At 64.4% G+C, this 56,615-nt stretch carries 52 protein-coding genes and 1 riboswitch (1 of these 53 running past the window's edge); of the genes, 22 read left to right on the forward strand and 30 right to left on the reverse strand.

Annotated features, from left to right (window positions below; translation table 11 throughout):
* Positions 1-67: 67 nt before the first annotated feature.
* The 3 genes from EBBID32_RS03495 to EBBID32_RS03505 are packed head-to-tail and all read right to left on the reverse strand — an operon-like array spanning position 68 to position 3,169.
* Entirely contained in the window at positions 68-829 is a 762-nt protein-coding gene (locus EBBID32_RS03495) for an SDR family NAD(P)-dependent oxidoreductase (protein ID WP_006950804.1), read from the reverse strand.
* A gap of 19 nt (positions 830-848) precedes the next feature.
* On the reverse strand, positions 849-2,033 hold the full coding sequence (locus EBBID32_RS03500) for an acetyl-CoA C-acyltransferase (RefSeq protein ID WP_006950806.1): 1,185 nt from the start codon (positions 2,031-2,033) through the stop codon (positions 849-851).
* An 11-nt stretch (positions 2,034-2,044) separates the two neighbouring features.
* A complete protein-coding gene (locus tag EBBID32_RS03505) occupies positions 2,045-3,169 on the reverse strand; it encodes an acyl-CoA dehydrogenase family protein (RefSeq protein WP_006950808.1) in 1,125 nt (374 codons plus the stop codon).
* Positions 3,170-3,253: 84 nt separating this feature from the next.
* Here EBBID32_RS03505 and EBBID32_RS03510 point away from each other — a divergent pair, with 84 nt between their 5' ends.
* A complete protein-coding gene (locus tag EBBID32_RS03510) occupies positions 3,254-3,883 on the forward strand; it encodes a TetR/AcrR family transcriptional regulator (protein WP_006950809.1) in 630 nt (209 codons plus the stop codon).
* 3 nt (positions 3,884-3,886) lie between these two features.
* On the opposite strand, the gene EBBID32_RS03515 is transcribed toward EBBID32_RS03510, so the two are convergent.
* The 5 genes from EBBID32_RS03515 to EBBID32_RS03535 all read right to left on the reverse strand — a co-directional run bounded on the left by EBBID32_RS03515 (position 3,887) and on the right by EBBID32_RS03535 (position 10,619).
* Complete coding sequence (locus tag EBBID32_RS03515) at positions 3,887-4,972, reverse strand: NAD(P)-dependent alcohol dehydrogenase (RefSeq protein ID WP_006950810.1); 1,086 nt, start codon at positions 4,970-4,972, stop codon at positions 3,887-3,889.
* A 2-nt stretch (positions 4,973-4,974) separates the two neighbouring features.
* Positions 4,975-7,560 (reverse strand): TonB-dependent receptor, encoded by a 2,586-nt coding sequence (locus EBBID32_RS03520; protein WP_081628022.1) that lies wholly within the window; start codon positions 7,558-7,560, stop codon positions 4,975-4,977.
* Positions 7,561-7,649: 89 nt separating this feature from the next.
* Positions 7,650-8,588 carry an AraC family transcriptional regulator gene (locus EBBID32_RS03525; protein WP_006950816.1) on the reverse strand — a complete coding sequence of 313 codons (939 nt, stop codon included), beginning with the start codon at positions 8,586-8,588 and terminating at the stop codon, positions 7,650-7,652.
* Positions 8,589-8,736: 148 nt separating this feature from the next.
* Positions 8,737-9,147: a hypothetical protein gene (locus EBBID32_RS03530; protein WP_006950818.1), complete on the reverse strand. Its 411-nt coding sequence runs from the start codon at positions 9,145-9,147 to the stop codon at positions 8,737-8,739.
* 2 nt (positions 9,148-9,149) lie between these two features.
* Positions 9,150-10,619 (reverse strand): aldehyde dehydrogenase, encoded by a 1,470-nt coding sequence (locus EBBID32_RS03535; protein WP_006950820.1) that lies wholly within the window; start codon positions 10,617-10,619, stop codon positions 9,150-9,152.
* A gap of 185 nt (positions 10,620-10,804) precedes the next feature.
* Here EBBID32_RS03535 and EBBID32_RS03540 point away from each other — a divergent pair, with 185 nt between their 5' ends.
* Complete coding sequence (locus tag EBBID32_RS03540; RefSeq protein ID WP_006950825.1) at positions 10,805-12,019, forward strand: MFS transporter; 1,215 nt, start codon at positions 10,805-10,807, stop codon at positions 12,017-12,019.
* Positions 12,020-12,043: 24 nt separating this feature from the next.
* On the opposite strand, the gene EBBID32_RS03545 is transcribed toward EBBID32_RS03540, so the two are convergent.
* Positions 12,044-13,222 (reverse strand): carbohydrate porin, encoded by a 1,179-nt coding sequence (locus EBBID32_RS03545; RefSeq protein WP_006950826.1) that lies wholly within the window; start codon positions 13,220-13,222, stop codon positions 12,044-12,046.
* Positions 13,223-13,410: 188 nt separating this feature from the next.
* Positions 13,411-13,538, forward strand: a riboswitch (TPP riboswitch).
* On the opposite strand from EBBID32_RS03545, the gene EBBID32_RS03550 reads away from it, so the two are divergent.
* From EBBID32_RS03550 to EBBID32_RS03570, 5 genes are all read left to right on the forward strand, one after another.
* Entirely contained in the window at positions 13,529-15,673 is a 2,145-nt protein-coding gene (locus EBBID32_RS03550; RefSeq protein ID WP_006950829.1) for a TonB-dependent receptor, read from the forward strand. Its footprint overlaps the riboswitch before it by 10 nt.
* Before the next feature lie 14 nt (positions 15,674-15,687).
* The gene (tenA, locus tag EBBID32_RS03555; RefSeq protein WP_006950830.1) at positions 15,688-16,350 is read left to right on the forward strand and encodes a thiaminase II; all 663 of its coding nucleotides are present in this window, start codon (positions 15,688-15,690) and stop codon (positions 16,348-16,350) included.
* A gap of 285 nt (positions 16,351-16,635) precedes the next feature.
* Positions 16,636-18,087: a glycerol-3-phosphate dehydrogenase gene (gene glpD, locus EBBID32_RS03560; RefSeq protein WP_037488577.1), complete on the forward strand. Its 1,452-nt coding sequence runs from the start codon at positions 16,636-16,638 to the stop codon at positions 18,085-18,087.
* On the forward strand, positions 18,084-19,559 hold the full coding sequence (glpK, locus tag EBBID32_RS03565) for a glycerol kinase GlpK (RefSeq protein ID WP_006950834.1): 1,476 nt from the start codon (positions 18,084-18,086) through the stop codon (positions 19,557-19,559). Before glpD ends, glpK begins: the two co-directional genes overlap by 4 nt.
* Positions 19,560-19,684: 125 nt before the next feature.
* Entirely contained in the window at positions 19,685-21,709 is a 2,025-nt protein-coding gene (locus tag EBBID32_RS03570; RefSeq protein WP_006950836.1) for a M3 family metallopeptidase, read from the forward strand.
* A 157-nt stretch (positions 21,710-21,866) separates the two neighbouring features.
* Here the strand turns inward: EBBID32_RS03570 and EBBID32_RS03575 are convergent, their stop codons facing one another.
* Positions 21,867-22,142, reverse strand: coding sequence for an HU family DNA-binding protein (locus EBBID32_RS03575; protein WP_006950838.1), 276 nt, complete (start codon positions 22,140-22,142; stop codon positions 21,867-21,869).
* Positions 22,143-22,311: 169 nt separating this feature from the next.
* Positions 22,312-24,003, reverse strand: a complete 1,692-nt coding sequence (locus EBBID32_RS03580; RefSeq protein WP_006950842.1) for an FAD-binding protein — start codon at positions 24,001-24,003, stop codon at positions 22,312-22,314.
* A gap of 146 nt (positions 24,004-24,149) precedes the next feature.
* Between EBBID32_RS03580 and EBBID32_RS03585 the strand changes: the two genes are divergently transcribed.
* Positions 24,150-24,950, forward strand: coding sequence for an enoyl-CoA hydratase/isomerase family protein (locus tag EBBID32_RS03585; RefSeq protein ID WP_006950845.1), 801 nt, complete (start codon positions 24,150-24,152; stop codon positions 24,948-24,950).
* 43 nt (positions 24,951-24,993) lie between these two features.
* On the opposite strand, the gene EBBID32_RS03590 is transcribed toward EBBID32_RS03585, so the two are convergent.
* The 7 genes from EBBID32_RS03590 to EBBID32_RS03620 form a co-directional block, all read right to left on the reverse strand.
* Positions 24,994-26,100 (reverse strand): Gfo/Idh/MocA family protein, encoded by a 1,107-nt coding sequence (locus EBBID32_RS03590; protein WP_006950847.1) that lies wholly within the window; start codon positions 26,098-26,100, stop codon positions 24,994-24,996.
* The gene (locus tag EBBID32_RS03595; RefSeq protein ID WP_006950849.1) at positions 26,097-26,327 is read right to left on the reverse strand and encodes a biotin/lipoyl-containing protein; all 231 of its coding nucleotides are present in this window, start codon (positions 26,325-26,327) and stop codon (positions 26,097-26,099) included. Before EBBID32_RS03595 ends, EBBID32_RS03590 begins: the two co-directional genes overlap by 4 nt.
* 123 nt (positions 26,328-26,450) lie before the next feature.
* Positions 26,451-27,104 (reverse strand): carboxymuconolactone decarboxylase family protein, encoded by a 654-nt coding sequence (locus EBBID32_RS03600; protein WP_006950850.1) that lies wholly within the window; start codon positions 27,102-27,104, stop codon positions 26,451-26,453.
* Positions 27,101-27,895 (reverse strand): acid phosphatase, encoded by a 795-nt coding sequence (locus tag EBBID32_RS03605; protein WP_006950853.1) that lies wholly within the window; start codon positions 27,893-27,895, stop codon positions 27,101-27,103. Before EBBID32_RS03605 ends, EBBID32_RS03600 begins: the two co-directional genes overlap by 4 nt.
* Positions 27,896-27,899: 4 nt before the next feature.
* Positions 27,900-28,202: a DUF1330 domain-containing protein gene (locus EBBID32_RS03610; protein ID WP_006950854.1), complete on the reverse strand. Its 303-nt coding sequence runs from the start codon at positions 28,200-28,202 to the stop codon at positions 27,900-27,902.
* A 12-nt stretch (positions 28,203-28,214) separates the two neighbouring features.
* Positions 28,215-29,549 carry an MFS transporter gene (locus EBBID32_RS03615; RefSeq protein WP_006950855.1) on the reverse strand — a complete coding sequence of 445 codons (1,335 nt, stop codon included), beginning with the start codon at positions 29,547-29,549 and terminating at the stop codon, positions 28,215-28,217.
* 34 nt (positions 29,550-29,583) lie between these two features.
* Positions 29,584-30,339, reverse strand: coding sequence for an SDR family oxidoreductase (locus EBBID32_RS03620; protein WP_006950856.1), 756 nt, complete (start codon positions 30,337-30,339; stop codon positions 29,584-29,586).
* Here EBBID32_RS03620 and EBBID32_RS03625 point away from each other — a divergent pair.
* From EBBID32_RS03625 to EBBID32_RS03635, 3 genes are read left to right on the forward strand one after another with little or no spacing between them, the layout of a single operon-like run.
* Positions 30,338-30,553: a hypothetical protein gene (locus EBBID32_RS03625; RefSeq protein ID WP_156022452.1), complete on the forward strand. Its 216-nt coding sequence runs from the start codon at positions 30,338-30,340 to the stop codon at positions 30,551-30,553. The two genes, EBBID32_RS03620 and EBBID32_RS03625, sit on opposite strands and share 2 nt — an antisense overlap.
* Positions 30,554-30,565: 12 nt before the next feature.
* Positions 30,566-31,783, forward strand: coding sequence for an MFS transporter (locus tag EBBID32_RS03630; RefSeq protein ID WP_006950858.1), 1,218 nt, complete (start codon positions 30,566-30,568; stop codon positions 31,781-31,783).
* Positions 31,780-32,643, forward strand: coding sequence for an SDR family NAD(P)-dependent oxidoreductase (locus tag EBBID32_RS03635; RefSeq protein WP_006950860.1), 864 nt, complete (start codon positions 31,780-31,782; stop codon positions 32,641-32,643). Before EBBID32_RS03630 ends, EBBID32_RS03635 begins: the two co-directional genes overlap by 4 nt.
* Before the next feature lie 12 nt (positions 32,644-32,655).
* Here EBBID32_RS03635 and EBBID32_RS03640 read toward each other — a convergent pair whose 3' ends face one another.
* Positions 32,656-33,696: an NAD(P)H-dependent amine dehydrogenase family protein gene (locus EBBID32_RS03640; RefSeq protein WP_006950862.1), complete on the reverse strand. Its 1,041-nt coding sequence runs from the start codon at positions 33,694-33,696 to the stop codon at positions 32,656-32,658.
* An 18-nt stretch (positions 33,697-33,714) separates the two neighbouring features.
* Positions 33,715-35,379, reverse strand: a complete 1,665-nt coding sequence (locus EBBID32_RS03645) for an MFS transporter (RefSeq protein ID WP_006950863.1) — start codon at positions 35,377-35,379, stop codon at positions 33,715-33,717.
* 156 nt (positions 35,380-35,535) lie between these two features.
* On the opposite strand from EBBID32_RS03645, the gene EBBID32_RS03650 reads away from it, so the two are divergent.
* Both EBBID32_RS03650 and EBBID32_RS03655 read left to right on the forward strand, forming a co-directional pair.
* A complete protein-coding gene (locus EBBID32_RS03650; protein WP_006950864.1) occupies positions 35,536-36,792 on the forward strand; it encodes an acetyl-CoA C-acetyltransferase in 1,257 nt (418 codons plus the stop codon).
* 76 nt (positions 36,793-36,868) lie between these two features.
* The gene (locus tag EBBID32_RS03655) at positions 36,869-37,333 is read left to right on the forward strand and encodes a MarR family winged helix-turn-helix transcriptional regulator (protein WP_037488619.1); all 465 of its coding nucleotides are present in this window, start codon (positions 36,869-36,871) and stop codon (positions 37,331-37,333) included.
* A 60-nt stretch (positions 37,334-37,393) separates the two neighbouring features.
* Here the strand turns inward: EBBID32_RS03655 and EBBID32_RS03660 are convergent, their stop codons facing one another.
* Both EBBID32_RS03660 and EBBID32_RS03665 read right to left on the reverse strand, forming a co-directional pair.
* A complete protein-coding gene (locus EBBID32_RS03660) occupies positions 37,394-37,699 on the reverse strand; it encodes a hypothetical protein (RefSeq protein WP_006950867.1) in 306 nt (101 codons plus the stop codon).
* A 169-nt stretch (positions 37,700-37,868) separates the two neighbouring features.
* Entirely contained in the window at positions 37,869-38,660 is a 792-nt protein-coding gene (locus tag EBBID32_RS03665) for an SDR family oxidoreductase (RefSeq protein WP_006950869.1), read from the reverse strand.
* A gap of 232 nt (positions 38,661-38,892) precedes the next feature.
* On the opposite strand from EBBID32_RS03665, the gene EBBID32_RS03670 reads away from it, so the two are divergent.
* The 5 genes from EBBID32_RS03670 to EBBID32_RS03690 are packed head-to-tail and all read left to right on the forward strand — an operon-like array spanning position 38,893 to position 44,476.
* A complete protein-coding gene (locus tag EBBID32_RS03670) occupies positions 38,893-40,119 on the forward strand; it encodes a CaiB/BaiF CoA transferase family protein (RefSeq protein ID WP_006950871.1) in 1,227 nt (408 codons plus the stop codon).
* A 22-nt stretch (positions 40,120-40,141) separates the two neighbouring features.
* Positions 40,142-40,432 (forward strand): hypothetical protein, encoded by a 291-nt coding sequence (locus tag EBBID32_RS03675; RefSeq protein WP_006950873.1) that lies wholly within the window; start codon positions 40,142-40,144, stop codon positions 40,430-40,432.
* A gap of 9 nt (positions 40,433-40,441) precedes the next feature.
* Positions 40,442-41,950 carry a class I adenylate-forming enzyme family protein gene (locus EBBID32_RS03680; RefSeq protein ID WP_006950875.1) on the forward strand — a complete coding sequence of 503 codons (1,509 nt, stop codon included), beginning with the start codon at positions 40,442-40,444 and terminating at the stop codon, positions 41,948-41,950.
* Between the two features lies 1 nt (position 41,951).
* The gene (locus tag EBBID32_RS03685) at positions 41,952-43,100 is read left to right on the forward strand and encodes a CoA transferase (RefSeq protein WP_037488583.1); all 1,149 of its coding nucleotides are present in this window, start codon (positions 41,952-41,954) and stop codon (positions 43,098-43,100) included.
* Positions 42,995-44,476: an amidohydrolase family protein gene (locus EBBID32_RS03690; protein WP_231382094.1), complete on the forward strand. Its 1,482-nt coding sequence runs from the start codon at positions 42,995-42,997 to the stop codon at positions 44,474-44,476. Before EBBID32_RS03685 ends, EBBID32_RS03690 begins: the two co-directional genes overlap by 106 nt.
* On the opposite strand, the gene EBBID32_RS03695 is transcribed toward EBBID32_RS03690, so the two are convergent.
* The gene (locus EBBID32_RS03695; RefSeq protein WP_006950881.1) at positions 44,438-45,382 is read right to left on the reverse strand and encodes an enoyl-CoA hydratase/isomerase family protein; all 945 of its coding nucleotides are present in this window, start codon (positions 45,380-45,382) and stop codon (positions 44,438-44,440) included. The two genes, EBBID32_RS03690 and EBBID32_RS03695, sit on opposite strands and share 39 nt — an antisense overlap.
* A gap of 129 nt (positions 45,383-45,511) precedes the next feature.
* Here EBBID32_RS03695 and EBBID32_RS03700 point away from each other — a divergent pair, with 129 nt between their 5' ends.
* The 3 genes from EBBID32_RS03700 (at position 45,512) to EBBID32_RS03710 (ending at position 49,210) form a co-directional block, all read left to right on the forward strand.
* Entirely contained in the window at positions 45,512-47,020 is a 1,509-nt protein-coding gene (locus EBBID32_RS03700) for a class I adenylate-forming enzyme family protein (RefSeq protein ID WP_006950886.1), read from the forward strand.
* 77 nt (positions 47,021-47,097) lie between these two features.
* Complete coding sequence (locus EBBID32_RS03705) at positions 47,098-47,925, forward strand: helix-turn-helix domain-containing protein (RefSeq protein WP_006950889.1); 828 nt, start codon at positions 47,098-47,100, stop codon at positions 47,923-47,925.
* Positions 47,918-49,210 carry an amidohydrolase family protein gene (locus EBBID32_RS03710; RefSeq protein ID WP_006950897.1) on the forward strand — a complete coding sequence of 431 codons (1,293 nt, stop codon included), beginning with the start codon at positions 47,918-47,920 and terminating at the stop codon, positions 49,208-49,210. Before EBBID32_RS03705 ends, EBBID32_RS03710 begins: the two co-directional genes overlap by 8 nt.
* Before the next feature lie 69 nt (positions 49,211-49,279).
* Here the strand turns inward: EBBID32_RS03710 and EBBID32_RS03715 are convergent, their stop codons facing one another.
* From EBBID32_RS03715 to alr, 3 genes are read right to left on the reverse strand one after another with little or no spacing between them, the layout of a single operon-like run.
* The gene (locus EBBID32_RS03715; protein ID WP_006950899.1) at positions 49,280-49,627 is read right to left on the reverse strand and encodes a RidA family protein; all 348 of its coding nucleotides are present in this window, start codon (positions 49,625-49,627) and stop codon (positions 49,280-49,282) included.
* Between the two features lie 18 nt (positions 49,628-49,645).
* Positions 49,646-50,902, reverse strand: a complete 1,257-nt coding sequence (locus EBBID32_RS03720; RefSeq protein ID WP_006950901.1) for a D-amino acid dehydrogenase — start codon at positions 50,900-50,902, stop codon at positions 49,646-49,648.
* Complete coding sequence (gene alr, locus EBBID32_RS03725; RefSeq protein WP_037488587.1) at positions 50,899-52,032, reverse strand: alanine racemase; 1,134 nt, start codon at positions 52,030-52,032, stop codon at positions 50,899-50,901. Before alr ends, EBBID32_RS03720 begins: the two co-directional genes overlap by 4 nt.
* Positions 52,033-52,149: 117 nt before the next feature.
* On the opposite strand from alr, the gene EBBID32_RS03730 reads away from it, so the two are divergent.
* Complete coding sequence (locus tag EBBID32_RS03730; protein ID WP_037488624.1) at positions 52,150-52,614, forward strand: Lrp/AsnC family transcriptional regulator; 465 nt, start codon at positions 52,150-52,152, stop codon at positions 52,612-52,614.
* Between the two features lie 96 nt (positions 52,615-52,710).
* Here EBBID32_RS03730 and EBBID32_RS03735 read toward each other — a convergent pair whose 3' ends face one another.
* The 4 genes in view from EBBID32_RS03735 to EBBID32_RS03750 are tightly spaced (at most 29 nt apart) and all read right to left on the reverse strand, a layout consistent with a single transcriptional unit that may run on beyond the window.
* Positions 52,711-53,382, reverse strand: a complete 672-nt coding sequence (locus tag EBBID32_RS03735) for a cytochrome b/b6 domain-containing protein (protein ID WP_006950907.1) — start codon at positions 53,380-53,382, stop codon at positions 52,711-52,713.
* 11 nt (positions 53,383-53,393) lie between these two features.
* Positions 53,394-53,891 carry a c-type cytochrome gene (locus EBBID32_RS03740; RefSeq protein WP_006950908.1) on the reverse strand — a complete coding sequence of 166 codons (498 nt, stop codon included), beginning with the start codon at positions 53,889-53,891 and terminating at the stop codon, positions 53,394-53,396.
* Between the two features lie 29 nt (positions 53,892-53,920).
* Positions 53,921-55,288, reverse strand: coding sequence for an ankyrin repeat domain-containing protein (locus tag EBBID32_RS03745; RefSeq protein ID WP_006950910.1), 1,368 nt, complete (start codon positions 55,286-55,288; stop codon positions 53,921-53,923).
* Positions 55,281-56,615, reverse strand: partial view of a DUF1552 domain-containing protein gene (locus EBBID32_RS03750; RefSeq protein WP_006950911.1) — the 3' portion only. The gene runs 6 nt beyond the window's last position; the window shows 1,335 of its 1,341 coding nt (coding positions 7-1,341); the start codon falls outside the window, past its right edge; it ends in the stop codon at positions 55,281-55,283. The genes EBBID32_RS03745 and EBBID32_RS03750 overlap by 8 nt, the downstream gene beginning before the upstream one ends.

The raw sequence follows: 56,615 nt of genomic DNA on the forward strand, positions 1-56,615 counted from the left end.
CCCGCTTCCGGCCGGTCGAGCGTGATCCGCCCGATTCCGTCCTCGATCGCAAAGGCGATCCCGTCCATCAGCGCGGCGCCATGCGGATTGCGCCGTCCAGCCGGATGACATCGCCATTCAGCATCGGATTGCGGACGATCGATTCGACCAGTTGTGCATATTCGGCTGGCTTGCCGAGGCGACTGGGGTGCGGCACCTGAGCGCCCAGCGCGTCCTTCACATTTTGCGGAAAGGCTTCCAGCATGGGGGTCAGGAAAATACCCGGCGCGATCGTCATGACGCGGATCTTGTGCTGCGCCAGATCGCGCGCAATCGGCAGGGTCATGCCAACAACGCCACCCTTGGACGCGCTGTAGGCCGCCTGACCGATCTGCCCGTCATAGGCTGCGACCGATGCAGTGTTGACGATGACGCCGCGTTCGCCGTCAATTTCCTCGGCGGCTGCCAGCCGCGCGGAAAATTTGGAGATGACGTTGAACGTACCGATCAGGTTGACGGTCACCGTCTTGGCAAAAGTGTCGAGCGGATGGGGCACATTTTCCTTGCCCACCGTCTTGATCGCAGGCGCAACCCCGGCGCAATTGACCAGGATGCGCGCAACGCCATGCGCCGCTTCCACCATGTCGAGTCCTGCTGCAACGCTGGCATCGTCGGCGACATTGACCCCGACATAGATGCCGCCCAGTTCGGAGGCGACCGCCTTGCCCGCTTCCTCATTCAGATCGAAGATCGCGACCTTCGCCCCCTGCGCCGCCAGCATCATTGCCGTCGCCTTGCCCAGACCCGAAGCACCGCCTGTAACAATGGCGGATAAACCGTTGATATCCATAATATTTGTCCCTGTTCGATCAGATCAGTTCGATCGCCATCGCCGTCGCCTCACCACCGCCAATGCACAGGCTGGCGACGCCGCGCTTCAGCCCGCGCGTTTCCAGAGCGCCAATCAGCGTCGCGACGATGCGCGCGCCGGACGCGCCGATCGGATGACCGAGCGCAGTCGCGCCACCATTGACGTTCAGCTTCTCCGCCGGGATGCCCAGTTCCTTCGCCGCAATCATCGCGACGACGGCAAAGGCTTCGTTGACCTCGAACAGATCGACATCCTCGACCGACCAGCCTGCCTTTTCCAGCAGCTTGCGCATCGCCGGGACCGGCGCTGTGGTGAATTTCGACGGCTCATGGGCGTGGCCGGCGGTCGCGACCACGCGGGCGACGACCTTCATCCCCTGCTTGTCCGCGACGCTCTGTCGGGTCATCACCAGCGCCGCCGCGCCATCGGAAATGGAAGAGGCATTGGCGGCGGTGATCGTGCCGTCCTTGACGAAGGCGGGCTTGAGGCCGGGGATCTTGTCCGGCCGTGCCTTGCCCGGCTGTTCATCGGTATCGACGATCGTATCGCCACCCCGGCCCTTGACCGTCACAGGCGTGATTTCACGGACGAAGGCCCCGCTGCCGATCGCCGCACTGGCGCGTTCGAGCGAACGGATGGCATAGTCATCCTGATCGGCGCGGGTGAACTGGTAATCACGCACCGCTTCCTCGGCAAACACGCCCATCGCCTTGCCGGGTTCATAGGCGTCTTCCAGCCCGTCCATCATCATCGTGTCGATGATCCGGTCATGGCCGATTCGCGCGCCGCCGCGATGCTTGGGCAGGGCGTAGGGGGCATTGGTCATGCTCTCCATCCCACCCGCAATCACGACATCGACCGCGCCAGAACTGAGCGCCTCATGCGCCATGATGGCGGCCTGCATCCCCGATCCGCACATCTTGTTGACGGTGGTCGCTTCGGTGTTGAGGCCAAGGCCAGCGCCGAGTGCCGCCTGCCGCGCAGGCGCCTGTCCCAGACCCGCAGGCAGGACGCAGCCCATATAGATGCGATCGACCGCATCGACGGACACGCCCGCGCGCTCGACCGCCGCCTTCACCGCCGCTGCGCCCAGCTCCGTAGCCTTGAGCGCGGACAATGCGCCCTGAAACCCGCCCATCGGCGTGCGGGCATAGCTGGCGATGACTACCGGATCGTCCTGCATATACATTCCTTTCAAAGACTGCGCGCAATGACCATGCGCTGAATGTCCGACGTGCCTTCGTAAATCTGGCATACGCGGACATCGCGATAGATTTTGGCGACGCCATATTCTTCCAGATAGCCATAGCCACCCAGCGTCTGGAGCGCGCCCGATACGATCTGTTCGGCGGCTTCGGACGCAAACAGCTTGGCCATCGACGCTTCGGTCAGGCAGGGCAGACCCGCATCCTTGACCTGCGCGGCGTTCAGCACCAGTTGCCGGGCCGCCTCCAGCCGGGTGGCTAGGTCGGCAAGGCGAAAGCCCACGGCCTGATGCTCCATGATGGCTTTTCCAAAACTCTTGCGATCCTTGGCATAGGCGACCGCAATGTCGAGCGCCGCCTGCGCCATGCCGACACATTGCGCGGCAATGCCGATCCGCCCCGTCTCCAGATTGGCGAGCGCAATGCGATAGCCCTGCCCCGGCTGTCCGATCAGCAGATCATCCTCGACAAACATATCGTCGAACCGCAGCGCGCAGGTGTCCGACGCGCCCTGCCCCAATTTATGTTCGACCTTGTCCACGCCATAGCCAGGGCGATCCGTCGGCACGATGAACACCGACAGGCCTTTCTTGCCTGCGTCCGGGTCCGTCACCGCGACCACCATGACGACGCCTGCAATCTTGCCTGATGTGATGAACTGCTTGGCACCGGTGATGCGCCAGCCGCCATCGACCTTGATCGCGCGGGTGCGCACGGCGGAGGCATCAGACCCGGCATCGGCTTCGGTCAGGGCAAAGGCACCGATCGTTCGCCCGCCGATCAGGTCGGGCAGGAAGCGCGCCTTCTGCGTCTCGCTGCCATCCTTGAGCAGGCCGGACACGAGGATGCTGTTCTGGATCGACACGATGGTGGAGAGTGCTCCGTCGGCCGCCGCCAGTTCAATGAGCGCCAGCGCGTAGGACACCGCATCGGTTTCCGCTCCGCCAAAGCTTTCCGGCGCGGTCATGCCCCACAGGCCGAGACCTGCCATCTCCTCGAACAAAGCAGGAGGATAGCCGCCTTCCGATTCAAAGCGAACACTGTGCGGGCGGATCGTGTCCTGCGCAAAGCTGCGCACTGTATCGCGGATGGCCGTCTGGATTTCGGTCAGCATAAAACCCAATCGTCCCCTCTATACTCACGGGTATATTGATTATTCGCGGGTTTCTTGTCAAGAGGAGCGGATAAGGAGATCCGCTTGCCCCAGCCAACTGCCGCCCCATCCCCCTTCCGATCGCGCGAGGAACGCGAACGTGACCGTGAGGAGAAGCGCGAAGCCGTGCTGCGGGCCGCGGTGCGGATGTTCAACGCGCGCGGTTTCCACGCCACCTCGCTGGATGATGTTGCCGCGAGCCTTGGGATCAGCAAGCCGACCATCTACCATTATCTGGGCAATAAGGAGCAGGTGCTGATCGAATGCGTCACTCGCGGGCTGGAACTGTTGAGCGAGGCTGCCGATACCGCACGGGCACAGCCGGGCGACGGGCTGGCCCGGTTGCGCAGCGTCCTGCGCAGCTATGCGCAGGTGATGATGGACGATTTTGGCCGCTGCGTCGTGCGCACCGGTGACGAATTTCTCTCCGCCGAAGGGGCCGCCCTGTTCCGTGCGCGCAAGCGGGCGATCGACCTGTCGGTCCGCGCCCTGATTGAGGATGGCATCGCCGATGGGTCTATCGCGCCACTCGACGTGCGCATGACCGCCTTTACCTTGGCAGGGGCGATCAACTGGTCGGGGCGCTGGCATGACCCGGACGGCGCGCTGAGCGCAGAGCAGGTCGCCGATTCGATGGTCGACATCTTGATCAGCGGCCTCGCCCCGCGCGGTTGACGCTTAACTCTGCGGCATCACGACGACCGGCTTGACCACCGCGCCGCTATCGGACGCCGCGAAGGCAGCCTCCAGATCGGCAAATTCATAGCGCTGGATCAGCTTTTCCAGCGGCAGGCGACCTTCGCGATAATAGCCGATCAGGCGCGGGATGAAGCTCTGCGGGGCGATGCCGCCTTCCACCACGCCGACGATCCGCCGCCCCATGCTCATGATCGCCGACGGGTCGATGCTAAAGTCGCCGGGCGGATAGGCGCCCACCAGCGCCAATGTGCCACGCTGCGCCAGCCGATCGACCGCCAGCCCCAGCAGCGCAGGTACGCCGGTCGTATCGACGATATGGTCGAACAGTCCATTGAGCGTGGCCAGATCATCCCCCGCCTCGGTCGCGCCCAGTTCGCGCGCCAGGGCAAGGCGGCTGGCGTGGCGGTCAATCACCACGATCCGCCCCGCGCCCGCAATCACCGCCGCCATCAGCGCCGACAGGCCGACCGCGCCTGCGCCCAATATCGCAATCGACTGGCCAGGCATGACCTTCAATGTCTCCAGCACCGTGCCCGCGCCGGTCTGAACTCCGCAACCCAGCGGCGCGAGGATATCGAGCGGCAGATCGCGCTCGATCCGCACCACATTGTCGCTATGGGCAAAGGCATGGGTGGCAAAGGCCGACTGGCCGAAAATATTGCCGCCGATCCGCTGATCGCCGCGCCAGATGCCGCCCTGCCCCGCCTGCGTCAGTCCCAGAAAGTTGCGCGGCACAAATTCCACGCAATAGCCGGGTTGATGATCGTGGCAGGCTCCGCACGCACCGCAACTATGGAAGCTGAGCAGCACATGATCGCCGGGCGCGACGCTGTCCACGCCCGGTCCCACCGCATCGACCACGCCCGCCCCTTCATGGCCCAATATGACCGGGAAGGGGATGGGCAGCGCACCGTCGCGCATCACCATGTCGGTGTGGCAGATGCCGCAGGCATGAAGCCGGACCCTTATCTGGTCGGGACCGGGCGGATCCATCGTCAGCGTCTCGAAGCGGAAGGGGCTGCCCGCCCCCTCCACCACCGCCGCTTCGATCGCGATGCTGACCATGATCAGAAGTCGAAGCCGAAGCGGACATACCATTCGCGCGGCCGGTTATAGGTGCCAAAGATCGCACCCGCCGCGATGTTCGATCCGCCCGACGTCAGGAAGCGCTTGTCGGTCAGGTTTGTGCCGCCCGCCGTCAACGACCAGTGGCCGTCTGGTTCGCGATAGCTGATCGATGCGTTGACGATGTCGGTCGACACCCGTTTGAGCAGCAATGTGCGCTGCGTGTCGTTCCAAGCGCTGGAGGTGTAGGTCCAGTCGGCGAGCATGACCACCGATCCGCCATTGCCCAGCTTCGCCTCATAACGCGGGCTGAGATTGACCTTCCATTTGGGGGTCTTGGGCAAATCTTCGCCCACCAGCGTTCCCGCCTGGAACGGATTGGCCCCGCCCACGGCGGCAGCGCCCGGCGATACCGACGTATATTGCGCGTCGATATAGCCGACCGCGCCATTGATGGTCAGGCCATCGACCGGGGCGGCCACCATTTCCAGCTCGAAACCCCGGATGCGCGCATCGCCCGCATTGGCGATGGTGGGCGATGTGCCGACCTGGATATTGAGCTGAATGTCGCGATATTTGGTCGAGAAAACCGCCGCGTTGAGTTGCAGATGGCGGTCAAGCAGGGTCGATTTGATGCCCGCTTCCCAGGTCGTCGCCTTTTCCTCGTTAAAGTCCGGTGCGACATTGCCCTGCGGGTTGGTGAGGCGCGTGGTCCAGCCGCCGGTCTTATAACCCTTCGACCAGCTGCCATAGAGCATGACATCTTCCGACGGGTGAATCTGTACGCCAACCTTGGGCGAGAAGTCGCTGAATTTCTTGCGATTGACGCCCGGCGTATAGACCCGCACCGGGTTGGTGGGGTCAGGATAGCTCAGCGCCGCCTGGCAAGGCACTGGTGCCAGCGGGAAGGCACCGCCGGGGAAGATATTGCCATTGGCGTCGGCGCAACCGAACAGCTTGTAGTTGAACCCGTTCAGTTCCTGCTGACCGCCCTCAAACCGCTTGCGTTCATTGGTGTAGCGCCCGCCGATGGTGATGCCGATCAGGTCGATCGGCCGATAGTCGATCTGGCCAAAGAAGGCGTAATTCTTGGTCGCCAGTTCGTTCGGCCCATCGACCTGCACCAGACCTTCGCCAAAGGTCACGAAGTCATGCAGGTCGCCTGATTCCTTGAAATAATAGGCACCCAGCACATAGCGCAGCTTTTCATCAAACGCATTGCCGAGCAGCTGGAATTCCTGGCTGAACTGCCATTGGTTCATGGTGAAGCTGAGTTGCAGGAAGTTGAGCGGCGATCCGTCCGCATCCAGCCCGGCGTTCCAGTGCAGCTCGCGATAGGCGGTGATTGATTTCAGCGCGACATTGTCGGCCAGATCGAAATCGACGATACCGCTCAAGCCCCAGCTTTCCAGATTGGAATAGCTGTTGCCGCTGGCATAGCTGCGGTCCTTGTTGGCGATCAGGTAGCGACCGTCCCACGGCAGGCGATCATTGGCCGGATTGCCGTCGACATTGGCGCTGGCGACGCTGGCCAGCTGAAATTGCGGGTTGAACTGGGTACCGGAAACGCCGCACAGCGCCTGCGCATTGCGCGCCGCGATTTCCCCGCCCGTGCTACCGATGCAGAAATTATAGAGGCCCGCGAACAGGAATCCGGTGGTGCCGGTCGGATCAAACGCCGTGCCGGGCAGGTTGGTCGTGCCTGCAAAATTGCCGGGGACGAACTCCGCCGTGCCGATCAGCTTGTTGGCCGACGTACCCTTGTCCTTGCTATAATCGCCGGAGAAGGTGGCCCGCACCGCGCCGCCATTATCCCAGCGCAGCTTGCCGCGCAGGTTCCAATTGTCATTTTCGCCTTCCTTGTTGGCGCTGTCATAGCCAGCGGCGGAAAAAGCGGAGAAAGGCGGCGCATTATTGGCGCGCTGGTCGGGATATGGCAGGCGCTTCAAGAACCCGTCGCGCGACTTGATGCCGAATGTGAGGGCGGAACTGAGGCCATCGGTGATCGGCACCGTCACCGACCCGCGCGCCTGAAACAGCTTGTAGCTGCCCAGTGTCACATCACCCTTGGCGGTAAATTCCTTGCCCGGATCGGCGGTGACGATGGAGATCGCGCCGCCGATCGTGTTGCGGCCGAACAGCGTCCCCTGCGGCCCCTTCAATATCTCGACCCGCGCGACGTCCAGCAGATCCTGGTTCGCGCCGACCGTGCGGGCAAGGTAAACGCCATCCAGATAGATGCCGACGCCCGGATCGATGTTGAAGGCGAAATCGTCCGACCCGATGCCGCGAATATAAGCGGACAGCACGGCAGTGGAGCCGGAAAAGGGCGTGCCAGCGTCCAGATTGACGTTGGGCGCGATGGCGGAGAGTTGCGCCACGCTGCCGACCGCGCGTTCCTGCAAGGATTCAGAGGTGAAGGCCGAAATCGCGATCGGCACGTCCTGCACATTTTCCGCACGCTTCTGCGCGGTCACGACGATTTCGGCGATGCCGCCGCTCTGTTCGGCATCCTGCGCCAGCGCTGGTGCTGCGACCAGTGCGCTCGACGCCATCAGCATCGCAATCATGGACTTGCCCATTATCATCCTCCCGTAAATGCCTCGCCTGTGTCGGCGACTTGGGGTGATGATAGGCGCGAGGACGGATCAGGTCTTGGATCAGGGCGAACTGGCAATCAGGACGCAAGCGAACTCCCGGTGCCGCTCCGCCACTGGCTGGGTGCAGCACCAAAGCGTCGCCGAAAGCAGCGGGTGAAGAAAGCGGAATCGTTGAACCCGACCTCGAAGGCGACATCGGTGATCGTGCGCCCATCGTCGCACGCCAGCAAGCTCGCCGCCCGCTCCAGCCGCCGCGCGGTGATGAAGGCGGTGGGGGTCAAGCCGACATGACGGACGAAGCTCTTTTGCACCGCGCGGGGCGACAGGTCGAGCGCCTGGCAGATCAACGCGGTGCCAAGGTCGGGATTGCCCAGATGCTCCAGCGCATAATCCACCGGGGAACGCGGCAACTGAATCGCGGGCCGATCAAGCGTGCTGCGACGGCACAACATCCGCGCCGCATCGGCCAGCAAGACCCCGGCATCGTCGTCCAGATCGGCAAACTGGTCCCGCTGCGACCACAGGCCATGCAGCACATGGGCCAGGAACAGGACATTGGGATTGGTCGATGGCATCAGGCAGCCATGCCAGTCACGTCCGGCAATATCGTCGCCCATCATGGCAACGGGCACCTGCAGGATCAGGCAGTCATTATATTGCGAAATGTCGATGGCATAAGGGTGGCGGTCATCGGCGATCACAATGTCGCCGATCCGCGCAGTGCTGCTGCGGTCGCCATGCAGCATGGTCATCGACCCGCGATGGAGCAGGTGGAGCAGCAGATGCCGCCCCTCCCCTTCATTGGCGACCCGGCTGACCTGCGCCCGTTCGCTACGCGCCCGCGCCAGCCCGACCACGCCCAGCGACCAGCGCGCCAGCTCGGCCTTGATGCCCTCCGGCGCATGGGCGGTCATGCCGGGGAAGGCTTCGGCGACAACCTCACGCCAGAAACGCTGGCGACGCGGCGGCGGCACCAGCCGGGTCGAAAAACGCTCGACCGCGCTCAGCGGACCCACTCCGCATGATCGAAACCATCTTGAGCCATGCCCGGCATCCCTCTCTCTGCCCGCCGCGACACTATTACTGGTCGTCAACGAGTCATCCCATGGAGAGAAAAAGTATCCCAGGCATACGACACTGGCAATATGGCCGATATATCACAACCTACCAGCGCAACAGTGCGATCAGTTCCCTGCGCCAGGGCCAGAGGAGAATGGCGTTGAGCAGGAGGGTGACGATGCCGAATATATATTCGACCAGGCCCGGATCCAGCACGAAATTCCAGTAACCGATCACCACGTTCAGCGGGACGCTGGCCAGCGCGGCGGGCAGCACAGCCCGGTTCGCCAGAACCAGCAGCGCCACCACCACCTCCATCACCTTGATCAGGGCAAACAGCCCGCTGTGGATCAGCGCCAGGGTGAATTCCTGCGCCAGCGGCGTATTGCCCAGCGGCTGGAGGTCGAAGGGGGTGAAATATTCCACCCCCGAAAACAGGAACCAGCCACCATAGATGATCCGCGCGGCGGTAAAGGCTGCGCCCTGTCCACGCCCCTGTGCGTCCAGCACGATCATGGTCAGAAGCCGGCCGGGGTTGCGTCGAGCAAGATGGTCTTGCTCTCCAGATAGGGATACAGCCCTTCCACCCCGCCCTCGCGACCAATGCCCGACTGTTTGAAGCCACCGAAGGGCAGCCCGAATTCCAGCTTCATGCCATTCTGCCCGAAGCCGCCCGCACGGATGCGGCGACCGATGCGATAGGCCGCGTCCGCATCATTGGTCAGCACCGACCCGTTGAGGCCGAAAGCGCTGTCATTGGCGATGCGGATCGCATCTTCCTCATCATCGGCGGGGATCAGGCACAGGACCGGCCCGAAAATCTCCTCCTGCGCGATGCGGCTCTTGTTATCGACATTGGCAAAAAGGGTCGGCTCGATGAAATAGCCTTTGTTCATATGGGCCGGACGATTGCCCCCGGTGACCAGATCGGCGCTTGCCCGACCCAGCGCGACATATTCCTCCACCCGTTCCAGTTGGCGCTTCATCGCCACCGGGCCAAGCTGGGTATCGGGTGCATCGCTATGGCCGATGCGGATGCCCTGCATCACCTTGGCAATGGCGTCGGCCAGTTCGTCATGGCGATGGCGTGGCACGATGGCGCGCGACAGCATGGCGCACACCTGCCCGCTCATGATGGTGATGGTGTTGCCCAGGATCGCGGCAGCCACCTCGATCGGAAAATCGTCGCGGACGATCGCCGCGGACTTGCCGCCCAGTTCCAGCGTGCAGCGCGCGACCCGCCCGGCGCACACCTCGCCGATGCGCTTGCCCGCCAGTGTCGATCCGGTGAAGGTCACCTTGTCGATACCGGGGTTGCGAACCAGATGGTCCGACGCATCGCGCCCGGCCGCGACCAGATTGACGACGCCCGCAGGGACGCCGGCGGCCTCTGCCGCTTCGGCCATGATATAGGCTTCCAGCGGGGTTTCGGGCGATGGTTTCATGATGACGGTGCAGCCTGCGACCATGGCATAGGCGACCTTGGCCGACATGATGCCATAGGGCGCGTTCCAGGGCGCGATCGCCGCGACGACCCCGGCAGGCTCCTGCGCCACGATGGCGGTATGGACCTGGCTCGACGGGCGCTTTTCGACGAAAGGAAAGCTGTCCGCATAACCTGCGATCGCCATCATCGTCATGGTCGCGCCGCCGGTCATGATCGGCGCGAAGCTGGCAAGGCCGCCGACCTGTGCGGTCCAGGCGGCGGCCAGTTCAGGCGCGCGCTTGCCCAGTTCTTCCCCCATCCGCCGCACAATCGCGCCACGCTCCGCAGGTGCCATGGTGGACCACGGCCCGTCGTCAAACGCCTTGCGCGCGGCGGCGACGGCGCGGTCCATATCCGCTTCCGTGCCATCAACGACGCGGGCGATAACCTCTTCGCTATTGGGCGATATGATCTCGATCACGCCATTGCCCGTCGATTCGACCCACGCGCCGCCGATGAACAGCTTGTCGGGATGGGCGATATGGATGTTGTCGGGAACCATGGTCTATCCTCTTCCTGGGTGGCGCTGCACGCCTTTCCAGTGCATGACTATAACGAACGTTATTATTATCGCAAGCCGTTCCATCGGCTTTTTTAACACTTGACAGTCCGGGTCCGGCCAAACCTATTATATCATTCGTTATGATATGGGCGCAGACCCGACCAGGTGAGAGGAAACGCCGATCCATGACCCATTCCTTGGATACGGACGTTGCGCCAGCCTTTACGCCCCGCCTGATCCTGTCGCTGTTCCTGTGCGGCGTCATCCTGTTCGTCGATGGTTATGATCTCGCCGCGCTGCCGCTGGCGCTTCCCCATATTGCCGTCGCGCTCGACATACCGGCCGCCCGCTTTGGTTTTGCGCTGTCGGCGGTGCTGCTGGGTCTGGGCGTTGGCGCGGTCCTGCTGGCACCGCTGGGCGACCGCTTCGGCCACCGGCGGACGATAATCGTCTCTGTCGTCTGTATCGGCTTGCTGACCATGGCGACCGCCAGCGGAACAAGCATTGGCAGCTTCATCGTCTGGCGCCTGCTGACCGGACTGGCGCTGGGGGCATGTCTCCCCAATGTAACCGCGCTCGCCGCTATCTGGGCACCGCCGGGTCGACGGGCCAGCACGCTGACGATCGTGTCGCTCGGCATCTCCTTTGGCGCTATCATAGCGGGTCTGATCGCACCGCCGCTGGTCGCGCTGGGCGGCTGGCGCGCCCTGTTCCTGCTACCGGGTGCCGCGACATTGCTGCTGGCGGTGGCGCTGTTCCTGCTCTTTCCGACCGAACAGAAGATGACACCATCGACCAGCGACAAGCCTGCCCGCCCGCTGGCCCGTATATTGACCAAACCGTTGCGGTTCCCCACCATCATTTTTGCGTTACTCTATGGTTTCAATGCCTTCGGCCTTTATCTTGTCATCAGTTGGACACCCACGGTGCTACCGCAGGCGGGCTTCACGCTGGATCAGGCGGCCCGTTCGATCACCATCATCCAGTCGGGCGGGCTGGTCGTCGCCCTTGCGCTCGCCTGGCTGCTCGATCGTGGCCATGCCGTGCTGGCGCTGGTTGCATCCTACGCCACGATCATCGCCGCCTTTGCCCTGCTGGCGACCCTGCCTGCCGATCCGCTCCATTGGAACCTGCTGTTGCTCATCGCGGGCGGTGGCATTGTCGGCGTGCATTTATGCATCGTCGCGGTCGTCACCGGTGTCTTTCCGCCCGATTGCCTGGCCACCGCCATCGGCTTTGGCGTCGCGGTAGCCCGGATCGGCGCGATCGGTGGCCCGCTGGCGGGTGGCTGGCTGATCAGTCATGGTGCGGAGCCAAACCATTTTTTCCTTTTCGCCATCCTGCCCATGGCGCTTTGCCTGCTCATCACACTGGCCCTGCCCGCCGCGCGTCGCGCCTGATCCAGGCCCAATCGCCATTCAGCCCTAATCGATCAGGCGCAGGCCGATGGCAAAACGCAGCCCGACCACCCAGGCGTCGCGAATGGACGGGTCGGCGGCGGGGTTGCGGACATATTGCATATTGGGCTGGACCGTCAGCCACGGGGAAAGCGGCGTGCGATAGGTGACTTCGGCAACGGACTCGGAACGGCCTGCACCGCTGTTCCGGCGATATTCGGTCGATGTCGTCGCGGTGATGACCGCCAGACCCAGTTCATCTTCCGGCCGGCCGGCTAGTGCGCCCGTCCATTTCACACCCATGCTGGCGAAACGGTCGAACATGTTGAAGCGCCCGTTCGACGTGCCAAGGCGAAAGAAGCCGTCAATCTGCGTGTCGCCATCGGTCATCAACGGCATCTCGCCGCGCAGATAGACCCCGCCATTGCCCCGCCCCCGGCCACCATCCCATCCATCAAAAGTGGCGGTATAGCGCCAGTGGCCCAGCAGGAGCCGCGCACCTGCAAGCGGCGCTTCCAGTTCGCCGATCAGCAGCGCGCCGTCGCCTTGGCCGAGCTTGATCACGGTGCGTGCGGGATGATCGGGGTCGCCCGGCACCCCGTCCAGCACGGCGGCGCGCACCGCCCAGCCCTTGGCAGGCCGCCATTCGACCCGCGCCGCCAGCGATGTCGATGGAAAGAGCGACGGGCCGTTGCGGCCGGTCAGGGCAATATCGCTGCCGATGCCATGGGCGCTGCCGACGAACAGGCCAGCCGCGTCGAGTGAATCAAATTCCGAATTAAGGTCATACAGGCCCGCACGCAGCGACAGGCCGGGCGCCACCATCTGGTCGATCCACGCTTCATAAAGCTTGAACGCCCGCGTGCCCGTTTCGATATTGCTGACGGCATGGGCGTCACCCACCGCGTTGGAGATCGACGCGCCATTATTGTAGATGCCATAGACATGCGCTTCTGCCCCGCGCCAGCCCAGCAGCGCCTCCAGATCCACCTCGGCCACGATATCCAGATTGTCGAGATAGCGCGCGCGCCGCTTCACCCCGCCCGCCACATTGCCCATCACCTCGCCAGTATAGGTGATATCCAACAATAGCGGACCCTGCGCCTTATCAATCTCGCCCCCAGCGTGGATATGCGAATGGGGCCGCGTCGGCATCGCGTCACCCGCTGCAGCAGCCAGCAACAGGAAGGGGGTAACCATCACCATGGCAGGGACCGGAATTGCGAGACAGTCATAATACTGGCGACTTTAGGGTTTCATCACGCCATCGACCGCTGATCCATCGCCCCGCGCGCCATAGCTGACCGAAAATCGCCCCGGTTTCGGCAGGAATATGCGTTGTCTCACAGCGATCATTTGACGTGCGCGCGCCGACGCCATAGGCGCACGCTCAGTTTCAACCCACGGGGTGTCCTGGCGCTGTCAGGGCTGAGAGGCGGATCGGGCGCAGGGGGCGTCCAGTCGGCAAACCCGCGAACCTGATCCGGCTCACACCGGCGGAGGAATAGGGATATGCGTTTTTACGCCATTACGTCGCCTGCCATCTCGATTGCCCTGTTGCTGGGCGCAGGGTCCGCCCATGCCGATGACAGCATCATAGTCACCGCGCGCGGTCGCGAAGAAGCCGAAATCCGCGTGCCGGACACCATAGCCGTCTATGGTCCCGACGCCATCGCCGCGCGCCGCCTGACCACGATCGACGATTTCATCGCCGCGACGCCTGGCATTTTCATCATCAACGATCAGGACCCCGGCACCAACCTCATTTCCGTGCGCGGCATATCCACCAACCGCAGCCAGTCGCCATCGATTGCCTATATCGTGGATGGGCTGGCGCTGGCCGATTCCGAACTGTTCACGCTGCGCCCCTATGATCTGACGCGGGTCGAGATTTTGAAAGGGCCGCAGGGCGCGCTGTTCGGCCGCTCCGCATCGGGCGGTGCCGTCGCCATGACCACCAATGATCCCGGCCCGGACTGGGGCGGCGAGGCGGCAGTTGGTATCGGCAATGGCCTGACCTGGACCGCCGATGGCGTGGTCAACGCCCCGGTGTCGGATCAGGTGCAGTTGCGCCTGGCCGGTTCCTATCGCAACAGCGACGGCTTCATCCGCAACAGCTTTCTCGACAAGAAGGTCGATGGCAGCATCAGCCGCAATCTGCGCCTGAAGGCGACGGTCGCTCTGACCGAAACCGCCACCTTCCGCTTCCGTCTGGGCTGGGCCAATGAGGAAGGCGGCGCGGCCTATATTTCGTCGGGCAATGTCACCGGTCTCTATAACGGCCGACTGTCAGGCGCGGCCCTGACCAACCCGTTCGGCGATTTTGAAGGCCGGGCATCACGCACATGGTGGGGCGCGCAAGCCAGCTATGAGCAGGAAGCGGGTGACGCGCTACTCTTCTCATGGACTGGTGGCTATGATGATTATCACAAGGATTTCGTTGAAGAACTGGATTTCCGCAACGACAAGCCGCTGACCTTCTTTGGCGTACCCGCCTTTCCAGATGGTATTCAACCCATCGCCCAACCCGTTGATATCAAGGCATGGACCAGCGAAACCCGACTGACCTCGCGCGGCGATGGGCCACTGCGCTGGCATGTCGGCCTGTTCTACCAGCGGCTGGAGCGCGACCGTACCGATGATTTCGGCCCGCTGCTGTTCGGCGGCGAAGCGTTCCGCGCCGAAACCCGATCCAGCCAGGTCGGCATCTTCGGACAGGCCAGCTATGACATTACGCCTCAGGTCGAGGCGACCCTGGCGCTGCGCTATGACCGCGACCAGCGCAAGGAAGATACGGTCGGGACCGCCAGCGGCACTACCGTCGCCCAGCGCGCCCGGACGTTCGAGAAATGGCAACCCAAATTATCCATCGCCTGGCGCCCGACGGATCATCTGACCGCTTATGTGACCGGCGCGATCGGCTTCAAGGCAGGCGGGTTCAATCCGCTGCCCGGCGCCACCGATGTGTGGCAGGCAGTATTTCCGGCCGAAACCACTCGCTCGATCGAGATGGGCGTGAAGGGAGAAAGCGCCGATGGCCGTGTCCGCCTGTCGCTGGCCGGGTTCGTCACCGACTATGACAATTTCCAGAACACCGTGTTCCTGGGCAATTCGGTCGTGCTGTCGGTGCCGCAGGTCGATGTCCACGGTATCGAGGCGTCCGCACAGGCAGCGCTTGGCGCGGGTTTCAACCTGGATGGCGGGCTGGCCTGGACCCATAGCCGCACCGGCACCTATTTCACGCCCAACCCGACCCCGGAACCGGGCGAACCCGCCATTCTGGATATGAGCGGCCAGCGGACCCCCAACGCGCCCGACTGGACCGTCAATGGCGGCATCGGCTGGCAGGGCGCGGCTGGCCCGGCGACTGTCAATGTACGGCTCAGTGTCGCCTATGTGTCCCGCGTCGATTTCGAGATCGACAATATCCTCCATTCGCCGGGCTATACCTTGGTCGATGGGCGGGTCGGCGTCAGCCATGGGGCTTGGACCTTTGACCTCTGGGCCAAGAATTTGCTCGACAGAAGCTGGGCGATCTCGGCCTTCGGCCAACAGCAATTGCCGCTGCTGCTCGGCCTTGGCCCCAACGGCCCGTTCGACAGTTTCACCATCAACACCGGCCGCCAATTCGGCGCCAGCGCCACCATGCGCTTCTGACGAAGGAAACAGCGATGGGCTTTTGCGATGAGATTTGGGCAGACGTCGCCCCGCTGCGGCAGGCGATCCTGGCCCATCCCTTCCTGGCCGCGCTGGCCGACGGCACCCTGCCGCGCGAAAGTTTCCAGCACTATATCGTGCAGGACAGCCTTTATCTGGCGGAATATGCCCGTGTGCTGGCGATCGCCGCCGCCCGCGCACCCAGCGCCGCCGGGCGGCTGGAATTTTCCGACGGGGCGAAGGTGGCTGTGCAGGTCGAGGAAGGGCTGCATCAGGCCTTTTTCAGCCAGTTTGGCGTCAGTGCAACGATGGTGCAGGCGGTCGAGCCGACCCCGGCCTGCCTTGGCTATACCAGCTATCTGGCCAGCCTGGCCGCGACCCGCAGCTATGAGGAACTGATCGCAGGCATCCTGCCCTGCTTCTGGGTTTATTGGGAAGTCGGCTGCGCCATCAAGCCGCGCGCTACCAGCCCCAACCCCTATGCGCCATGGATCGACACCTATGCCGATCCCGGTTTCGGCGCAGCGACCGATCGCGTCCGCACGCTGGTGGACGAAGCCGCCGCCACCACCACCCCGGCACTGCGCGATGCCATGGCCCGTGCCTTCCGCAATGCGACCCGGTACGAATGGATGTTCTGGGATTCGGCCTGGCGGCTTGAGAAATGGCCGGTCTGACGCGCGCAAATCGGAACTATAGGCGGAAAGCAGGATTCACGCCCCTGACAGCACCGGGGCAGAAACAGCGCCACGCCCGTCAACACGCCGGGCGCAAACATAGAATATGAAATCGACCTATCGACCCGGTGGCACGGGTGCTGAAAAAGGCCGCGTGTTCCCAAACATAGTCTATGGCAAGAAGCGGACGGACGATCGCGCCGCCGTAAGAGAGGGAGAGTTGCATCACCATGGGCACAGGGTTGACGCCGAACCGGACGGATGACGATGAGGCCCGTCCCATCCATGCCTGAGCCGTACGACCTTCTTATCGTCGGCGGCGGTGTGAACGGCACTGCCATTGCCAGAGCCGCCGCCGTCGCGGGCCAGCGCATACTGCTGGTCGAGCAGGGCGATCTGGCGCAGGGGACATCATCCACCTCCACCAAGCTGATGCATGGCGGGCTGCGCTATCTGGAATATTATGAGTATAAGCTGGTGCACGAGGCGCTGGCCGAACGCGCGATCATGTTGCGCACAGCGCCGCACATCGTCTGGCCGCTGGAGTTTCGCCTGCCCCATATGCCAAGCATGCGGCCCTGGCCGATCGTGCGGATGGGGCTATGGCTATATGACCTGTTCGCTCTGGGTGGCAGCCTTCCCCGCTCGCGCGGCATCCGGCTGGACGATCCGGCGCTGGTGCAGAATGGTGGGCGGGGGTTCAGCTATTGGGACGGCTGGGTCGATGATGCCCGGCTGGTGGTGCTGAACGCGGTGGACGCGGCGGAATCAGGCGCGAAAATCAGTACCCGCACCCGGCTGGAATCGGCGCAGCGGCAGGCGGACCAGTGGACCGTGACGCTGCGCGACGCAGCAGGCGCGCATCAGGTCTCGGCTCGAACCATCGTCAATGCGGCCGGGCCATGGGCGGAGCAGGTGCTGCACGGTCAGTTGGGACAGACTGACGGCAGCCATATCCGGTTGGTGCGCGGCAGTCATATCGTCGTAAAGCGGTGCCTGTCGGGAAACCATGCATGGCTGCTCCAACAACCTGACGGCCGGATCGTCTTTGCGATCCCCTATCTGGACGATTTCACCCTGATCGGCACCACCGAAGTCACGGTGAAGGACCCGACCGATACACAGATTGCGCCCACGGAAGTCGCCTATCTGCTGGACGCTGCCAATCTTTATCTGCGCACGCCGCTGCGGGACGAGGCGATCGTCGGCAGCTATGGCGGCATCCGTCCCCTGATAGATGACGGGACCGAAGCGGCTAAAGCGGTCAGCCGCGATTATAGGCTGGAGTTGGATCGGAATGGCGCGGCATTGCTCAGCGTGTTCGGGGGCAAGATCACCACCGCACGGCATCTGGCGCAGGCGGCCTTGGATCGGCTGGGGATAGGAGGCGGTGACACGCGCGAGCGTCCGTTGCCTGGCGGCGAATTCACCGATTTCGGGGCATTTTTGGCAGATGTCCGCGCGCGTTGGCCTTTCCTCGAAGAACCCGTCGCCCGGCGCATGGCCCACGCTTATGGTAGCCGCATCGGCGCCGTTCTGGGCGACGCCCGCACGCCCGATAACCTCGGCGCGGACTTTGGTGCCGGGTTGCGGGCGCAGGAGGTCGATTACCTGATCGACTATGAATGGGCGCGCAGTGCCCACGACATCATCTGGCGGCGGACCAAATTGGGCTATTATCTTAACCCTGCACAGATCGAGCGGCTGGATCACTATATCCACGAGGCAGTGGCATGAGCATCGTCGCGATCGACCAGGGCACCACCTCCACCCGCGCGATCCGCTTCGACGCGGCGGCGGCAATAGAGGCGAGCGCCAGCCGCGACTTGCCGCAGCATTATCCCCGACCCGGCTGGGTCGAGCAAGACCCGGAGCATATCTGGCAAGGCGCGCTGGCGACGCTGCGCGATGTGCTGACCCATGATGTCGCCGCGATCGGCATAGCCAACCAGCGTGAGACGATCCTGCTGTGGGACCGCGCGACCGGAAAAACGCTTCATAATGCGATCGTCTGGCAGGACCGCCGCACCGCCGACCGCTGCGCCGCGCTGCTGGCCGAGGGCATGGAGCCAATGGTCCGGGCCAGGACCGGCCTGCTGCTCGACCCCTATTTTTCCGCGACCAAGCTGGGCTGGCTGCTCGACACGATTCCTGACGCGCGGGCACGCGCCGAACGAGGCGAACTCGCCGCCGGGACGGTGGACAGCTTCCTGCTCTGGCGACTGACCGGGGGGCGGATCCATGCGACCGACCTCACCAACGCCAGCCGGACCCTTCTATACAATATCGTGACCGAGCAATGGGATGACGATCTGCTCCGCCTGTTCGCGATTCCCCGCGCATTGCTGCCCGACGTCCACGCCAACGCGCATATCTTCGGCACCACCGACCCTGCGATTGTTGGCCGTGCCATCCCGATTGCGGGCATGGCGGGGGACCAGCAGGCCGCGCTGATCGGTCAGCGCTGCTTTGCGCCGGGGCAGATTAAATCGACCTATGGCACCGGCTGTTTCCTGCTGTCCAACATCGGCACCATGCCGACCCTGTCGGACAAGCGACTGCTGACGACCATTGGCTATCGCATCGGGCAGGAGCGCGCCTATGCGATGGAAGGCTCAATCTTCATTGCGGGTGCGGCAATCAAGTGGCTGCGCGATACGATGGGCATCATTGACAGCGCGGAGGATAGCGCGCATCTCGCCGCATCGGTTCCCGCCGATCATGGCGTTCACCTGATCCCGGCCTTTGTCGGGCTGGGCGCGCCGCGCTGGCGGACCGATGTGCGCGCGTCGATCACCGGGCTAACGCTCGATACCGGCCCGGCGCATATCGTCCGCGCCGCGCTGGAGGCAGTCGCGTTCCAGACCTGCGACCTGGTAGAGGCAATGGCGGGCGAAGACATCGCCCCGCCCGCCATGCTGCGCATCGACGGCGGCATGGCGACCAACGACTGGTTTGCGCAATTTCTGGCCGACATGATGGGGTTGCCTGTCGAACGCCCCGCCAGTCATGAAAGCACGGCGCTGGGTGCGGCCTTTCTGGCCGGGATAACCGTCGGCCTTTGGCCCGATCTGGCCGCGCTTGACCAGCTGTCGCGCGAGACACGATCTTTTACCCCTGCCGCCGACGCGGATCGGGCAGTATCGCTGCGACGCTGGCGCAAGGTCGTGCAACAGGCGCTTGCTGCCGGCGTGGAGGAGAGGATTTGAGGAGCATGGACCAGCCCCGCATGCGCTCGATCCCGTTAGCATCCATCCCCAAAAGGCGTGACTGCCCGCAATCAAGCGGATGGATGCGGGCAGACAGGGGATATTGCCCTGTGTAAGGAAGCGTCATGATACAGACGAACCCCCTGCTCGATTCCGGCCTTCACCCGCGCTTTGGTGACATCCGGCCCGACCATATCCTGCCCGCCGTCGAAACGGCCATTGCACAGCATCGCGTAGCGATGCGGCGATGCGCCGAGGCAAAGGGATATGACGCGATTTTCCTGGCGAAGGATCGCGCCGACGCGGCCCTTTCGCGCGTGTGGCAGACCGTCTCGCATCTGGTCGGGGTCGCGAACACGCCGGAACTGCGCGCGGTGCATGGCGAAGTGCAGCCGATGATCGACAGCTATTTTGCCGAAGTCGGGCAGGATCGGGCGCTCTATGACGCGCTGGTCGCCATCCCCCGCGACGGGCTGGGCGAGGCGGAGGCGCGCGCGCTGGCGCTGACCTTGCAGGGGTTTGAGCTGTCCGGGGTCGGGCTGGATGGCGTAGAGCGGGAGACCTTTGCCGCCAACAGCGTTGCGCAGGGACGGCTGGCCACCGAGTTTGCCAATGCCGTTATGGACGCGACCGAAGCCTGGACGCTGCATGTCACCGACCCTGCCAGGCTGGCGGGTGTGCCGGACAGCGACCGGGGTGCCATGGCCCGCGCGGCAGAAGCCAGGGGTCTGGACGGCTGGCTGATCGACCTTCATGCGCCGTCGGTGCGGGCGATAACCGGCTTTGCCGACGATCGCGACCTGCGGCGCACCGTATATGAAGCCTATGGCACCCGCGCGTCCGATCAGGGCCCGCATGCCGGCCAGTTCGACAATAGCGACCGGATCACGCAATTGCTGGCGCTGCGGCAGGCGGCGGCAGGACTGCTGGGCTTTGCTGATCCCGTCGCCTTGTCGCTCTCCACCAAAATGGCCCGCGATGGCGAGGAAGTCGATGCGTTTCTGGTCGACCTTGCCCGGCGCGCGCGCCCGCAAGCCGAGCGGGAGTTGGCCGAGCTGGCCGCGTTCGCGCAGGCGACACTGGGCATCGACACGCTCGAACCATGGGATATCGCCTATGCGACGGAGCGGATGCGGCGCGCGGTCCATGCGCTGGACGAGGCGGAAATCCGCGCCCATCTGCCGCTAACACGAATCCTGGATGGCCTGTTCGCGCTGGTTGCCGAGCTTTACGGGGTGGACATCCGCCCAGCCGATGGTGCGCCGGTCTGGCATGAGGATGTGCGTTATTACACTGTCCATGGTGCCGACGGCGCGCCGGTCGCCGCGCTCTATTGCGATCTGTTCGCCCGTGCGGGCAAGCGCGGCGGGGCGTGGATGGATGTGTGCCGCCCACGCCTGCGCGAGGCCGACGCCGTGCAAATGCCCATCGCCTATCTGGTCTGCAATTTCGCCAGCGGCAGCGCGGATCGTCCCGCGCATTTGACCCATCAGGAAATGGTGACGCTCTTCCATGAAATGGGCCACTGCCTCCACCATCTGCTGACGCAGGTCGATGTGCCCTCGGTCGGTGGCATATCCGGCGTCGAGTGGGATGCGGTGGAATTGCCGAGCCAGTTCATGGAGAATTTCGCCTGGGAACCCGCCATGCTGCGGCGTGTATCCGCGCATGAGGAAAGCGGGTTGCCTCTGGACGAGGCGATGATCGGACGGATGCTCGCGGCGCGGCGGTTCATGGGTGCGGTGGCGCTGCTGCGCCAGGTCGAATTTGCCCTGTTCGACCTGCGCCTCCACCAGTCGGCAGCACAGGAGGATGGTCCATCGGTGCAGGAGATCGTCGCTGCCGTGCGGCAGGATGTGGCGGTGATCCATCCCCCGGCATGGCACCGCTTCTCGCACAGTTTCAGCCATATTTTCGCAGGCGGCTATGCGGCGGGCTACTACAGCTATTTGTGGGCCGAACGCCTGTCCGCCGATGCCTTCGAGGCCTTCGCTGAAGAGAAGGCGGATCGCGCAGCGCTGGGCGGCCTGTTTCGCGATCATGTGCTGGCGCGGGGCGGATCGCGCCCGGCGATCGACAATTTCGTTGCTTTCCGTGGTCGCCAGCCGGATTCCGCTGCGCTGTTGCGCGCGCTGGGTCTGGCGGCCTGAGCCGTTCAGGCGGATACCGCCTGAAAATCGATACCCGGTCTCTGCTTGATGTCGACCTTGCGCTCGGTGCGGTCGAAGATTTTGGGGCCAGATCGTCCGGCATCCCGATAACATAGGCAACCGGCGTCGTCCTGAAGGGCGACGCCGGTTTGGCCAATCAGCCGTTCAGCTTGTCCTTGACCGCCTTGGCCGGCGTGAAGCCCAGCTTCTTGGACGCGGCGATCTGAATGGTCGCACCGGTCGAGGGGTTGCGGCCTTCGCGCGCCGGCGAATCCTTCACCTTGAACTTGCCAAAGCCGTTCAGCGACACTTCTTCGCCCTTGGCGGCGGCATCGGCGATGGCAGCAAAAACACCGTCGACAATCTTGCGGGCATCCGCCTTGGTGATGCCATGTGCCGAGGCAACGCCGTCGGCCAGATCGCTATTGTTCATAAAATGCCTTTCTTAGGGGTTATTGCCTTGCCCGCATAACCAAGGCTGAGGCGCTGGTCCATATGTCACGTACCGCAATCTTAGGCTTAGCGGGACGTTTAGGCCGATTTTCATGCCCTTTGTCGCACCTGACAGGTTTTCGGAACGATCGCTCACCCAAACCTATCGGCTAAAGCTGGTTATCCAATCCAGCCGCATGACGCGCGGCGATATAGCCGAACGTCAGGGACGGGCCGATGCTCGCCCCCGCGCCGGGATAAACATTGCCCATCACGGATGCGGTTGTGACCCCAGTGGCGTAGAGGCCTGCGATCACGTTTCCGTCGGCGGTGACGACGCGGCCCTTGGCGTCGGTAATGACGCCGCCATAGGTGCTGACGTCGCCCGGCACGACCGGAACGGCGTAGAAAGGCGCCTTGTCGATCGCGCCGATAGCGCTGCGTTCGGAGAAGGGATCGCCGACGAAACCGCAATTGTCATAGGCGCGCTCACCCCGGTGGAAATCCTCGTCCATGCCCTTGGCCACATGCCCGTTCCAGCGCGCCACGGTCGCCGCCAGCGCGGCGGGATCGACATCGATACGCCCGGCCAGTCCCTCGATCGTGTCAGCGGTGTGGAGATAGCCGCTTTCGATCCAGTTTTCCGGGATCTTCTTATCAATGAATTTGCCCGCGATCGCATAAAGTTCGACATAATGGCGGTCGAGGATGGCCCAGCTTGGAACGGACGGGGCGACGATGTTCCGTTTGCGCATATTTTCGCAATAGAGTTCGTAACTGCCACCTTCATTCATATAGCGCTGGCCGGTCTGATCGACCAGGATCGCGTGCGGCTTGCCGGTCATCGATTGGGCGCCGGGTGCGACATAAGTCTTGTCCCAGCCCGGCGCGAGCGTCATCTGGTAGCCTACAAGCTGGTCCATCTGCGCCAGCTGGCCGCCGATCCGCTCCAATTCTCGGTGCATCTCTCCGGTATCGCCCTCGGCGGTCTGCGACCATTGCGCCTGAGTACCGGGCATATAAGTGTCGCGCATCGCCTGATTTTGGGCAAAGCCCCCGGCATTGACGAGAACACCCAGTCGCGCGCCGATCCGCCATGGCTTACCATCGCGCATCGTCACGACGCCGGTGGCTGTTCCATCTTCGATTACCAGTTCGCTAACCGGCGCGTTCAACCGCAGGTCCACGCCCGCCGCAAGACCGGCCTTGAGCAGTCGTCCCTGCAACGCACCGCCCGCCGTGGTATATTTGCGGCCCAGCACCAGATCTCGCAGGGTGCGCAGGACGATCCGCCCCAGCATCTTGCCGGACGCCTTGTTGGTCCGCCGATGGCCCTGCGCCTCCATTCCCTCGACAAGGGTTACGTTGAATTCGGCGAAGCCCTTGCGCAGCATGTCGCGCCGCGACCCCAGTTCCTTGCGATCGAACGGCTTGGCGACGACAGTGCGGGACGTTTTGCAGCCGCCCGGCAGTTCATCATAATAGTCCGGCCAGAAGGTCGCGCCGCGTTGCAGCGCTACGCCCTTGTCGACCAGAAAGTCGATGGCAAGGGGTGCCTGGGTCACATAGGCCAGGCGCTTTTCGCGCGAAGTGCCCGGGGCCGGATTACCGTCCAGTTCCTGTAGCGCATCGAGATAGGTCATGGCCGCATCGGCGCTGTCCTGTTCCCCGTCGGCGAGCATGAAGCGGTTGGCCGGAATCCACATGACGCCGCCCGACTTGGCCGTCGTGCCACCGGCCCAGGCTGTTTTTTCGAGGATGACGACCGACTTGTCAGCCTGACGCATGACCAGCGCGGAAATCATCGACCCCGCGCCGCTGCCCACGACCACCCAGTCGAACGTCTCGTCAAACCCGGCCATGCTCTGCTCTCCCTTGTATCTTGAAACAGGCTATAGCGCGATGACGGCGAATGGCAGTCCGCATGGGCAGACCAACAGCGCTTATCGCTGTGGCGACGTTGGCAGGGACATGGAGCGTGATAAGGGAGGGTCAAGGAGACCCGCGCATGAGCCAGCCATTGCCCCTGTTCCAGACCATCTTGCTTGAACGGCGCGAGCGGCTGCTGGTCGTGACGCTGAACCGGCCCGATGCGATGAACGCGGTGAACCTGACCCTGCACGACGAATTGCCCGAAGCGCTGACTTTTGCAGCGACCGACCCTGATTCCGACGTCATCCTGCTGACCGGGGCGGGGCGCGCTTTTTCCGCTGGCGGCGACATTGCGCATATGGAGCATAATGCAGCCAATCCGCATCTGTTCGACCATGAGGCGCGGCAGGCCAAGCGGATCGTCTTTGCGATGCTGGACATTGAAAAGCCGGTTGTGTGCCGGATGAATGGTCATGCGGTGGGATTGGGGGCGTCGATCGCGCTGCTGTGCGACGTGATCTTTGCCGCCGAGGGGGCGAAGATCGGCGATCCGCATGTCGGCATCGGACTGGTCGCGGGGGATGGCGGCGCGCTCATCTGGGCGCAGCGGATCGGGCTGGCCAGGGCGAAGGAATATCTGCTGACCGGCGAGTTGCTGCCTGCGCGCAAGGCGGCGGAAATCGGTTTGATCAACCATTGCGTCGCGCCGGAGGAACTGGACAGCGCGGTCGACGCCTTTTGCGGCAAGCTGCTGACGGGTGCGCCCAATGCGATCCGCTGGACGAAGATATTGACCAATATGGAGCTGAAGCGGATCGCCAGCGCGGTGATGGAGGCAGGAATCGCTTATGAGGCGCTCAGCGTCCGCAGCGCGGATCACCGCGAGGGGATTGCGGCGCTCAAGGAAAAGCGCGCGCCAAGATTTACTGGACTGTAGAAAGATCCGTTCGTGTCGAGCGAACGGATATATGGTTATGGCGTCAGCTAATGTCGGCCAACCGCACCCAATGACGGGTTTGGCTGGACAGGCGGATCGCTTCCTGCAAGCGTTCGACCTCCAGCGCTTGGGCGAAATCGGGCGTGCCTTGGCCGCGTCCATGGATCGCTTCGACCATGGCGTGCATCGACAGCGCCATGGGGTAGCTGGGCTGGGGCTCGCTTTGCCAGTCGAGCGCAATGCCGGGAGTGCTTTTGTAGCTGTCGGAAATCGCGACCTCTTGCAGGTCGCCCCCCAGTTGGCCGCCGCGCAGAATGCAGTCGCGGGCCGTCGGGAAGGTTGGCGAAGAGGCGACCAGCCGCCCCTTGTCACCAAAGACATCGATCAGCCAGCCGTCGTGCAGCGTCATGCTCCAGCTAATCTGCATCTGCATCGTCAGGCCGCTGGCAAAGCGCAGGATGACGTTGGCGAAATCGGTGGTTTCGGGCGTGATGCTGTCGCCATCAGGAAAGCGCCATTCGCGCAATATCTGGCTGTTGTCGGCGACCAGTTCGGCGACCGGACCGAACAGATGGCGCAGCATGTAGAGCGCGTGGCTGCCATTATTGCGGACGGCCGAGACCCCCTGCCCACTTTGTGCGAACCAGTTATAGGGGAATTGCTTGTTTGGACTGTTGAACAACGACAGGTTGAAATGGCAGGTGCCGCCCAATGGTCTGCCGATAAAATCGGCGTCGAGCATCGCCTTCATTTGGGCATGGGCTGGCAGCCACTGCGCGAAGGCATCGACCACGCCAATGCTGGTCCCGGCACACCATGCGGCGTCAATCGCCTTGGCCCCGGTCCAGTCGGCGGCGTGGGGGCTGGCATTGTAGACATGTTTGCCATTGGCGAGCGCGGCCAGCACCATCGGCAGGCGGACGCTGGGCCGGGTGCCCAGATCGACGATATCGATATCCGGGTCGGCGCACATTTCGGCCACGTTCCAGAAGGCGCGCGGCAGGTTCAGCCGTTCGGCGGCGGCGCGGGCGGTTTCTTCGCGCGAAGTGCAGATCGCGGTGACCTCGACACCGGGAATGGCGCGCCAGGCGGGCAGATGGGCAAAAGCTCCCCAAGCGGCGCTGACGATGCCGACGCGCAGCGGTCTCATTCGATCGTGCCGAGGACCGTGCCGACCTCATAGGTTTCGCCGGGCTGGGCGATGATGCGCAGCGTGCCGCTGGCAGGCGATTCCACCTCGTTGGCCGACTTGTCGGCTTCGAGCAGATAGAGCGGCTGGCCCTCTTCGACCTGCGCGCCATCTTCGGCCAGCCATTCCGCAATCTGGGCCTCGGTCATCGAAAAGCCGATCTTGGGCAGCAATATGTCGGTCGCCATGGTCTTATTCCCTCATGCAAATGCGAAAATCTCTTGGCATCCGTCATGCCCGCTCCGGCGACGGTGCGGCAATGCGCAGGGGCGATGATCCGGCCAATATCGTTGCCGCGATAGCCCCGGAGATCAGTAACCGCGACTGTCGGTCCAGTCCTCGGTCTCGCCGGGCTTGTACGTCTTGCCGGGGGTTTTGCCCGATGCCGTCCTGAGGTCGAAACCGATCGGGTCCGCGCCACCCTCGATCCCGACGCCGAAGGAGGAGAGCGCCCAGCTGGTCATGACATAATGGCCGATGGAGAAAACCAGATCCATCTGCTGCTGCTTGGTGAAATGGCGGCCCAGCACCGCCCAGTTGGCGTCGCTGATCGTGCCGTCGGCCATGAGTTCACCGACCGAGCGCAGCACAGCATCATCGGCCTCGTCCCAATTGCCGCCCGCTGGATAGTCGCGGATCGCGGCGATATCCTCTAGGGTCAGGCCGGCGTTCAGTGCGTAGCCGACATGATTATGCCATTCATAGGCGGACTTCACCAACCAGGCGACGCGCAGGATCAGCAGTTCCAGATGCCTGGTCGACAGTGAGTTGGACATAAGCAGATGCTTGCCCCAGATATTATAGACCTTGCCCAGACCAGGATGGTTGGCCATAACCATTAACACATTGGTTTTAGAGCCTTCTTCCCAGGAATTTGGCTCGCCCCAATAGGAAAACACCTCACGCGCATCGTCGGTCCATTCCGTGCGCGGCAGCGGGAGGATGCGGGGTTTGATGTCGGTCATGGTTGGGGTACTCCTTGGGTCAGCGCGGCGGCTTCAGCGTCGCAGCCGGTGGGTCTGGCCTTGGCGCGGGCGATATCCTTGCGCGCGGCCTTCATGTCTTTCTGGAATGCCGGATCGGCGTTGAGCCGGGCGAATACGACCGTGGCGGCAAGACGGCCCTCCTCGGTATCGCTGAGCCAATGGGCATTGCAGACGCGGCGGCTGTCGCCAAAAGCGCGGCCGCGCGCGACCAGCGCCGGGGCGAGATCGGGGTGCAACTGAGCCAGGATCAGCCCCCAGCCATAGCCGATGGCGCTGTGGCCGGACGGATAGGAGCCGTCCTTGCGCAGCATCGGTTCCCAGTCGGGAGTGCAGGTCGGCTGGCCGTTGACCATGAACGGGCGGGGGCGGGCGTAGCGATGCTTGATCGCGCTGGTGGACATGCCGAAATCGGCAAGGGTCCGGCGCAGCAGCCGATCGAGCCGGGGCGTCGTGTCAGGCCCGATCGCAACGCCCAGCGTGCAGGAGAAGGTCGCGGTTGCCTTGGGACCCAACAGATCGGCGTCGGCGGTCGCCAATGTCCAGCGCGGGCCGCCCTGCAACGCAAGCGCGGCTTTCGCCCCTTCATCATCGCGGGCCTGCGCGGCGGAGCCGGGTGCGGGTGGCGGCGGGGCGACATTGTCCGGCAGCGGCCCGTTCTTGAGATAGCCCGTGCCGAGCCGCGACATGCCGGGCGCCGCCGCCTGGGGTTGGGCCGCCATGCAGGGGAGTGCGATTGAGACGAGGCATAGGGTGATGAGATGCGCTTTCATGATCCTAGAGTCCTTCGACCAGCAACGCGCGATACGGTGCCCCCTTCTGCCGCAACAGCGCGGATTGCTGATATTCCGGGCTGTTATACCAGGCCCGCGCCTTGTCTGCGTCCGGGAACTCCAGGATGACGATACCTTCCGGCCCCTCCCCTTCCAGCGTTTCGAGTGCGCCATAGACGGTAAGGGGTTTCAACCCATAATCGGCCACGAAACGCCCGGCATGGCTGCGGTTCATGCCGCTATAGGCGTCCATCGCCGCCTGATCGGTGACCGGGCCTTCGCGGGTGAAGATCATATAGGCTGGCATCGCGTGTCCCTCTCAATGTATCGCATGGTTGATCGCCGCACCGTTCCAGCCACCGGCCGCCGCGAAATCGGTGCGGCAGGAGTGGCTGGCGATCCAGGCCAGGATGGTGCTGGGGACGCCCACCAGCAACGCCCAGCGCATCGCCATGCCCAGCGAATCCTCGCCATAGATGGGGCGCAATATATCGCTGAGCCAGCCAACCAGCACTGGCCCACCGCCAAGGCCGATGACCTGGATCGATACCATCAGCACGGCGATGGCGGTCGCACGGGAGCGCGACGGGACGAGGCCTGCCACCACCGCCATCAGCGGCGCGGCAGACAGGCCACCGATCAGCATGTTGAGACCATAAAGCGGGAATACACGGTCGGCAGAGCCGGTCAGGATCAGCCAGCCAATGCCGGTGGCCATCGCGCCGCTGATCATCAGTATCCAGACATACCAGCGCATGTCGCGACGGCCCAGGAAGTCGGCCAGCGGCCCGCCGACCGTATGGCCGATCGCTGACCCGAAGAAGAGCGCGCCGCCCATTTGCAACCCAGCTTCATTGGCGGGCATTCCATGGGTCCGCTCCATGAAGGCGGGTGCCCAGCTGATAAAGCCCATGGTCAGCAAGGCGTTGAGCGAGGCAGCAAGGATCAGCGGGGGCAGCGTGCGAATCGCCATGAGTTCGCGGGCGGTCTGAAGGAAGGAGATGGCCGGTCCCTTCGCAGCAGGTGCACCATCGGCAAGACCCGCGCGGGTATCGCGCAGGGTGAACCAGACAATGGGAGCGAGGATGAAGCCGGGGATGCTGGCGAAGATCAGCGTGTTGCGCCAGCCATATTCCTGCACCGCCCAGCCGCCCACCGCCGGACCAAGGAAGGTGCCGAGCGACGCGCCGAGCAGGAAGATCGACAGCGCCGTCGCCCGCTGGCGGATAGGAAAAAGGTCGGCGATCCATGCCTGGGATGGCGGTGTAAAGCCGCCTTCGCCAAGGCCAATGCCAGCCCGACCGATCAGCAGCACCCAGAAGCTTTTGGCCGCGCCGCAGACGATGATCGCCGCGCTCCAGACGGTGGCGGCGATTGCGACGATCTTGCGCTTCGACCAGCGATCAGCCAGCCGCGCCAGCGGGATGATCGCCAATATATAGACGATGGCGATGATCATGTCCTTGACCATGCCGATTGCAGCATCCGACAGACCCAGTTCGCGGCGGATCGGTTCGACCATCACCACCATCAGATAGCGTTCGCCCTGCACGGACGCCGACACCAGGACCATGATGAAGAGAAACCAGGACCGGTAGGCCATGCTCGGCAGCGCCTCTGACAGCGCGGGCGGGCGTGGTTCGATGTCGGCCATATATTTCCTCGCCTCTTAATCTGTCGGGGTCGGCCTACATCGCCGCCGTGTCGGCGGTCGGGCGGATCAGGATTTGCGACACGTTCGCCCGCGCGGGCAATGAGGTGATGAAAAGGATCGCTTGCGCGATGTCGTCTGGCTGCATCGCTGTGTCCTTGCCGACATGGTCGGTCATCGCCGCGCGCATCGCCGGATCGCTGATGCCGCCTGCGACTTCGGTGGCGGTCGCCCCCGGCTCCACGATCGACACCCGGATGCCCGCCCCACCCACTTCCTGACGCAGGCTTTCGGTCAGGCCGGTGAGGCCGAACTTGCTGGTCGAATAGGGACCAAACAGCCCCGCCGCGCGCCGTCCGGCGGTGGAGGAGATGTTGATGATGTCGCCGCCGCCCTGGGTCTTCATTGGGCCGATCGCCGCCTTGCAGGTGTAGAGCGTGCCAAACAGATTGATGTCGATCACGCGGCGCCATTCGTCGAGCGACAGGCTTTCAACCCCGCCGGCCTGGATGACGCCGGCGGAATTGACGAGGATGTCGATGCGGCCAAGCTGATCGATGGTGTCGATGACGGCACGGGTCGCCTCCGCCTCGACCGCGGCGTCGCCGGGCAGCGCGATTGCCTTACCGCCTGCTGCGTGAATATGATCGACCAGTGCGCGGAGGCGATCGACGCGCCGCGCTGACAGCGCTACCGCTGCCCCGGCACCCGCCAGAGCCAGTGCAGCCGCCTCGCCTATGCCCGATGACGCACCGGTCACCAGCGCGACCTTTCCTGCAAGGCAGCCTGCCATGTCCGCTCCTCTTATGCCTGTTACGGCCATGATCGCCCGAAGGCGCATCGCCGCACAAGGCGGGCAGGCGACATATCGCTCTGGCGGCCAGACGGGCGGCAATGATCCGGCTGGCATGCCGCGTGACCATGATAGCGCGGGGGCGATTTGCCTGGCGCGGCCCGACATGGCAGCCAGTCTGCGCCTGAACAGCCTGAGAAGCATGGCATCATAACAGGAGATGAGGATGGGATCGGCCTATTGGGGCGAATTGCGGACGCATTGGCGTCCGTTGCTTGCCGCGACCATGGGACTGGGGTTCGGCATAGGCCTGTCCGCCTATACGATGGGCCTGTTTGCGCCCAAGCTGATCGCCGAATTTGGTTGGCCAAAATCGCAATTCGCGCTGCTGGGCAGTTTCGGGCTGCTGATGTTGATCGCGCAGCCGATCACCGGGCGGTTGACCGACCGGTTCGGCGTGCGCGCCGTTTCCGCCGTGGGCGTTCTGGCAGGGCCGAGTGCCTATATCGCCTTTGCAATGCAGCCCGGCAGCATTCGCGCCTTCTTTGCCATTGCGGTCTTGCAGATCATGGTCGGCACGTTGACCACATCACCCGTATATACAAGGATCGTGGCGGAGCGGTTCGAGCGGGCGCGCGGGCTGGCCTTTTCCATCGTGATGACCGGGCCGCCGCTGGTGGGTGCGGTGATCGCGCCGCTGCTGGGCAGGTTCATCGAGAGCGAGGGGTGGCGCAACGGCTATCTGCTGATGGGCGGGGTCACGATGATATTCGGCCTGATCGCCGTGCTGATGACGCCGCCGCATATCGGCGTGCATCAGGACGCGGACATGCCGGTCGAACCCAAAAGGGGCTATGGCGTGATCATGCGCAATCCGGCCTTCTGGGTGCTGATCGTCGGCATGATATTGGTGAATATCCCGCAGGGGCTGCTGTCGTCGCAGTTGAAACTGGTGCTGATGGATAGCGGCGCGCAGTCGCAGACGGCGACCTGGCTGATTTCCGTTTTTGCGATCGGGGTGATGGTCGGCCGCTTTGCCTGCGGCCTGTCGCTAGACCGGATGGAGCCGCATCTGGTTGCGGCGCTGACCCTATCAATGCCGGCGATCGGCATGATCCTGATGGCGTCGCCCTTTGACAGCACCATCGTGCTGGCGCTGTCGGTAGCAATGATGGGGCTGGCGCAAGGGGCAGAGGGCGATATCGCGGCCTATCTCGTGTCGCGACGTTTCGGGTTGAGTGTGTTCAGTCTGGTCATGGGGCTGGTCGGCGCGTCGATCGCGGGCGGGGCGGCGCTGGGGTCGCTGACGCTGAGTTACACGCTGCGCCTGTGGGGCAGTTATGCGCCCTTCCTGATGATCGGTGCCTGCGTCACGATCATGGGAGCGGCACTGTTCCTGACATTGGGACATGGTTCCCGCAAGATGGAGGCCGTGCGCACATGAAGAGCCGTGTGAAAGTCGCTGTCGTCACGGGCGCGAGTGCGGGTGTCGGCAAGGAGGCGGCACGCGCGCTGCTGCAACAGGGGTGGCGGGTGATCGGCGTCGGGCGCGATCCGGCGCGCTGCGCGGCAGCAGAGGCCGAACTGACCGCCCTGCCCGGCGCGGATTTCACCATGATCCGGGCGGACATGGCGCTGCTGGTGGAAACCGCGCGGGCGGCGCGCGAAATCGCAGCGCTTGCGCCGGAGATTGACGCGCTGCTCAACAATGCGGGCGGGGTGATGGCACAGCGGATCATCACTGCCGAGGGGCATGAGGCGACCTTTGCGTCCAATCACCTCGCGCCGTTCCTGCTGACGCAGATATTGCTGCCCAATTTGCTGGCGGCAGCGGCACAATCGGCACCCGGTTCGGTGCGGGTGGCGGCGGTGTCGTCCACCGGCCATGAACATTGTGCCGGGATTGTATGGGACGACCTTATATTCACGGAGGGCTTTGTCGGTGGCGCGGCCTATTGCCATGCCAAACTGGCCAATATTCTGTTCATCCGCGAACTGGCGCGGCGGCTGGACGGCACGGGTGTCGTCGCCCATGCGATGCACCCCGGTATAGTGGCGAGCAATTTCGCCAGCCACTGCGACGCGGCGATGCAAGCCTATATGGAGTCGATCGCCGACCGGGCGCTGACCCCGGCGCAAGCGGCAGAGACGCTGGTATGGCTGGCGAGCGATCCGGCACCGGGCCAGTCGAGCGGCGGCTATCATTATATGCGCGAAGCCGTGCCCTGTTCGGCGGCGGCACAGGACGATGCGGCCGCCGCGCGATTGTGGCAGGTGAGCGAGGCGCTAGTGGCGGGATACTGATCCCGCCGCCAGTCATAATTGCGCGATCACCTGTGGCATGTCCGCCGTGGTGCGGATACCGGGCAGGGCGTCGCACACTGCTGCAACAGCATTGACCGCGCGATGGGCGGTCAGGCCGGGGGTGAAGGCGGCATAATCTTCCGGCGCGACCGGGAAGCGGATGTCCACTTCCACCGGCGTGTCGCCCTCCACCCGAACGCGCCAGCCGGATTCGCGCAGGCGCCAGTCGGGCTGGTCGATTTCGCGGCTGCAATACCAGTTGGCGCGGAAGCGCAGTACCGGCTTGCCATTTCGCATTCCCGACACGGTGATGCGCTGGGCGGCGACCGTGCCGGCCGGGATGATGCCCGCCGCAATCACGATGTCGCGGGTCGCCGCGCCCATTTCGCCGACCACGTCCCAGCTATCGATGACGATCCCCGCCGCATCCGCCAACTGGGCCAGTGATCCGGCAAAGTCGCTTTTCACATGCTCGAGCTGGCGCGGGTCGAAAGCACTGGGCGCGCGACCGAAACCCATGATGTTGAACAAGAGATCGGGCGAATTGCGGCTCGAAACGTCGCCATATTCGTCGATCGTCAGGCAATCGAGCCGACGCGAAAGGGAGAGCAGCGGGATCGGCAGGGCTTCGGTCACGAAACCCGGACTGGAGCCGGTGCTGTAAATGGAGCTGTTGCCGGTGCGACAGGCCGCCTCGATCCGGTCGCGCATGGCGGCGTCCATTGAGGGCGGGTGGTGAAAGTCGCCACGGGTCGTGACGACATTCTTGCCCGATGCGAGCAGGCGGCACAGTTCGTCGATGTCGGTGCCCTGCCGCATATAGAGGACGCAATCGGCGTCCATCGCGACCAGATCATCGATCGATCCCGTGGCGATGACGCCGCAGGGCGCCAACCCGGCAAGGTCGCCCGCATCCTTGCCCCGCTTGTCGTCGGAACTGACCCATAGGCCGACAAGGTCGAGCGCGGGATGCTCGATCACGGTGCGCAGCGCGCGGGAACCGACATTGCCGGTCGCCCACTGGATGACGCGATATCGCCTCTTGCCTGTCATTGCCTCTCCTTCCGGGCATCATGGCCCGATATAGTTGATCATGCCCTGCTGCGGATCAGGTGTATCGGTCTGCCAGCGCACCGATCCGAACGGCCGTTCCAGCCGTCGCCGCACGCGCAGATCGCCCGCCTTCCGGTCGAACGACCGCGCGAGCAGCTGGATATCCTTGTCTGCCTGGGTAAAGCGTTCGCGCATGTGCAGATAGTCACCCCAGGTCGGGCATTGATAGCGTTCGGTCCAGTGAGCCGGATTGGCAATGTCGCGCGAAATGGACCAGTTGAAGCCGCCATTGCGCAGCCGGGTGCGCTGGACCTGCAACATCGCGCCGTAGAAATCGCGGGCTTGCGACGGATCGACATCATAGTCGATTTCGATGATGATCGGCCCAGACCGGCGCGTCAGTGCCATGCCGACTTCCGGCTCATTTTGCAGCGATATGGGTTCGATATCGGCTTCGTTGGTGTCGGGCAGGGGCAGCAACAGGCCGATGACAGGCAGCGCCGCCAGCGCAAGGCCAGACAGATAGAGCGCGCCATCGACCGATAGCTGTCCCGCAACCCATCCCCACAGGGCCGCGCCAATCGCGATGCCGCCGGTCAGCGCCGAAGAGAAGAGCGAGAGCGCCCGCGCCGTGACCCAGCGCGGGGCGGACAGTTGCACCGCGACGTTGAACAGGGCGATGGTCAGAATATTCGCGCCGCCAGCGAGAAACAGGGCGAAGCAGGTGAGTGGCACCGAGCGGCTGAAGCCCGCCAGTGCCAGCGTTGCGCCACTGAGCAATGCCAGCAACGTCACGGTGCGGTGGGTACCGAGCTTTTCCCGGCAGGGAGCCACGAGCAAGGCACCGCCCACCGCGCCCAGTCCGCCCGCCCCCAGCAGCAGGCCGAAGGTGCTGGCATCGCCCCCCAGCAGATGCTTGGCGATCAGTGGCGCGAGTGCTGATGAGGATGCGCCGGCCAGGCCGAACAGGAAGGCGCGCACCAGAACGGTGCGGATTGGCGCGGCATGGAGGGCGTAGCGCGCGCCGGATACGATCGCGCGGTGGATCTGTTCGGGTGGCAGGCGCGAGGAGACGTGGCGGCGTCGCCAAAGGAAGAAGGCGATGAAAAGCGGCAGATAGCCGATGGCGTTGACCGCAAAGGCGGCATGAGCGCCCGCCGCCAGCACGATGACACCGCCGATCGCCGGGCCGAAACTGCGCGCGACATTATAGCTGATCGTGCCGAGCGCGATGGCGGCGGGCAGATGATGCGGGCCGACCTGCTCACTGATCGAGGATTGCCAGGCAGGGGAATAGAGCGCGACCCCTGCCCCGATGAGCGAGCAGAAGGCCAGCAGCATCCAGGGCGAACTATGGCCCGACCAGGCGAGCAGGGTGAGGATCGTCGCGCAGACCATGGAGAAGGCAAGGCCCGTCATGGCAATGCGCCGTCGGTCGAACATATCGGCCAGCGCGCCCGCAGGCAGCGCGACCAGCATCAGCGGCAGCATCAGGGCGCTTTGCACCAGCGCTACCATGCCGGGCGACGGGGTGAGCCGGGTCATTTCCCACGCCGCGCCGACCCCCAGGATCAGCTGGCCGAAATTGGACAGCAGACTGGCCGTCCAGATGCCGCGGAATACAGGTTCGCGAAGCGGCGCAAAAGTGCCGCCCGATGACCGATCATGCCCGGCTCTCGCCATCCTGCCCCCTATGCTTCCTGGCCCCGCCCACCTTGGGCAGCGGGCGCTACTGCCGTCCACCCTGCACGCCCTTGCCCTTCCGATCAATCGCCCATGCGATTGGGAATGTGGGCCTTCCATGCGATAGCAAAGTCATCTTTCTACAGGAGACGAGCCTTGGCAGAGGCCTATATCATCGACGCGGTCCGCACCCCGCGCAGCATCGGCAAATTGGGCAAGGGCGCGCTGTCGCATCTGCACCCGCAGCATGTCGCAGCGACCGTGCTGCGCGCGATCCGCGACCGCAACGGCATCGATACCGCCGATGTCGATGATATTATCTGGGGCACCAGCGCGCAGATGGGGTTGCAGGGCGGCGATATGGGCCGGATGGCCGCGCTCGACGCCGGTTATGATGTGCGTGCGTCCGGGGTGACGCTCGACCGTTTCTGCGGCAGCGGGCTGACCGCTACCAATCTGGCCGCGGGGCAGATCATGGCCGGGATGGAGGATCTGGTGATCGCGGGCGGGACGGAGATGATGTCGCACGTCATGTCCTATGGCCAGTCGCTGCGAGAAGCGGGCGTGCCACCGGTCGGCGGGCTTGGCACTGGCAATATGCGGTTGCAGGCCAAGCATCCCCAGTCGAACCAGGGCGTCGCCGCCGACGCGATCGCTGCGATGGAGGGGATCAGTCGGGAACAGCTCGACGCCTTTGGCGCAGAGAGCCAGCGACGGGCAGGGATCGCGATTCAGGAAGGACGCTTCGCCCGTTCGACCGTCCCGGTGGTGGACGATGATGGCGCAGTCATATTGGACCATGAGGAATATCCCCGGCCCGACACGACCGCCGAGCAGTTGTCGCAGCTCAAACCCGCCTTCGCCGCCTTTATGGACATGCCTTCGCGCGCCGACGGGCCAACCTTCCGTCAGCTGATCAACCAGGTCTATCCTGACCTGGCGATCACGCCACTGCATCATGCCGGAACCTCATCGGGCGTGGTCGATGGGGCAGCCGCGATCCTGCTGGCGTCGGTGGTCTATGCGCAGCGCCATGGCCTGAAGCCCCGCGCCCGGATCGTGGCGACCGCCAATATGGGAGATTGCCCGACGCTGATGCTGAACGGCCCCGTCCCGGCGGCGCGCAAGGTGTTGGCGAAGGCAGGGTTGCGGGTCGAGGATATCGACATATTCGAGGTGAATGAGGCGTTCGCGGTCGTGACCGAGAAGTTCATCCGCGATCTGGGCATCGACCGCGCGAAACTGAACCCCAATGGCGGGGCGATCGCGCTGGGTCATCCGATCGGTGCGACCGGCGCAGTGCTGATCGGCACGGCGTTGGATGAGCTGGAGCGGACCGGCGGACGCTATGGCCTGATCACCATGTGCGCGGCGGGCGGCATGGCGCCAGCGATCATCATCGAACGTGTCTGATCCGGCGCAGAACATCGCCCCGGCTTGCAACGAGGACGGTTTCGTTTCGCCGCAATGGCGCTATGGTACGCGCTTCATGGCTGAACCGAACGATGATCTGCTGGCTGATGACGCGAAGGCGCTGATGCGCAATGCGTCGCTGAAGCTGGTTGTGATCGCGCGGCAGTTGCGGGCGCATTTCGACCAGAGCGTGGTGCGGCTGGGCGTGACGCGATCGCAATGGACAGTGATCGCGGCGGTGGCTCGCCACCCCGGCGCGACCCAGCGCACCATTGCCAATATGCTGGAAATTGCCGAAGCGTCAGCGGGTCGGCTGATCGACCGGCTGTGTGCCGATGGGTTGCTGGAACGGCGCGCCAAGGATGATGACCGCCGCGCCCATGCTGTATTCCTGACAGAGACGGGCCAGACGATCACGACGCAACTGGCGGGGATTGCGCGCGCCAATGAAGAAGTGGCTTTTGCCGGCTTCGATCATGACGACCTGCACCGGATCAACGCGCTGCTCGATACGATTTCAGAGAATATCGGCAAGCCATGAAAAAGGCGGCTCCGGGTTAGGGAGCGGCCTATTCATTGCGAAGGACCGTCGCCCTTCCGATCAGCGCGCGGTCAGCAGGTCGCGCTTCGACAGGTTGGTCACCAGCTTGCCATCGGCAGCCGCCAGGCTGGCGGCGGGAACAGCAATCATCTTGCCGTTGAGGATGATCTGCGCGGCGCCATCGGCACCGACGCGATAGACGGCGGCAAGGCGATCGCCCGACGCGGTGTACAGCATCTTGCCCTTATATTCGGTGGCGATGGCTGAAGCCGAAGTCAGTTGCACGGCATCGTCGGCGGCAGCGACCTGCGGCACGATGGCGACAGCGAGTGAGACATAGGCGGCGATTTTGGCAAAACGGATCATGGCGAACCTCTGGTCGAAAAGGGAGAGCGATTCATTTAATACTAAGCCAGGTTAGTAGTTCGTCAAAAACATGTCAAGCCAGCTTAGTATTTTATTTTCGCAGGTGCGAAGAAAAGGGCGCGCCGTTGGTACGACGCGCCCCGATTCCGGCGTGAATATGAGCGGATAGTCAGCGCGGCGGGAAGCGGATCGCGCCGTCGATGCGGAAGGTCTGGGCGTTGATATAGCTGTTGCGGGCCAGTTCCATGGCGAGGCTGGCAAATTCGTCGGGCTGCCCCAGACGCCGGGGGAACGGCACCGATTTTTCGAGATTTTCATACATGGGCGGGTTCATCTCCTTGAACCGCAGCATTGGCGGGGTCGCGAAGATGCCGGGCATGATCGCATTGACGCGAATCCCCAGATCCATGAGATCCCGCGCCATCGGCAGGACCATGCCGTTGACCCCGGCCTTGAGCGAACCATAGGCGATCTGGCCGACCTGCCCGTCCTCCGCCGCGGCGCTGGAGGTCAGGATGATGCTGCCGCGTTCATTGTCGACCAGCGGGTCGAGCGCGGCCATGCCAAGCGCGGAGATGGAGGCCATGCGGTAGCTGGCGATCAATATGCCCTGTGCGGAAATCGCATAATCTTCGGTCGAGAGGCGCTTGAAACCGCCGCTTTCCTTATCCTTCGAGACGGTCTTGCCGCCCTTCGACACCATGGCACAATGGACCAGCAGCCGTTCCTGCCCCTGAACGGTGCGGGCGCTGTCAAAGCCCGCGAGCGCGCTGTCCTCCGACATGATATCGACGCGGTGAAAGGTTGCGCCGACCTGGGCTGCGATTCCTGCGCCCTGGTCCTGATTGATATCGAAGATCGCGACCTTCGCACCCGCAGCGCGCAATGCCTTCACGGTGGCGAGACCAAGGCCGGATGCGCCGCCGGTGACGATGGCGGAAAGCGAAGAGTCGATGATCATGGCAGTCCTTCCGATATCTTTTCCGTTCCGCTATCGGCCCGGATTTCCCGACGCTCAATCCCAGTTTTTCGGGCCATGCCGCATATCGTGGCGGCGTTGAGGCCGGGCTTTGCATCGCGCTAGCGATAGCCCGCATCCAACAGCCTGTCGGCTCTTGCGGCAACCGCCACAGCTTCTACGCTTTTTAGGTGATGAAGGCTGCGTCGTGCGGCGAATGAGGGGATGAGAGTTTATGACCCAGGTCATGAAGGGTGTGCGCGTTTTGGAAGTAGCGCAATTCACCTATGTGCCTGCAGCAGGGGCGATCCTGGCCGATTGGGGTGCGGACGTCATCAAGATCGAGCATCCGGTGCGCGGCGACACGCAGCGCGGGTTCCTGAACATGGGCGGGGTGACGCTCGATCCCTTGCGCCATACATTGTTCGAGCATCCCAATCGCGGCAAGCGCAGCGTCGGCATCGACCTGTCGACCGCCGAGGGACAGGAAATATTGTACGAGCTGGCCAAGACGGCGGACGTATTCCTGACCAACTACCTCCCCCAGGTGCGGCAGAAGAACAAGTTCGACATCGAACATATCCGCGCGGTCAACCCGAATATCATCTATGCCCGTGGCAGCGCGCTGGGCAATAAGGGGCCAGAGCGCGAAATCGGCGGATTTGACGGCACCTGCTTCTGGTCGCGCAGCGGCGTCGCCTATGCGATGACGCCCGAAGCCCTGCCCGGCCCGCTGACCCAGGGCATACCGGCATTCGGCGATTCCATCGGCGGCATGTTCATCGCCGGTGGCATTTCCGGCGCGCTGCTGCACCGGGAAAAAACCGGCGAAGCGACCGAACTGGACGTGTCGCTGCTGAGCGCGGCCTGGTGGGCATCGGGCGCGCTGATATCGCAGGTGATGGAAACCGGGATCGAGACGCGCAACGGCATGCCGGTATCGGGCGGATCGCTGCGCAACCCGTTCATGGGCAATTTCCGTACCTCCGATGGCGGCACGATCAACCTGTGCATGGTCAGCCCAACCGGCCTGATTGCCGACACGTTTGCCCATGTCGGCGTGCCGGAAGCCGCCGACGATCCACGGTTCAAGGATGTGCTGTCGTTGATCGACAATGCGGGCGCGGCGAGCGACATATTGGTCAAGGCGTTCGCGCAAAAGCCATTCGCCTATTGGCGGTCGCACCTGAAAACGATGAAGGGGCAATGGGCGCCGGTGCAAAGCTTTACGGACCTTTTGACCGACGAACAGACATTGGCCAATGACATGATCATCGAGGTCGAGGGTGCCGACGGCGGCAAGCCGTTGCGGCTGGTGCGTGGCCCGGTGCAGTTTGACGGCAAGCCACTGGAAACCACCCGCGCGCCCCAGGCATCGGAACATACCGAAATCGTGCTAATGGAACTGGGCGTCGAATGGGACCAGATCGAACAATGGAAAGCCAGCGGCGCAATCGCGTAACGCTTTGAAAGGCAGGATGGACATGAAGCCCGGAACGAAACTGAAAAGCGCGATGTGCGACACCGAAGTGATGGTGATCCGCAGCGGCGCGGGCACTATCGAGTGTGGCGGTGCCGCGATGGGCGAAGCCAAGCCCGATGCGATCGGCACGCCCGCCCCGGATCTCGCCGCAGGCACATTGATGGGCAAGCGCTATGTCGATGCGGCGGGGACATTCGAGTTGCTGTGCGTCAAGCCGGGCAAGGGATCGCTGTCGGTCGATGGCGTGGCGCTGAGCATCAAGGATGCCAAGCCCCTGCCCGCGTCGGACTGACACAAACCCATGAACATCGCCCTCTTTCTGGAAATGGCCGCCGATACAGCACCCGACCGTATCGGGCTGGTCTGTGACGGCCAACGCTGGTCCTATGCCGATTTGCTTGCCGGGGCGCGCGGCGCGGCAGCGTTGATCCGTGACAGCGGCTGCGCCCATGTCGCGCTGCTCGACGAAAGCAGCGAGGCGGCGGCCATGGCGCTGTTTGGCGCGGCGCTGGCGGGCGTCCCCTATGTGCCGTTGAATTACCGGCTGGCCGACGCGGACCTGGGCGCATTGCTGGAACGGATCACCCCGGCGCTGATCGTGGGCGATGTCGATCGGGTAAGGCGGCTTTGCCCGACGGAAAGCAACATCGTGCTGACCCGCGCCGCCTTTGTCGAGGCCGCGCAGGCCCGCGCCGTCGATGCGCCGGCCGAGGGTGAGGATGGCGAGGGGATCGCGATCCAGCTGTTCACCAGCGGCACGACCGCCGCGCCCAAGGCGGCGATCCTGCGCCATGCCAATCTGGTGTCCTATATATTGGGGACGGTCGAGTTTGCTGCCGCGCCGGAAGAGGACGCCGCGCTGGTCAGCGTCCCGCCCTATCATATCGCGGGCATCGCCGCCCTGCTCAGCTCCATCTATGCGATGCGGCGCATATTGATGCTGCCCGCTTTCTCGCCCGAAGCCTGGCTCGATCTGGCCGCAGATGAGGGGGCGAGCAACGCCTTTGTCGTGCCGACAATGCTGGCACGGATCATCGAGACGATGGCGAAGGGGGGGGCGAAAGGCCGCCGGCCCGACCTGTCGGCCTTGCGCGCGATCGCTTATGGTGGCGGCAAGATGCCGACCGAATTGATCCATCAGGCGCTGGACCTGTTTCCCGCGACCGGCTTTACCAATGCCTATGGGCTGACCGAGACAAGCTCGACCATCGCCCTGCTGGGACCGGAGGAGCATCGCGCCGCCCATGGATCGGACGACCCAATCGTGCGGGCGCGGCTGGGATCGGTGGGACGGCCGCTGCCGACCGTGGAGATCGAGATTCGCGACGAGGATGGTGCGGTGCTGCCGCCCGGCCAAGCGGGCGAAATCTATGTGCGCGGCGAGCAGGTGTCGGGCGAATATCGCGAACGCAGTGCGCTGGACGCCGATGGCTGGTTTCCGACGCGCGACGCGGGTTATATCGACGCGGACGGCTATTTGTTCCTGTCGGGGCGCGCCGACGATGTGATCGTGCGTGGTGGCGAGAATATCTCGCCCGGCGAAATCGAGGATGTGGTTATGACCCATCCGGCGGTGGCCGAGGCCGCGGCGGTCGCGATTCCTTCGCACGAATGGGGCGAGGCGGTTGGGCTGATCGTCGTGCCGCGCGCGGGGCATGATGCACCGGGCGAGGAGGAATTGAAGCAGATGGTGCGCGCCCGTTTGCGATCCTCGCGCGTGCCGGAACGGGTGCTGTTCGCCGACGCCCTGCCCTATAATGAGATGGGCAAGCTGTTGCGGCGCGAGATCAAGAAGCTGTTTGCGGCCTGAAATGCGCCCGTTGACCCTGCCTCTGGCTGGCTGGGCCGAGGGGGAGTTGCGGGCGATGGGCATGCCTGCGGGGCTTTCCGGCGCGATGCTGATGGGTGAACGGGCGGCGCTGAACGGCTTTGCCGTGCCGGGGGTGGTGTCGGCGGGGGGCGGATGCCGCCTATATACGACGCGGGACGGGCATGTTGCGCTGACATTGGCGCGCGATGACGACCGGGCGATGCTGCCTGCGCTGTTTCAGGACGGGGAGCTTGACCCGGATGATGATGCGCAGATTGTAACGGCTTTTCGCGCATGTAGTGCCGATGCGCTGGTGGTGCAGGGGCGGATGCTGGGGCTGGCGATCGCACGCATGGGCGAGGTGCCGGTGTCGCCGCCCTGTCAGGTGACGGCGGATGGCGCGGCAAAAGTGCGGACGGGGCCGTTGCTGGTCGTTGACCTGTCGGCCTTGTGGGCGGGGCCGCTGGCCGCGCACCTCATAGGGCTGACCGGCGCGCAGGTGGTGAAGGTGGAGAGCCGCAACCGGCCCGACCGGATGCGCGAGGGCGATCCGGCGCTGTTTGCGCGGATCAATCAGGACAAGGCCAATGTCGCGCCGGACCTGCGCGATCGGGCGGATCGGGAGGCGTTGATCGCGCTCATCAGGCGTGCCGATGTGGTGATCGAGGCGGCGCGGCCACGTGCGTTGTGGCAGTTGGGGATCGACGCCGATGCGCTGGTGCGGGCGGTGCCGGGGCTGGTGTGGATGACGATCACCGGTCATGGCGCGACGGGTGAGGCGGGCGACTGGATCGGTTTTGGCGATGACGCCAGCGTGGCGGGCGGGGTGAGCGATGCGCTGAGGACGGCGAGCGGGCGAATCGGCTTTGGCGGGGATGCCTGCGCCGATCCGCTGACGGGCATCCATGCCGCACGACTGGCGCTGGAGCGGGTGCGTAACGGGCGGGCGGCGCGGATGATCCTGTCGATGAGCGCGATCGTCGCCATGGCGCTGGACAGCGAAAGGCGGCGCAACGAGAAGGCGCTGATGACGGATTTGCAGGCATGGGGCGCAGCGCAGGGGCAGGCTTTTCCAGCTACCGCCGTTCGTCCGGCCGGGCGCGTGGCGGCGATGGGGCAGAACAATGCCATCTGGCTGGCGCGATGCTGATACGGCGTGCCGAGATTGATAGGCAGACGCTGGCCGATGTGCGGATCGAAGGCGGGCGGATCGTGGCGGTCGGGCAGCTTGCGCCGGGGGGCGACGAGCGGGTGATCGACGCGGCGGGCGGCGCGTTGCTGCCGGGCCTGCATGACCATCATATCCATTGCGCCGCGCTGGCGGTGGCGCGCGTGTCGGTGGCGTGCGGGCCGCCCGATGTGCTGGATGAGGATGGTCTGGTGGCGGCGCTGGCACGACCCGGTGACGGCTGGCTGCGTGGCATTGGCTATCATGAGAGCGTCGCGGGGATGCTGGATGCGAGGCGGCTCGACCGCTGGACGGGGACGCGGCCGGTGCGGGTACAGCATCGGTCGGGGCGGATGTGGTTCCTGAACAGCGCGGCGATGGCGCTGTTGCAGGGCGATGGGCCGGTGCCGCCGGGGCTGGACCGGGCGAGCGGGCAATTGTTCGATGCCGACCCATGGCTGCGCGATCGGCTGGGCAGCGTGCCGCCGGATTTCACCGCGATCGGCGCGGAGCTGGCAGCGATGGGGGTGACGGGGGTGACAGATATGTCGCCCGCCAATGACGAGGCGATGGCGGCGCATTTTGCGGCAGAGCATGGCGCCGGGCGCCTGCCGCAGCGGGTGGTGCTGGCGGGAACGCTGGGGCTGACCGATACGCCGCCCCTGCCCGGCATCATGATCGGCCCGGCCAAGCTGCATCTGCACGAACAGGCGTTGCCCGATCTTGACGATTGCGTGGCTTTTCTGCGCGGCGGGCATGTGCGCGGGCGGGTGGCGGCGATCCATTGCACGACGCAGACCGAGCTGGTGTTCGCGCTGGCGGCGCTGGACGAGGCCGGGGTGATGTGCGGCGACCGGATCGAACATGCCGGGGTGACGCCCGACACACTGCTGGCGGACATAGCAAGGATGGGGCTGCATACCGTCAGCCAGCCCCATTTTATCGCCGAACGCGGTGACCGTTATCTGGCCGATGTCGATGCGCGCGACCGGCCCTTTCTCTACCGGCTGGGCGCGTTCATGCGGGCGGGCGTGGTGCTGGCGGGGGGGAGCGATGCGCCATTTGGTAGCGCCGATCCCTGGGCGGCGATGCGCGCGGCGGTGTCCCGGCGCACGGCAGCGGGCGCGCTGGTCGGGGTAGACGAGGCGCTGACGCCGGAGCAGGCGCGCGACCTGTTCCTGGCCGATCCGGTCGACCTGTCGCGCATCCGGCAGGTGGCGGTGGGGGCGACGGCGGACCTGTGCCTGCTGGATCGCGGCTGGGGCGAAGCGCGGAACCGGCTGGATGCGGGCGATGTCAGGCTGACGATGATCGGCGGGTCAATCGTCCATGAGTGCGTCGATCAGGCCCCAGTCTAGCGCGGTGGCGGCGCTGATCCGGCGGCCCGACAGGATCATCAGTGCCGCGCGTTGCCGCCCGATCCGGCGCGATACCGATACACAGCCGCCCGCGCCGGGGATGATGCCCATCGCCAGTTCGGGCAGGTGGAACCAGGCGCTGGGGCTGGCGGTCAGGCGGGTGGCGAAGGCCGCCATCTCCAGCGCGGAGCCGACGCAGGCACCCTGCACATGCACATCGAGCCGGTCGGCGCAGCCTATGATCGCATGGGCGGGGAGCGTCACCATACGGATGGCGTGGGCCGTGGCGGGATCGCGGGTGGTGCCGAATTCGGACAGGTCTGCGCCGACCGAGAAGCTGCGCCCCGCCCCGCGCAGGCTGATGCGGGCGATGTCGCGGTCCAGTGCCGCCAGATCGAACGCTTCGCGCAGGCCGTCGCGCATGGGGCGGTCGATTGCATTGTGGACGTGGGCGCGGTTGAGCGTGACGGTGAGTTGATCGTCCGTGCGGTCCAGCCTGACTGCGCCGGGCGGTGATGCGGGCGCGGGGGTGCGAGACGCAAGCCAGCGGGCGTGGCCTTCGCTGCCCTGAAGCAGGCCATAAGCGAGCGATTCGGCGACCAGCGCGGGCGCGGCATCCATGTCCTCAATCAGCCGCAACAGCTGAACCAGCACGGCGGCGACCTGAGGCTGGGCAGTGATGGCGGCAACGATCATGGGGAGGGACGCGGGCGCGTCGACCAGCAGATCGACGTCTTTGGCGCGGGGATGATCGGGGGTGCCGATGCCGATCAACGGACAGGGCGGCAAGTGCCAGGGGGTTGCGTTCTGCACCGCCGCGAGATCGACAATCGCATGGTCCGCGCCCTCCCCATCCCACGGGATCGTGAGCCGTTGCGGGTCGATCGGGGCGGTGGGTGGCGTCATTTGCGGCAAGCTAAGACCCCACGCCGATGTCGCAAACCATCATGTTCCATTCATCGCCATGGCGTTGCGCAGAATGGTTGGCGGCGGCCCCTGCCCTGCCCCACTATCGGGCGTGTCAGGGAGACAGGCATGAGTTTGCAGCAACGCAGCGCCGACGCCTTGCAGCGTGACCCGGCGCTGCCGGCGATCGAATTTGAAGGGCAGTGGCATGACTGGGGTGCGGTGCGCCAGGTTGCCGATGCCGTGCAGGCGGCGCTGGCCGCGAGCGGGATCGGCCCGGACGCGCCGGTTGCCTTCGTGCCGCGCAACCGGCCTGCGGCACTCGCCGCGCTGCTGGGGATGATGGCGCAGGGGCGCACGATCCGCATGATCTATGCCTTCCAGTCGGCAGGCGGGATCGCCCGCGATGTCGTGCGGACGGGCGGGTCAGCGCTGATCGCCTTTGCCGACGACCTGGGCAACGAGGTCATGGCTGCTGCGCGGGGCGAGGGCGTGGCTGTGATCGCGCTGGAGGGTATGGCGGCGATTCTGCGCAGCCCGGCGACGGGATCGGCCTGTGAGCGGAGCGGGCCTGACCAGCCGCAGATCGAGATATTGACCAGCGGCACCACCGGCCCGCCCAAGCCCTTTGCCGTGTCCTACGCCCTGATGGAACAGCATTTTCTGGGGTCACCGCTGACCCAAAGGCAGGGCGAGGATATCCTGTCCGCGCCGCCATTCCTGCTCTATTTTCCGATCGGCAATATTTCTGGCCTCTATTCCACCCTGCCAATGCTGATCCGGGGGCAGCGGATGCTGCTGCTGGAGCGGTTCACCATCGCCGCCTGGCACGACCATGTACTGCGCTATCGCCCGGCCCATGCCGGATTGCCACCCAGTAGCGTGCGCGGGGTGCTGGATGCTGATATTCCCGTCGCCGATCTGGCGTCGATCAAGGCGATCGGCTGCGGCGCGGCGCCGCTCGACCCCGGTGTGCAGCAGGCGTTCGAGGCGCATTATGGCATTCCCATCCTGCTATCCTATGGTGCCACCGAATTTGCCGGACCTGTCGCGATGATGACGGCGGAACTGCACGCAACATGGGGCAGCACCAAGCGCGGCACAGTTGGCCGGGCGATGGCGGGGGCGCAGCTGCGTATCGTGGATGCCGATAGTGGCGCGCCCTTGCCGACCGATATGCCCGGTTTGCTGGAGGTCATATCGCCGCGGATCGGCCCCGACTGGATTCGCACGTCGGACATGGCGCGGATCGACGCGGACGATTTCCTGTTCCTGCTGGGCCGGGCGGATGGGGCAATCATTCGGGGCGGGTTTAAACTGTTGCCCGAGTCGATCGAACAGGCGCTGATGCTGCACCCCGCAGTGGCCGAAGCGGCGGTCATCGGCCTGCCCGACGCACGGTTGGGGCAGGTTCCGGCGGCTGCGATCCGGCTGTCCCCAGCTGCTCCCTCGGTCGATGCCGACATGCTGGCGGAGCATGTCCGTGCCCATCTGCTGGCCACGCATGTCCCGGTGAAATGGCTGTTTTGTGCCGATTTCCCGCGCACGCCGTCGCTCAAGACTGATCGCCTGGCGCTTCGCTGCCTGTTTGATGAAACCGACAATGAGTCGGACAATGCCGCGATCGGCGTTACATAAACGAGAGTATCTCATTTTTAATTGACAGGCCCGCCGCGTTAGTGAACACTACTGTTCATAAACCGGAGGAGAGGACCATGGCTCAAGTCGAGTCCAACAAGGCTAAGATCGCCAAGCGCGTCATCGAAGTGCTCGAATTCTTCGATGAGGATCACCCCCAGGCTACCGTGATGGATATTGTCCGCCGGTTCGACCGTCCGCAGTCCAGCACGTCTGAACTGCTGTCGAGCCTTGTGGACCTTGGCCTGCTGCACAAGGATCCCTGTTCGCGTTCCTATTCACCCACCCCGCGCGCCGCGATGCTGGGGGCTGCCGTTCAGCCCAAGCTGGTGCGTGATGGCGCGCTCACGGGCCTGATCGACCGGTTGTCGGCGCAGACTGGCCTGGGCGTGGCCGTGTTCGGCATGGTCGGGCTGAAGGCGCAGGTATTCAACTGGCGCGTTGGCAAGCGGACCTTCCGCACGGCCGGTGCCGCCGGTTTCTGCGGTGGCCAGCAGGATCATCTGTCCGATAGCGCCGCTGGCTGGCTGTTGCTGTCGACCATCGCCCAGCCGCGTCGCGACGGCATGATCCGTCGCCTCAACGCCGAAGCGAGTGCCGATCGCAAATTCCTGCCCACCGAAATGGCGGCGCAGGTCCAGGCGTGCCGCGATCATGGCTTTGCCAGTGGCAAGGCCGGCTTTGGATCGATCGCCGACGTCACCGCCGTGCTGTTGCCCAACATGCCCGACGGACAGCCTCTGGCCATCGGCTTTGTCTATGAGCCGTCGGACCAGATCGATGCCGACAGCCTGCTGCGCACCTTGAACGAGGCCGTCCGTCGCTGCGTCGAGGAGCCGGCCCCCGCGCCGGTATCCCCGCTGTTCGATGCCAGCCGCCAGACGATGGAGATGAAGCATGGCTGATGTGAAGGACGCCAATGTAAAGGATGGGGCCGACGAGGAACTGGCCGCATCCGCCCGCAAATATTGGTCGGCCGAAGGCTATACCGAAGGCGGCGTCATCCGTGAGGTCGATTATGCGTCCCAGTCCGGCGGATTGGACCCGTCGCTGGCGGGCATCAAGATCGTCGATACTGACACCCACATTACCGAAGCGCCCGACCTGTTTACGTCGCGCGCACCGGCCAAATACAAGTCCAAGGTTCCCTATGTGAAGCTGGACGCCGATGGTGTGGAACGCTGGTATGTCGGTGACCGCAATTTCGGGTCGATGGGTGGCAATGTCATCCGCGCCGACAATAACAAGCTGCTGGGGCGGCTGGCCTTCCCCAAGCTGGAGCAGGCGCATCCGGGCGGTCATCTGATCAAGGAACGGTTGCAGGCGATGGACGATATGGGCGTCTATGCCCAGATCGGTTTCCAGAATTCGGGCGTAACCCAGGCCGGGTCGCTGATGTCGCTGGGCGATCCCGATCTCGCACTCGCCATCGTCCAGATGTATAATGACGCATCGGCCGAATATCAGCAGGTGTCGGGCAACCGCATCTTCAACATGGGGCATCTGCCCTTCTGGGACCAGAAGGCGCTGGAGACCGAAGCGCGCCGTTGTTACGACATGGGCCTTAAGGGCTTCGTCCTGCCCGATACGCCGGAACGTGTCGGCGTGCCGAGCTTCCTGCACGATTATTGGACGCCGTTCCTGGAGATGTGCGAAGCGACGGGCATGCCGCTCAACTTCCACCTCAATTCAGCGGTCGATCCCAATACGCTGACCTGGGAAGGCTTTGGCTTTGAACAGACGCTGTCGGTGGTAGCAACGATGTTCTCGATCGGCAATGCCGCGACGCTGGGCAACTGGATGGTGTCGGGACGGCTCGACCGTCATCCGAAGCTGAAGATCGGCCTCATCGAAAGCGGCATGGGCTGGCTGCCCTTCGCGATCGAAGCGCTGGAGCATCAGTTCAACGAGATGCTGCCGACCAAGAAAGGCCTGCTCAACAAGCGGCCATGGGAATATTTCCGCGACCATTTCTGGGTCACCTTCTGGTTCGAGAAGGTCGGTCCCAAGCTGCTGCTGGAAACAATCGGCGTCGACAAGGTGATGTTCGAGACCGATTTCCCGCATCCCACCTCGCTCTATCCCGGCGTACAGGCACATCTCGTCGATGTGCTGGGCGGCTATGATTATGCGGTGAAGAAGAAGGTGCTGCAGGACAACGCAACCACCATGTACAACCTGCCCTTCTGATCAGGGGCAAGACCGGGGCGCTCTGACCCTCTCCACAGAGCGCCCCGCTTTTTGTTGCGCCGTGCCCGATCAGGCGCGGGCGGCGGTGATGATCACTTCCACCTTATAGTCAGGTGTCGCCAGCTTCGCTTCGCCCGTGGCGCGGGTGGGGGCCGCAACGTCAGCGATCCAGGCATCCCAGACCGCATTCATTTCCGCAAAATCGGCCATGTCGGCCAGCCAGATGGTGGCGCGCAGGATATGCGCCTTGCTGCTGCCTGCCAGTGCGAGCAGTCGGTCGATTTCTTCGAGCGCAGCCTTGGTCTGGTTGGTCACGCTTTCGCCGGGCGCGCCGATCTGGCCGGCCAGATAGACGGTATCGCCATGGATGACGGCTTCGCTCATGCGCGGGCCAGTGTCGATGCGGGTAATGGTCATGCTATTTCTCCTTGAAAATCAGCGCTGGTAGCGTGCCAACGCCAGATCGGCGGTTTCGATGGCGGGGGCATGGCCGCCGATCAGGTCGGCGATCACCTGCCCCGATCCGCAGGCCATGGTCCAGCCCAGCGTGCCATGGCCCGTATTGAGGAACAGATTGTCGATCGGCGTCGCGCCGACGACCGGGGTGGAATCCGGCGTCATCGGCCGCAGCCCGCTCCAGAAAGTGGCTTTGGTCAGATCCCCTGCGCCGGGAAACAGCGTGCCGACACTATGGTCGAGCGTGTCGCGGCGCGCCTGTGGCAGGTCATTGGTGTAGCCCGATAGTTCAGCCATGCCGCCGACCCGGATGCGGTCGCCCAGTCGGGTGATCGCTACCTTGTAGCTTTCATCGAGCAGGGTCGAGACCGGGGCGGCTTCCGGCTGAACGATAGGGACGGTGATCGAATAGCCCTTCACCGGATAGACGGGCAGGCGCAGGCCAAGCGGGGCGAGCAGCAAAGGCGAGAAGCTGCCCATGGCGACAAGGTAGGCGTCGCCGGTGACCGGGCCATCGTCGGTGACGACATGGGCGATGCGTCCGGCTTCGCGCGCCAGTCCGTTGATGGTGCGGCCCATCAGAAACTGGACGCCGCGTGCCTTGGCCATCGCCGCCAGCGCGTTGGTGAATTTGAAACAGTCGCCCGTCTCGTCATTGGGGAGGCGCAGACCACCCGCGATCGGCGAAGCGCTGGCAGCCAGGCCCGGTTCGGCGGCGATGCATCCGGCGCGGTCCAGCACCTCGAACGGGACATTGTCAGCGCGCAGCACCTCAATATCCTTGGCGATGCCGTCGAGTTGCTTCTGTTCGCGGAACAGTTGCAGCGTACCCTGGCTGCGCTCGTCATAGCTGATGCCGGTGGCGGCGCGGAGCGCAATCAGCTGGTCGCGGCTATATTCGGCCAGCCGCACCATCCGCCCCTTGTTGATGCGATAGTCAGTCGCGTTGCAGTTGCCGAGCATGGCGATCATCCAGCGCAGCATCGCCATATCGACATTTGGGCGCAGGATCAGGGGGGCGTGCTGCATGAACAGCCAGCGAAGTGCCTTGGCCGGGATGCCGGGCGCGGCCCAGGGGGAGGCATAGCCGGGCGAGATTTCCCCGGCATTGGCGAAGCTGGTTTCCTGCGCCACGCCGGTCTGGCGGTCGATCAGCACGACTTCATGCCCTGCCTGCGAGAGATACCAGGCGGAGGTGACGCCGATGACCCCGCCGCCCAAGATGACGACCTTCATGCCATGATGCTCCTGTCGGGGGTGGCGACCGGCGCGGGCAGATAGGTGCGCGCATAACGGTGGCCGAGCCGGGTCAATATTTCGTAGCTGATCGTGCCGGCCTGCGCCGCGACATCGTCAATCGTCTGGTGCGGGCCGATCAGTTCGACCGGGGCACCGGCACGGAGCACAGCATCAGGCACGTCGGTGACATCGAGCGCCATACTGTCCATCGATACCCGCCCGACGATCGGCACGCGCACCCCGGCAATATAGGCGCTGCCCCGGTTGCTCAGGTGGCGCGGCCAGCCATCGGCATAGCCAACCGACACGGTCGCGACGCGCGAAGGGCGATCGAAACGGTGAGTCAGGCCATATCCGACCCCTGCCCCAGCATCGACGGTGCGCAACTGGACGATAGTGGCATCGAGCGCGACGACGGGCTGCATCGGGTTGGGCTGGCCATGCGGTGCGCCACCATAGAGGGCGATTCCGGCGCGGACGATATCGCCATGCCCCACGCCTGCCGTCATCGCGCCGCCCGAATTGTCAATCGAGCGCGGGACGCCGGGAAACTGGTGGGCGATGGCGTTGAACGTGGTGCGCTGTTGCACGTTGAACCCGTCATCGGGATCATCGGCGCAGGCGAGGTGGGTCATGACCAGCAGCAGGTCGATACCAGCCAGCCGCTCCGGCGACACGCGCAGGGTTGCAAGGTCATCCGCGGTCAGGCCGAGACGGGCCATGCCGCTGTCGACCTGGATCACGCCGGGCAGGGCGCGGTGCAGTGTGCGGGCAAGCGCGGCCCAGCCGTCGATCTGCTCCAGCGAATTGAGGATCGGGACCGCGCCGATCGCGGCACAATCGGCTTCCGTGCCGGGATAGAGACCGTTGAGGACGTACAGGGTCGCATCGGACGGCAGATGCGGTTGCAAGGTTGCCGCTTCGCACAGATGGGCGACGAAGAAGTGGCGGCAGCCTGCGGCATATAGAGATGTCGATACCGGGACGGCACCCAGGCCATAGGCGTCAGCCTTGACCACGCCAGCCACGCTGGCGGGCGCGACCTGCTGGGCGATCAGTCGATAATTGGCCACCAGCGCGCCAAGGTCGATGCGCAAGCGTCCCGCCGTCCCATGCTGCATGGCCATTCCCTTCCCGATGCCCCAGCATGATAAAACACGTTTGTGCGAATATCCATGCAATCAGCAGATGATCATTCGATATTTTCCGCTTATATGGCATATCGTTTCAGTGGATTTGAACATATGGCCATGTCCTTCGACAATATGGATCGCGCGATTCTGCGCCTGCTCAAGCTGAACGCGCGGCGATCCAATGCCGAGATCGCGGCGGAGGTCGGCCTGTCGCCGTCTGCCTGCCACCGGCGTATCCGCCAACTGGAAGCGGGGGGTTATATTCGTGGCTATACGGTGGTCGCAGGGGGACGGGACGATAATAGCCTGGTCAATGTGCTGGTCCAGGTGACGCTGGATCGGCAGACCGAGGACCATCTCGCCCGCTTTGAACATGCGGTGCGGCAATGCCCGGAAATCCGCGAATGTTTCCTGATGACCGGCGCGGTCGATTATTGGCTGCGGGTGGAGGCGGACAGCGTCGACGCCTATGAACGCATCCATAGCGAAATATTGTCGCGTATGCCCGGCGTCACCCGGATCAATTCCAGCATCGCCATGCGCGACGCGCTGCGCCCGCGCCGTAACAAGGGATGATCAGCCCGCGCGAATTTCTGTCGCTGGGGCATCCGGCCGAGGGGCGATTTCCGGCGCGCGGCCATGTCGCCATTATAATGGGGTAACCGATCTCGCCTAGCGAAAGCCGATTGCCCAGACGCAGGCGGCGGCGATGAGCAGGCCGACAAGCGCTTTCCAGGCTGACCCGGAGGGAAGATCCTTTGTCTCCTCAACCGGCATGGTGCCGCGGCCATGGATCATCGGGCCGATCAGATTGTGGCGCAGGCGCAGCAGATAATAGAGGATCGCAACGATGTGAAGCGCGACCAGCGCGAGGAGCAAGTTGAACAACAGGCCATGCAGATCAGCGGCGACGCGCCCCTGATCAAAGCTGACATAGTTTGCGAGAGGACCCGATTCCAGACCGTCCACATCCACGGCAAACAGGCCTGCCGTCACCATCGCCACCAGGCTGACGAGCATCAGCAATACGCTCCAGCCGCCGACCGGATTATGACCTGCCGTGGCGCGATAAGAGCGTGTCCTGAGATGGCCCAAATAGGCGAAGGCAGCGCGCGGGCTGCGCACGAAATGGCCGAAACGCGCCGTCCCACTGCCCACAAAGCCCCAATAGAGGCGAAAGATCAGCAGGAAGAGAATAGCGTAGCCCGACAGGCGGTGCCATTCCATCTCATGCCGTTCGCCGCTCCACCAGGAAAAGCCCAGCAGGGCGACGAGCAGCCAGTGAAATAGCCGGATATAGATATCCCAGACAAGCAGGCGGCGGGATGGGGCGTCGGTCGACATGGCGGGATCGTTCAGCTGTCGGCGCGGAACTGGCGATGGCAGGCGGCGCAGGTGGCCCCGGTCGCCTTGGCCTGCGCGCGGATGGCATCGGCAGTGCCGCTGTTGGCGGTGGATACCAGCTTGCCGGATTCGGCGATCAGTTTCGCCATCTGTCCGTCAAAGGTCGCGCGATCGGTCCAGATATTGGGGAGCGCGTCGGTGGGTGCGCCCGCCGTCGGGCCGCTGCCCGCCGGGAAGAGCCGGGGTTGTTCGCGCGCAGTGGCGGCGATCATCTGCGCTGCCGCGACCATCGTGGCTTTCACCGGGGTGCCGCTTTTGAGCTGGTCGTTCAGCGCCTTCATCGCCGCGCCCATTTTCTTGTAGCCCGCCTGGCGCGCGGCTATCGCAGCTTTGGGCGCGGGCGCTGCGGCGGGGGCAGCGGTCAATGATCCCGCCAGCACGGGCAGCGCGACGAGAGAAATACCCGACAGCGCGAGCATCGGGCGGCGGAAAGCTGGCGATATGGTCATGCGATGATCTACCCTGCGTGTTTTGCTGTTCAATGTTCAGGAACGGTCTGCGGCGCGGCGCCCGCCATCTTCACCGACGTCTTGTCGGGAAAGACCGTGCGAAAAATCTGTTTCACTTGCGTGAGGCCGCCGTCGGCCATCTGGGCGGCGGTCGCGCCATATTTGCTGGGGATGTCGGTGCGCGCGCCATGGGCTGCGAGGATTTTCAGCATCGCTTCCAGCTCCGGCTGGACACCGCCAGCCACCAGCCAGTGAAGCGCGGTCATGCCATTTGCCCCAGCGACATTCACGTCGGGTGCCAGCGACAGGGCATAGTCGAGCGTCGCTGTGCTGCCCCCGCGCGCGGACGCCAGCACGACGTTGGTGCCGTCCGCCGTGACGAAGCGGGGGTCGGCCCCGGCGGCCAGCAACAATGCCATCGCATCCTTGCGGCCATTGGCGGCGGCGATCAGCAGCGGCGGCGTGGGGGGCACGGGCGGCGGGGGAACGCCGAAATTGGCTTCGGTCACCCATGTGATCCGCGATGGACCGGTCAGGCCGTTGGGATCAGCGCCCTTGGCCAGCAGCAGGCGGATGAGATTGATGTCTCCGCCCGCTGCGGCACCATGGAGCAATTGCTCCCCGGTCCTGTCCCGCTCGACCACGTCCACGCCATACGGCACCAACAGAGCGGCGGCCGCGTAATTTTTCTGATAGAGCGCAAGCTGAGCGGCGCTGGTGTTTTCCGGGCCGCGATAGGCGCTGTCCGCGCCTGCGGCGAGCAGTGCCTGCGTGGCCGAGACAATGCCGCTCTTGATCGCGAAGAAGAGAGGCGTGAAGTCGCCCTTCGACACGCGGTTGGGATTTGCGCCAGCCTTTAGCAACAAGGCAATCGCTTCGGTCCGTCCGGCGGCGGCGGCCCACATCAGCGGCGTCTGGCCGCGACTGTCGATTCGGTCTGGGGCCGCGCCCATGGCCAGCATCCGTGCGACGGCGTCGGCGGGACCATAGCGGGCGCAGACGGCGAGCGGGGTCGTGCCGTCCGCCCGCGCCACGCGGACATCGGCGCGCGCGTCGAGCAATTGCGCGACGATTGCTGGCTCCCCCAGTTCGCAGGCGAGCGCCAGCGGCGTCACGCCGTCCTGATCGGCGCTGTTGACGCTCGCGCGCGCCGTCAGCAGCGCGGCGACAATGGCCGGATTCTGGACGTTCACTGCCCAACTGAGCGGCGTCGCGCCGAAGGCTAGCCTTTGGTCTGGATCGGCCGGCTCGGCCAGCGCTGCCTCAACCCCCGCCACGTCATTCGCGACGATCGCCCGCGCCAGCCCTTCGTCCTTCTGCGGCGCACGCGCCTGCGCCATGCCGCAACCGGCCAGCAGCGCCAGCAGGGCAAGGAAGGGGCGGGCGCGATCAGGCACTGGTCAGCGCCGTGAACGGGCCGTCACTGTCGCCGAAGCGGGTCGCTGGCACATCAAGCACATGCAGCGCGCTCAGCAGCAGATTGGACATGGTCGTGCCCTTTGGCGCGACGATATGCCGGTCGCCCGGCACCAGCCCGCCTGCGACGATGACGGGCAGGTCCATATGATCATGCTCATTGGGATCGCCAAAGGCCGATCCGCGCAGCACGAGGGTCCGGTCCAGCAGCGATCCTTCGCCGTCCTTTACCGCCTTCATCCGGTCCAGATAATAAGCGAAATATTCCATATGATGCCGGTTGATGCGCGCCAGCTTCGCCATTTTTTCCGGGTTGTTGCCATGATGGCTGAGCATATGATGCGAATCCGGCACGCCGATTTCGGGATAGGTGCGGTTGCTGAGTTCGCGGCCGATCATGAAGCTGCCGATACGGGTGATGTCGGCCTGCATCGCCAACACCTGAAGGTCGATCATCAGACGGACATGCGCGTCGAAACTGTCGGGGATGCCCGCAGGCCGTTCCAGACCGGCGCTTTGGGCGCCGCCGCCCGACGCGATCGCGCGCTGGATACGACGTTCGATGTCGCGGGTCGCTTCCAGATATTCGTCGAGCTTGTGGCGGTCCTCCATCCCCAGCACGCCGCTCAGCCGGGCGCTGTCGTCCATCACGAAATCGAGGATACTCGATTGCCGCCGCAACTGGGCCAGGCGGCTTTTGGCGTCCAGCGCGTCGCCATCGCCGAACAATCGCTCGAACACGTCGCGCGGATTGGCGGTGACGGGCAGTGGCACGGTGGGGTTCCGCCAGCTGATGCCGTTGGTGTAGGCACAGCTATAGCCGATGTCGCAACTGCCGAGCAGGCTGGCCTGGTCGATGCCCAGTTCCAGCGAGCTGAGCGGGGTCGCGTCGCCCAGATGATCGGCATAGGCCTGATCGACCGAAATACCGCAGCGTATGTCGGTCCCCTCGGTCTGACGGACATGGACCCCGGTGATGAAGGCGGGACAGGATCGGCCATGCCCGGCGGGACGGTCCCCCATCGCCGCCGCGCTGGGGTGGCCAAGGCCGGTCACGACGCTGATCTGCGCGCGATGCGGCGCCAGAGGCTCCAGCGTGGGCGGCAGCGTGAAGCCCGGTCCCTGCGTCGCGGGCAGAAACTGGTTCATCATCATGCCGTTGGGGGAATAGAAAATCTGGAGCCGCTTGGGCCGGGCCGCGACGTCGGCGGCCTTCGCCGATGGCATCATCGCTTCCAGAAATGGCAGCGCCATGGTCGTGCCTGCGCCGCGCAGCAGGGTACGGCGGCTAAGCGGTTTGCGCAGGAT

This window comes from Sphingobium indicum BiD32 (assembly GCF_000382885.1).
In the GTDB taxonomy this organism is placed as follows: Bacteria; Pseudomonadota; Alphaproteobacteria; order Sphingomonadales; family Sphingomonadaceae; genus Sphingobium; species Sphingobium japonicum_C.

Coding starts and splice junctions, on each gene's coding strand:
- EBBID32_RS03690 (WP_231382094.1), top strand. CDS start 42,995: ATGGGGCGCAGCGCAGGGGCAGGCTTTTCCAGCTACCGCCGTTCGTCC.
- EBBID32_RS03620 (WP_006950856.1), bottom strand. CDS start 30,339: ATGGCAGGCTGCCTTGCAGGAAAGGTCGCGCTGGTGACCGGTGCGTCA.
- glpK (WP_006950834.1), top strand. CDS start 18,084: ATGAGCATCGTCGCGATCGACCAGGGCACCACCTCCACCCGCGCGATC.
- alr (WP_037488587.1), bottom strand. CDS start 52,032: ATGGCCATGCAGCATGGGACGGCGGGACGCTTGCGCATCGACCTTGGC.
- EBBID32_RS03695 (WP_006950881.1), bottom strand. CDS start 45,382: ATGACGCCACCCACCGCCCCGATCGACCCGCAACGGCTCACGATCCCG.
- EBBID32_RS03655 (WP_037488619.1), top strand. CDS start 36,869: ATGGCTGAACCGAACGATGATCTGCTGGCTGATGACGCGAAGGCGCTG.
- EBBID32_RS03580 (WP_006950842.1), bottom strand. CDS start 24,003: ATGGCCGGGTTTGACGAGACGTTCGACTGGGTGGTCGTGGGCAGCGGC.
- EBBID32_RS03705 (WP_006950889.1), top strand. CDS start 47,098: ATGGCTCAAGTCGAGTCCAACAAGGCTAAGATCGCCAAGCGCGTCATC.
- EBBID32_RS03675 (WP_006950873.1), top strand. CDS start 40,142: ATGAAGCCCGGAACGAAACTGAAAAGCGCGATGTGCGACACCGAAGTG.
- EBBID32_RS03590 (WP_006950847.1), bottom strand. CDS start 26,100: ATGAGACCGCTGCGCGTCGGCATCGTCAGCGCCGCTTGGGGAGCTTTT.
- EBBID32_RS03715 (WP_006950899.1), bottom strand. CDS start 49,627: ATGACCATTACCCGCATCGACACTGGCCCGCGCATGAGCGAAGCCGTC.
- EBBID32_RS03710 (WP_006950897.1), top strand. CDS start 47,918: ATGGCTGATGTGAAGGACGCCAATGTAAAGGATGGGGCCGACGAGGAA.
- EBBID32_RS03665 (WP_006950869.1), bottom strand. CDS start 38,660: ATGATCATCGACTCTTCGCTTTCCGCCATCGTCACCGGCGGCGCATCC.
- EBBID32_RS03550 (WP_006950829.1), top strand. CDS start 13,529: ATGCGTTTTTACGCCATTACGTCGCCTGCCATCTCGATTGCCCTGTTG.
- EBBID32_RS03575 (WP_006950838.1), bottom strand. CDS start 22,142: ATGAACAATAGCGATCTGGCCGACGGCGTTGCCTCGGCACATGGCATC.
- EBBID32_RS03610 (WP_006950854.1), bottom strand. CDS start 28,202: ATGCCAGCCTATATGATCTTCACCCGCGAAGGCCCGGTCACCGATCAG.
- EBBID32_RS03540 (WP_006950825.1), top strand. CDS start 10,805: ATGACCCATTCCTTGGATACGGACGTTGCGCCAGCCTTTACGCCCCGC.
- EBBID32_RS03570 (WP_006950836.1), top strand. CDS start 19,685: ATGATACAGACGAACCCCCTGCTCGATTCCGGCCTTCACCCGCGCTTT.
- EBBID32_RS03735 (WP_006950907.1), bottom strand. CDS start 53,382: ATGTCGACCGACGCCCCATCCCGCCGCCTGCTTGTCTGGGATATCTAT.
- EBBID32_RS03630 (WP_006950858.1), top strand. CDS start 30,566: ATGGGATCGGCCTATTGGGGCGAATTGCGGACGCATTGGCGTCCGTTG.
- EBBID32_RS03495 (WP_006950804.1), bottom strand. CDS start 829: ATGGATATCAACGGTTTATCCGCCATTGTTACAGGCGGTGCTTCGGGT.
- EBBID32_RS03645 (WP_006950863.1), bottom strand. CDS start 35,379: ATGGCGAGAGCCGGGCATGATCGGTCATCGGGCGGCACTTTTGCGCCG.
- EBBID32_RS03730 (WP_037488624.1), top strand. CDS start 52,150: ATGGCCATGTCCTTCGACAATATGGATCGCGCGATTCTGCGCCTGCTC.
- EBBID32_RS03585 (WP_006950845.1), top strand. CDS start 24,150: ATGAGCCAGCCATTGCCCCTGTTCCAGACCATCTTGCTTGAACGGCGC.
- EBBID32_RS03680 (WP_006950875.1), top strand. CDS start 40,442: ATGAACATCGCCCTCTTTCTGGAAATGGCCGCCGATACAGCACCCGAC.
- glpD (WP_037488577.1), top strand. CDS start 16,636: ATGCCTGAGCCGTACGACCTTCTTATCGTCGGCGGCGGTGTGAACGGC.
- EBBID32_RS03595 (WP_006950849.1), bottom strand. CDS start 26,327: ATGGCGACCGACATATTGCTGCCCAAGATCGGCTTTTCGATGACCGAG.
- EBBID32_RS03545 (WP_006950826.1), bottom strand. CDS start 13,222: ATGGTGATGGTTACCCCCTTCCTGTTGCTGGCTGCTGCAGCGGGTGAC.
- EBBID32_RS03605 (WP_006950853.1), bottom strand. CDS start 27,895: ATGAAAGCGCATCTCATCACCCTATGCCTCGTCTCAATCGCACTCCCC.
- EBBID32_RS03740 (WP_006950908.1), bottom strand. CDS start 53,891: ATGACCATATCGCCAGCTTTCCGCCGCCCGATGCTCGCGCTGTCGGGT.
- EBBID32_RS03660 (WP_006950867.1), bottom strand. CDS start 37,699: ATGATCCGTTTTGCCAAAATCGCCGCCTATGTCTCACTCGCTGTCGCC.
- EBBID32_RS03625 (WP_156022452.1), top strand. CDS start 30,338: ATGTCCGCTCCTCTTATGCCTGTTACGGCCATGATCGCCCGAAGGCGC.
- EBBID32_RS03535 (WP_006950820.1), bottom strand. CDS start 10,619: ATGGTTCCCGACAACATCCATATCGCCCATCCCGACAAGCTGTTCATC.
- EBBID32_RS03520 (WP_081628022.1), bottom strand. CDS start 7,560: ATGATAATGGGCAAGTCCATGATTGCGATGCTGATGGCGTCGAGCGCA.
- EBBID32_RS03500 (WP_006950806.1), bottom strand. CDS start 2,033: ATGCAGGACGATCCGGTAGTCATCGCCAGCTATGCCCGCACGCCGATG.
- tenA (WP_006950830.1), top strand. CDS start 15,688: ATGGGCTTTTGCGATGAGATTTGGGCAGACGTCGCCCCGCTGCGGCAG.
- EBBID32_RS03700 (WP_006950886.1), top strand. CDS start 45,512: ATGAGTTTGCAGCAACGCAGCGCCGACGCCTTGCAGCGTGACCCGGCG.
- EBBID32_RS03615 (WP_006950855.1), bottom strand. CDS start 29,549: ATGGCCGACATCGAACCACGCCCGCCCGCGCTGTCAGAGGCGCTGCCG.
- EBBID32_RS03640 (WP_006950862.1), bottom strand. CDS start 33,696: ATGACAGGCAAGAGGCGATATCGCGTCATCCAGTGGGCGACCGGCAAT.
- EBBID32_RS03635 (WP_006950860.1), top strand. CDS start 31,780: ATGAAGAGCCGTGTGAAAGTCGCTGTCGTCACGGGCGCGAGTGCGGGT.
- EBBID32_RS03530 (WP_006950818.1), bottom strand. CDS start 9,147: ATGATCGTGCTGGACGCACAGGGGCGTGGACAGGGCGCAGCCTTTACC.
- EBBID32_RS03685 (WP_037488583.1), top strand. CDS start 41,952: ATGCGCCCGTTGACCCTGCCTCTGGCTGGCTGGGCCGAGGGGGAGTTG.
- EBBID32_RS03505 (WP_006950808.1), bottom strand. CDS start 3,169: ATGCTGACCGAAATCCAGACGGCCATCCGCGATACAGTGCGCAGCTTT.
- EBBID32_RS03600 (WP_006950850.1), bottom strand. CDS start 27,104: ATGACCGACATCAAACCCCGCATCCTCCCGCTGCCGCGCACGGAATGG.
- EBBID32_RS03670 (WP_006950871.1), top strand. CDS start 38,893: ATGACCCAGGTCATGAAGGGTGTGCGCGTTTTGGAAGTAGCGCAATTC.
- EBBID32_RS03720 (WP_006950901.1), bottom strand. CDS start 50,902: ATGAAGGTCGTCATCTTGGGCGGCGGGGTCATCGGCGTCACCTCCGCC.
- EBBID32_RS03515 (WP_006950810.1), bottom strand. CDS start 4,972: ATGGTCAGCATCGCGATCGAAGCGGCGGTGGTGGAGGGGGCGGGCAGC.